This is a genomic window from Arsenicibacter rosenii, from assembly GCF_001870735.1.
Taxonomy (GTDB): domain Bacteria; phylum Bacteroidota; class Bacteroidia; order Cytophagales; family Spirosomataceae; genus Arsenicibacter; species Arsenicibacter rosenii.
Genome location: NZ_MORL01000004.1, coordinates 403698 through 461368, shown reverse-complemented (window position 1 = coordinate 461368; position 57671 = coordinate 403698). Strand labels below are relative to the sequence as shown.

Annotated in this window: 51 protein-coding genes (1 of these 51 only partly in view); 28 read left to right on the top strand and 23 right to left on the bottom strand. The window is 52.9% G+C overall.

The genetic code is table 11. The features are described 5' to 3' along the window. Positions 1-87 precede the first annotated feature (87 nt). Positions 88-888: a DUF2490 domain-containing protein gene (locus BLX24_RS10890; protein ID WP_229201761.1), complete on the bottom strand. Its 801-nt coding sequence runs from the start codon at positions 886-888 to the stop codon at positions 88-90. 201 nt (positions 889-1089) lie between these two features. Continuing rightward, positions 1090-1938: a universal stress protein gene (locus tag BLX24_RS10885; RefSeq protein WP_071503143.1), complete on the bottom strand. Its 849-nt coding sequence runs from the start codon at positions 1936-1938 to the stop codon at positions 1090-1092. A 182-nt stretch (positions 1939-2120) separates the two neighbouring features. On the opposite strand from BLX24_RS10885, the gene ligA reads away from it, so the two are divergent. Next, on the top strand, positions 2121-4196 hold the full coding sequence (gene ligA, locus BLX24_RS10880) for an NAD-dependent DNA ligase LigA (RefSeq protein ID WP_071503142.1): 2076 nt from the start codon (positions 2121-2123) through the stop codon (positions 4194-4196). A gap of 166 nt (positions 4197-4362) precedes the next feature. After that, positions 4363-5259, top strand: coding sequence for a 4-hydroxy-tetrahydrodipicolinate synthase (gene dapA / locus BLX24_RS10875; RefSeq protein ID WP_071503141.1), 897 nt, complete (start codon positions 4363-4365; stop codon positions 5257-5259). Positions 5260-5331: 72 nt separating this feature from the next. On the opposite strand, the gene BLX24_RS10870 is transcribed toward dapA, so the two are convergent. Together BLX24_RS10870 and BLX24_RS10865 are read right to left on the bottom strand one after the other, a co-directional pair. Next, positions 5332-5523: a hypothetical protein gene (locus tag BLX24_RS10870; protein WP_071503140.1), complete on the bottom strand. Its 192-nt coding sequence runs from the start codon at positions 5521-5523 to the stop codon at positions 5332-5334. Between the two features lie 156 nt (positions 5524-5679). Continuing rightward, positions 5680-7848, bottom strand: a complete 2169-nt coding sequence (locus BLX24_RS10865; RefSeq protein WP_071503139.1) for a carbohydrate binding family 9 domain-containing protein — start codon at positions 7846-7848, stop codon at positions 5680-5682. A gap of 287 nt (positions 7849-8135) precedes the next feature. Between BLX24_RS10865 and BLX24_RS10860 the strand changes: the two genes are divergently transcribed. The 4 genes from BLX24_RS10860 (at position 8136) to BLX24_RS10845 (ending at position 13906) form a co-directional block, all read left to right on the top strand. Then, positions 8136-10811, top strand: coding sequence for a DNA gyrase/topoisomerase IV subunit A (locus tag BLX24_RS10860; protein WP_071503138.1), 2676 nt, complete (start codon positions 8136-8138; stop codon positions 10809-10811). A 40-nt stretch (positions 10812-10851) separates the two neighbouring features. After that, on the top strand, positions 10852-11577 hold the full coding sequence (locus BLX24_RS10855) for a SanA/YdcF family protein (protein ID WP_177225820.1): 726 nt from the start codon (positions 10852-10854) through the stop codon (positions 11575-11577). 202 nt (positions 11578-11779) lie between these two features. Next, positions 11780-12454 (top strand): ribulose-phosphate 3-epimerase, encoded by a 675-nt coding sequence (gene rpe / locus BLX24_RS10850; protein ID WP_071503137.1) that lies wholly within the window; start codon positions 11780-11782, stop codon positions 12452-12454. 33 nt (positions 12455-12487) lie between these two features. Further along, a complete protein-coding gene (locus tag BLX24_RS10845) occupies positions 12488-13906 on the top strand; it encodes an alpha-amylase family glycosyl hydrolase (protein ID WP_071503136.1) in 1419 nt (472 codons plus the stop codon). Between the two features lie 127 nt (positions 13907-14033). On the opposite strand, the gene mutS is transcribed toward BLX24_RS10845, so the two are convergent. Beyond that, positions 14034-16748 (bottom strand): DNA mismatch repair protein MutS, encoded by a 2715-nt coding sequence (gene mutS / locus BLX24_RS10840; RefSeq protein WP_071503135.1) that lies wholly within the window; start codon positions 16746-16748, stop codon positions 14034-14036. A gap of 66 nt (positions 16749-16814) precedes the next feature. Here mutS and BLX24_RS10835 point away from each other — a divergent pair, with 66 nt between their 5' ends. The 3 genes from BLX24_RS10835 (at position 16815) to BLX24_RS10825 (ending at position 18797) form a co-directional block, all read left to right on the top strand. Continuing rightward, positions 16815-17354 carry an RNA methyltransferase gene (locus BLX24_RS10835; protein ID WP_071503134.1) on the top strand — a complete coding sequence of 180 codons (540 nt, stop codon included), beginning with the start codon at positions 16815-16817 and terminating at the stop codon, positions 17352-17354. 67 nt (positions 17355-17421) lie between these two features. Further along, positions 17422-17868 (top strand): hypothetical protein, encoded by a 447-nt coding sequence (locus tag BLX24_RS10830; protein WP_071503133.1) that lies wholly within the window; start codon positions 17422-17424, stop codon positions 17866-17868. 185 nt (positions 17869-18053) lie between these two features. Further along, on the top strand, positions 18054-18797 hold the full coding sequence (locus tag BLX24_RS10825; RefSeq protein ID WP_083421907.1) for a sensor histidine kinase: 744 nt from the start codon (positions 18054-18056) through the stop codon (positions 18795-18797). Positions 18798-18806: 9 nt separating this feature from the next. On the opposite strand, the gene BLX24_RS10820 is transcribed toward BLX24_RS10825, so the two are convergent. From BLX24_RS10820 to BLX24_RS10810, 3 genes are all read right to left on the bottom strand, one after another. After that, complete coding sequence (locus BLX24_RS10820) at positions 18807-22538, bottom strand: PVC-type heme-binding CxxCH protein (protein ID WP_445422155.1); 3732 nt, start codon at positions 22536-22538, stop codon at positions 18807-18809. Positions 22539-22653: 115 nt separating this feature from the next. Further along, entirely contained in the window at positions 22654-23775 is a 1122-nt protein-coding gene (locus BLX24_RS10815) for a Gfo/Idh/MocA family protein (RefSeq protein ID WP_071503131.1), read from the bottom strand. Between the two features lie 69 nt (positions 23776-23844). Next, complete coding sequence (locus BLX24_RS10810; protein ID WP_229201760.1) at positions 23845-24690, bottom strand: sugar phosphate isomerase/epimerase family protein; 846 nt, start codon at positions 24688-24690, stop codon at positions 23845-23847. 149 nt (positions 24691-24839) lie between these two features. Here BLX24_RS10810 and BLX24_RS10805 point away from each other — a divergent pair, with 149 nt between their 5' ends. Beyond that, positions 24840-25727: an AraC family transcriptional regulator gene (locus BLX24_RS10805; protein WP_071503129.1), complete on the top strand. Its 888-nt coding sequence runs from the start codon at positions 24840-24842 to the stop codon at positions 25725-25727. A 54-nt stretch (positions 25728-25781) separates the two neighbouring features. Here BLX24_RS10805 and BLX24_RS10800 read toward each other — a convergent pair whose 3' ends face one another. The 10 genes from BLX24_RS10800 to BLX24_RS10755 all read right to left on the bottom strand — a co-directional run bounded on the left by BLX24_RS10800 (position 25782) and on the right by BLX24_RS10755 (position 36664). Beyond that, a complete protein-coding gene (locus tag BLX24_RS10800; RefSeq protein ID WP_071503128.1) occupies positions 25782-26657 on the bottom strand; it encodes an alpha/beta fold hydrolase in 876 nt (291 codons plus the stop codon). A 103-nt stretch (positions 26658-26760) separates the two neighbouring features. Continuing rightward, positions 26761-27948: a DUF3179 domain-containing (seleno)protein gene (locus BLX24_RS10795; protein ID WP_071503127.1), complete on the bottom strand. Its 1188-nt coding sequence runs from the start codon at positions 27946-27948 to the stop codon at positions 26761-26763. Positions 27949-28219: 271 nt separating this feature from the next. Then, positions 28220-28768, bottom strand: coding sequence for a hypothetical protein (locus BLX24_RS10790; RefSeq protein ID WP_071503126.1), 549 nt, complete (start codon positions 28766-28768; stop codon positions 28220-28222). Positions 28769-28782: 14 nt separating this feature from the next. Further along, on the bottom strand, positions 28783-30984 hold the full coding sequence (locus tag BLX24_RS10785) for a TonB-dependent receptor family protein (protein WP_071503125.1): 2202 nt from the start codon (positions 30982-30984) through the stop codon (positions 28783-28785). A 153-nt stretch (positions 30985-31137) separates the two neighbouring features. Continuing rightward, positions 31138-32682: a phosphatase PAP2 family protein gene (locus tag BLX24_RS10780; RefSeq protein ID WP_071503124.1), complete on the bottom strand. Its 1545-nt coding sequence runs from the start codon at positions 32680-32682 to the stop codon at positions 31138-31140. 21 nt (positions 32683-32703) lie between these two features. After that, positions 32704-33591, bottom strand: coding sequence for a hypothetical protein (locus tag BLX24_RS10775; RefSeq protein ID WP_071503123.1), 888 nt, complete (start codon positions 33589-33591; stop codon positions 32704-32706). Positions 33592-33747: 156 nt separating this feature from the next. Continuing rightward, positions 33748-34866, bottom strand: a complete 1119-nt coding sequence (locus tag BLX24_RS10770; protein ID WP_071503122.1) for a hypothetical protein — start codon at positions 34864-34866, stop codon at positions 33748-33750. A 134-nt stretch (positions 34867-35000) separates the two neighbouring features. Beyond that, entirely contained in the window at positions 35001-35174 is a 174-nt protein-coding gene (locus BLX24_RS32680; RefSeq protein WP_177225819.1) for a hypothetical protein, read from the bottom strand. A 69-nt stretch (positions 35175-35243) separates the two neighbouring features. Beyond that, positions 35244-35789, bottom strand: a complete 546-nt coding sequence (locus BLX24_RS10760) for a hypothetical protein (protein ID WP_071503120.1) — start codon at positions 35787-35789, stop codon at positions 35244-35246. Positions 35790-35890: 101 nt separating this feature from the next. Then, on the bottom strand, positions 35891-36664 hold the full coding sequence (locus BLX24_RS10755) for a DUF2490 domain-containing protein (protein WP_071503119.1): 774 nt from the start codon (positions 36662-36664) through the stop codon (positions 35891-35893). 191 nt (positions 36665-36855) lie between these two features. On the opposite strand from BLX24_RS10755, the gene BLX24_RS10750 reads away from it, so the two are divergent. From BLX24_RS10750 to BLX24_RS10665, 18 genes are all read left to right on the top strand, one after another. Next, positions 36856-37197 (top strand): hydrogenase maturation nickel metallochaperone HypA/HybF, encoded by a 342-nt coding sequence (locus tag BLX24_RS10750; protein WP_071503118.1) that lies wholly within the window; start codon positions 36856-36858, stop codon positions 37195-37197. A gap of 21 nt (positions 37198-37218) precedes the next feature. Further along, a complete protein-coding gene (gene hypB / locus BLX24_RS10745) occupies positions 37219-37926 on the top strand; it encodes a hydrogenase nickel incorporation protein HypB (RefSeq protein ID WP_083421906.1) in 708 nt (235 codons plus the stop codon). Position 37927: 1 nt separating this feature from the next. Next, on the top strand, positions 37928-40273 hold the full coding sequence (gene hypF, locus BLX24_RS10740) for a carbamoyltransferase HypF (RefSeq protein ID WP_071503117.1): 2346 nt from the start codon (positions 37928-37930) through the stop codon (positions 40271-40273). A 91-nt stretch (positions 40274-40364) separates the two neighbouring features. Next, a complete protein-coding gene (locus BLX24_RS10735; RefSeq protein ID WP_071503116.1) occupies positions 40365-40652 on the top strand; it encodes a HypC/HybG/HupF family hydrogenase formation chaperone in 288 nt (95 codons plus the stop codon). Beyond that, the gene (hypD, locus tag BLX24_RS10730; RefSeq protein WP_071503115.1) at positions 40649-41734 is read left to right on the top strand and encodes a hydrogenase formation protein HypD; all 1086 of its coding nucleotides are present in this window, start codon (positions 40649-40651) and stop codon (positions 41732-41734) included. Before BLX24_RS10735 ends, hypD begins: the two co-directional genes overlap by 4 nt. Before the next feature lie 57 nt (positions 41735-41791). Further along, positions 41792-42841 (top strand): hydrogenase expression/formation protein HypE, encoded by a 1050-nt coding sequence (gene hypE, locus BLX24_RS10725; RefSeq protein ID WP_229201759.1) that lies wholly within the window; start codon positions 41792-41794, stop codon positions 42839-42841. 1 nt (position 42842) lies between these two features. Then, complete coding sequence (locus BLX24_RS10720) at positions 42843-43970, top strand: NHL repeat-containing protein (RefSeq protein ID WP_071503113.1); 1128 nt, start codon at positions 42843-42845, stop codon at positions 43968-43970. Further along, a complete protein-coding gene (locus BLX24_RS10715) occupies positions 43961-44581 on the top strand; it encodes an urease accessory protein (RefSeq protein ID WP_071503112.1) in 621 nt (206 codons plus the stop codon). The genes BLX24_RS10720 and BLX24_RS10715 overlap by 10 nt, the downstream gene beginning before the upstream one ends. A gap of 2 nt (positions 44582-44583) precedes the next feature. Next, entirely contained in the window at positions 44584-44799 is a 216-nt protein-coding gene (locus BLX24_RS10710) for a hypothetical protein (RefSeq protein ID WP_071503111.1), read from the top strand. 135 nt (positions 44800-44934) lie between these two features. Further along, on the top strand, positions 44935-45492 hold the full coding sequence (locus BLX24_RS10705) for a bifunctional nuclease family protein (RefSeq protein ID WP_071503110.1): 558 nt from the start codon (positions 44935-44937) through the stop codon (positions 45490-45492). A gap of 15 nt (positions 45493-45507) precedes the next feature. Beyond that, entirely contained in the window at positions 45508-46140 is a 633-nt protein-coding gene (locus tag BLX24_RS10700; RefSeq protein ID WP_071503109.1) for a TetR/AcrR family transcriptional regulator, read from the top strand. Positions 46141-46213: 73 nt separating this feature from the next. Then, a complete protein-coding gene (locus tag BLX24_RS10695) occupies positions 46214-46573 on the top strand; it encodes a hypothetical protein (RefSeq protein WP_071503108.1) in 360 nt (119 codons plus the stop codon). A gap of 6 nt (positions 46574-46579) precedes the next feature. Continuing rightward, the gene (locus BLX24_RS10690) at positions 46580-47200 is read left to right on the top strand and encodes a TetR/AcrR family transcriptional regulator (protein WP_071503107.1); all 621 of its coding nucleotides are present in this window, start codon (positions 46580-46582) and stop codon (positions 47198-47200) included. A gap of 169 nt (positions 47201-47369) precedes the next feature. Beyond that, positions 47370-48353 (top strand): NADH-quinone oxidoreductase subunit B family protein, encoded by a 984-nt coding sequence (locus BLX24_RS10685; RefSeq protein WP_071503106.1) that lies wholly within the window; start codon positions 47370-47372, stop codon positions 48351-48353. 25 nt (positions 48354-48378) lie between these two features. Then, a complete protein-coding gene (locus BLX24_RS10680; RefSeq protein ID WP_071503105.1) occupies positions 48379-49974 on the top strand; it encodes a nickel-dependent hydrogenase large subunit in 1596 nt (531 codons plus the stop codon). Positions 49975-50035: 61 nt separating this feature from the next. Next, positions 50036-50506: a hydrogenase maturation protease gene (locus BLX24_RS10675; protein WP_071503104.1), complete on the top strand. Its 471-nt coding sequence runs from the start codon at positions 50036-50038 to the stop codon at positions 50504-50506. Next, on the top strand, positions 50497-50799 hold the full coding sequence (locus BLX24_RS10670) for a hypothetical protein (protein WP_071503103.1): 303 nt from the start codon (positions 50497-50499) through the stop codon (positions 50797-50799). Before BLX24_RS10675 ends, BLX24_RS10670 begins: the two co-directional genes overlap by 10 nt. 14 nt (positions 50800-50813) lie before the next feature. Further along, positions 50814-52340 (top strand): tetratricopeptide repeat protein, encoded by a 1527-nt coding sequence (locus BLX24_RS10665; RefSeq protein WP_071503102.1) that lies wholly within the window; start codon positions 50814-50816, stop codon positions 52338-52340. Here BLX24_RS10665 and BLX24_RS10660 read toward each other — a convergent pair. The 5 genes from BLX24_RS10660 to BLX24_RS10640 form a co-directional block, all read right to left on the bottom strand. Then, positions 52327-53034, bottom strand: a complete 708-nt coding sequence (locus tag BLX24_RS10660) for an HAD family hydrolase (RefSeq protein ID WP_071503101.1) — start codon at positions 53032-53034, stop codon at positions 52327-52329. The two genes, BLX24_RS10665 and BLX24_RS10660, sit on opposite strands and share 14 nt — an antisense overlap. 106 nt (positions 53035-53140) lie before the next feature. Beyond that, a complete protein-coding gene (locus BLX24_RS10655) occupies positions 53141-53812 on the bottom strand; it encodes a hypothetical protein (protein WP_071503100.1) in 672 nt (223 codons plus the stop codon). Between the two features lie 37 nt (positions 53813-53849). Further along, complete coding sequence (locus BLX24_RS10650; protein WP_071503099.1) at positions 53850-54818, bottom strand: zinc-binding alcohol dehydrogenase family protein; 969 nt, start codon at positions 54816-54818, stop codon at positions 53850-53852. Positions 54819-54941: 123 nt separating this feature from the next. Beyond that, a complete protein-coding gene (locus BLX24_RS10645) occupies positions 54942-55541 on the bottom strand; it encodes a Crp/Fnr family transcriptional regulator (protein WP_071503098.1) in 600 nt (199 codons plus the stop codon). Between the two features lie 127 nt (positions 55542-55668). Beyond that, positions 55669-57671, bottom strand: partial view of a glycosyl hydrolase gene (locus tag BLX24_RS10640; RefSeq protein WP_229201758.1) — the 3' portion only. Its footprint extends 907 nt past the window's final position; only the last 2003 of its 2910 coding nucleotides appear in the window; its start codon lies beyond the right edge, outside the window; it ends in the stop codon at positions 55669-55671.

Genomic DNA, 57671 nt, shown 5'->3' with positions numbered 1-57671 from the left:
AAAAGAGCAGCCCTGCTGCTCCCTGTCGGTTTCCTTGTAGGGTGGGGCCTGCATAGGCTGCATACTTCGCTCAATCACTCAACAGAATTAGTCCGGCTGTGACGGCAGGCGTTCGGCCGGGGAGGTGGCTTTGCCTTTGTGACGGTTAATCCGGTAAGTGAGGTTAAGAACCAGGTTATTTTTTCCGGAGCCGGAAATGGGTGTAAATACGCCCTGATTAAAGGTGGCAGGGTTATAGTTTGTCTGATTTACCCAGCCTGCCTGCACGATCAGACTTTTGCTGAACTGGTAGCCCAGACCGGCATACAGCCGGTTACGTTCGAAAGTAGGGCCTTTGGGGTTCAGAAAAATCTCGTCATAGACAGACAAAAAGAAGGCGCCCGGACTTACGGTTTTCTGATTAATGGGCAAAAAGCCGTTCAGGCGATAGCGGATCCGGTTGCGGTAGGAGATGGTACCGTCGCGGCTTTCCAGCCAGCGTTGTTCAACGCGGTAGCGATGTTCAAATTTTACTCGGGCAAGGTACTGATTAATAATTAACTGCTCCCAAAAACGCTTTTCCAGGGTAAGGGTGCCTTCTGAAACCGCTTTGTAGTCATAGGTGGCATATCGGCCACCGGCCAGCATGACAGTAAAGTTCTTGTCAAGGTCGTAGCTGACCCCACCTTTTAATTCATTATAGAAATATTGGGAAAACAGACCATTGGTACGGGCCTGTACTTCGGCAAAGCCGCCCCATTTTTTAGGCCCGCCCGGTAGCTGAACCGTACCGATGAACCAGGTTCCCCAGGGTGTTGACGGGGTAATGCTCGTCTGGGCAAAAGCAATGCTGATACTTGATAACAGAAAAAAGGCAGAAAGACTGGTCTTGAATAATTTCAGCAACACAACAGGAACGATTAATTACGGCAATATGGTGCACAAAATTAACGAAGTGTTAGGGATCGAGTATGATTGATAATGCAATGTTAATAATTTGGTAATATTGATCGGCTTTGTCTATGAATCAGGAGGATGGCGTTACAAACAGGTCCGTGCCTCCCGACAGGCACGGACCGTAACAGGGGTAAAACCGGCAGGAAAATGACATCAGTGGAGCGGAATGCCCAGGACCGGGATGGTCGTATGGTTGATGGTATCTTCGGTAATACTGCCGAAAATCAGGTGCGACAGGCCGGTGCGCTGGTGGGTGCCCATGGCAATCAGGTCGGCTTTCTGCTCACTGGCAAAACGCAGAATGGCATCTTCCTCATTGAAGACATTCTCCGCCGAAGCAAAGACCTCTACGTGTTGTAGCCCGACCGCCTCGGCCATGGCCAGCGCGCGCTGTTCGACCACATCATCCGCCTTCAGACTGGCCGGATCGTTCAGGTACAACAGCGAGACATTAAAATTGAACTGTTTCTGGAAGGCCGCCAGTTGCCGGAACGCAACCGCCTGATCAGGCAGTAAAGTGGTCGGGAAAACTACGTTTGCGAAACCGGATTTGCTGAACGACAGCGGGATACTCAGTACCGGACAGGTGGCATAGCGGGTCACTTTCTGGGTATTGGAGCCAATGAGTATTTCCTGCATCCCGCTGGCGCCGTGTGTACCCATGATCACCAGATCAACCTGTTTGTCGTCGATGGTGTTTTCGATCAGTGATACCAGCGAACCCGGCTCAACGGCGGTTTCGATAGCCAGGTCGGCAAAGCGGGCATCCCCCTTCAGAGTGTCGGCTGCGGCCTGCAGGCTATTCCGTACCTCTTGCTGGTACTGTTCATCAAACGCACGGTCATACGGATTATACTCGCCCAGCGGATTGCTGTAAACGGGTAACTCGTTACTGTTCAGCAGCAGAATGCGGCTGTTGTTTCGGAGCGCAACCTCTGCGGCGACGCGCAGCGCGTTTTTGGCGTATTCAGAAAGGTCTGTGGGAACAAGTATCGTTTTCATGGCCTGTAGCGTTTAGTTGTCTTACGTTTGACGAGTCAAAGCTACCTGATCATCAGGGTAATAACCGTGACCGTCGTCAACGCAGGCAATGATACCGCTCAGTCGGGAGGGTGTCTGTCATTTTTTGTCAACCCATTTTTTTGCCAACTTTGCCGGCCAACAACAAATTGATGCCTCACGCAATGACACCTCAGGAGCGGATACAGGAACTGACCGATACACTGAATTATTACAACTTCCAGTATTACCAGAATAGCCAGTCGGAGATCGACGATTTTACCTTCGACCGCATGCTGGAAGAACTGGTGGACCTCGAACGGCAATATCCGGAGTTCCGCCGGCCTGATTCGCCGACCTTGCGGGTGGGTGGTACCATTTCGAAGGAGTTTGCGACGGTTTATCACCGGTTCCCGATGCTGTCGCTCGGGAATACCTATTCTGAAACCGACCTGGTCGAATTTGATAACCGGGTCCGTAAAGGCCTCGACGGTGCTGACTTTGAGTATATATGCGAACAGAAATTTGACGGTGTGGCCCTCAGCCTGACCTATCAGAACGGCGTGCTGGTACAGGGAGCTACCCGTGGCGACGGGGTTCGCGGAGATGATATTACGGCCAATGTCCGGACCATCCGGACCCTACCGCTCAAGCTGCACGGGACAGATGTGCCGGCCTTGTTTGAGGTACGGGGTGAAGGGTTTCTGCCCCTGTCTGAGTTTGAACGGATCAACAAGGAGCGCGAAGACATCGGTGAGCCCCTGCTGGCCAATCCGCGGAATGCGGCCTCGGGGACGTTTAAAATGCAGGATTCGGGAATGGTGGCCCAGCGCCGGCTCGACTGTTATATGTACTCGTTCCTGATTGATCCGGAAGCGGCGCAGGCCGCCGGCGATCAGGCAGAGCCGGTGAAAACCCACGAAGAGAGTCTGCTGGCCCTGACCCGCTGGGGATTCAATGTGTCGCCGACGTGGAAAAAGTGTGCCGACATTAAAGAGGTGATGCTGTACATCAACGAATGGGAAACCAAACGCTTTACCCTGCCGCTCGCAACCGACGGTATTGTGATTAAAGTGAACCGCTACGATCAGCAGCGCGAACTCGGCTTTACGGCCAAGAGCCCGCGCTGGGCGATTGCGTTTAAGTTTAAAGCCGAAGCCGCCGCTACAACGCTCAACAGCATTACCTATCAGGTGGGCCGGACCGGTGCGGTTACGCCGGTTGCTAACCTGACCCCGGTGCTGCTGGCCGGAACGGTGGTAAAGCGGGCATCGCTGCACAACGCCAACGAAATTGAGCGGCTCGGTATCCGCCTGCACGATACCGTATTTGTCGAAAAAGGCGGGGAGATTATCCCGAAAGTGACCGGTGTCGACCTGACGAAGCGCCCGGCCGACAGCGAGCCGGTCGTCTATCCGACGCATTGTCCGGCCTGCCAGACGCCGCTGATCCGGAAAGAAGGCGAGGCCCATTTTTACTGCCCGAACGAAAAAGGCTGCCCGCCGCAGCGGCAGGCCCGTTTTGAACATTTTATCCAGCGCAAGGCAATGAATATCGAAAGCCTTGGTGAAGGGAAAATCGAAATGCTCATCGATAAGGGTCTGGTGCAGTCGCCGGCTGACTTTTACGACCTGACCCACGGCCAGTTGCTGGGCCTTGAAAAAGTGTTTGCCGACGAAGAAACCGGCAAACGCCGCGTGGTAAGCTTCCGCGAAAAAACGGTCGATAATATCCTGAAAGCCATTGAGAAGTCGAAAGGACAGCCGTTTGCCAATGTTCTGTTTGCACTGGGTATCCGCTATGTGGGCAACACCACCGCCGAAAAGCTGGTCGATTACTTTGGCAACATGGATGCGCTGATGACTGCCCCCTACGAAACCCTGGTTACGGTGCCGGAAGTCGGGCCACGGATTGCCGAAAGCCTGGCCGCCTGGTTTGCCGAACCCGAAAACGTTGCATATGTGGAGCGGCTGCGCCGTGCCGGTCTGCAATTTGCAGGCGAACGGAAAGTTGTTGAGGTTGAAGGCGATAGCCTTGCCGGTAAAACGTTCCTGTATACGGGAACGTTTGCGGCCTACAGCCGGGAAGAACTGGAGGCAAAAATTGCGGCCAACGGGGGTAAACTGCTGAGCGGTGTATCCAAAAAGCTCAACTACCTGATTGTCGGTGAGGGCGCCGGTCCGTCGAAAATCAGCAAAGCCACACAGCTTGGTGTAACGATGATTGACGAAGCACAGTTTAAAGCCATGCTGGGCGAATGAAATTCATTTGCCAGGGCTGATAAACAGCTTTTTCCCGTCTAAATCTATTAACTTTGCCGTAATAACTCACTTGCGTGTGGTTAATATACCGGAATGCAGACGCGTCGGATGATGTTCTCCGCAGAGCCGGCCTGTTAACCGCCATATCACCCTAATTATCCTTTACATGGATACTCGTTTTCACGGCGTTGGCGTAGCTATTGTGACACCTTTCAACGCTGACCATTCAATTGATTTCGACGGTTTCGGTCGTCTGATCCAGCACGTCTCAGACGGGGGCGTGAATTACATTGTCCTGCAGGGCACCACCGGCGAATCGCCTACCGTTACGAAAGCTGAAAAGAAACAGTTACTGTCGTTTTTGAAGGAGCACAACACGCGGAAACTGCCTGTTGTATTCGGGGTTGGTGGCAATGTTACGTCGGAGGTAGTGGCTGGGATGAAAGACATCGATTTTGACGGGGTTGATGCCATCCTGTCGGTTTGTCCGTACTATAATAAGCCGGGTCAACGGGGTGTGATTGAGCATTTTACGCAGGTAGCCGACGCTTCGCCGGTACCGGTTATTTTATACAACATTCCGCCACGGACCGGGATCAACATGTCGGCTGAAACGGTCTGTAAACTGGCTGAGCACGAAAACATTATCGGTGTAAAGGAAGCATCCTGCATCATCGAGCAGTGTATGGAAATCGCGCGGGACAAGCCGGAAGACTTCCTGCTGATTTCGGGTGACGACGTACAGGCTGTCCCGATTATCAGCATTGGCGGTGTAGGAGTTATGTCGGTTATTGCCAACGCTTTGCCGGCTAAATTCTCGGCCCTGGTGAATGCGGCTCTGGAAGGTGACTTCGCATTTGCCCGGAAAGAACTGGGGCATTTCCTCCGGATCGACCCGCTGCTTTACGAAGAAGGCAATCCGGTAGGGGTGAAGAAGATTCTGGAAATTATGGGGCTGATTAATTCGGATGTCCGGTTGCCATTGATGAAAGCCTCGGACAGCCTCGGCGAACGCATTAAAGTGGTATTGAAGCAGGATAACCTGGTCGAACTGGTGGCCTGAGTCTTGTTTAGTCTATAAACAGAAACGCCCTGATCAGCAACTGGTCAGGGCGTTTCTGTTTTGTATATGATGCTATGGATTCCGGCTTCCGCCCCCAAAAAGTTTTGAAATAAGCCAGATAACTAATACAATGAAACCGACAACCGCAATGATACCTGTCCAGGCACCCGCTTTAAAGATATCACCAGCCAGCTCGCAGCCGCTTACTGTGATCGCTACCCAGAATGTGAGCAGCAACATCGTAAATTGTTCAAATTTGTTCATGATCGTCAACCGTTGAGTAAATGGGAAACTAATTTATTACTGAAACCGTTGACTGGCAGCATTGTTTGAAAGCGTTAGGGAACGTGTAAAAAAAGAGGAAGAACCATCGGGAAGCTGCTCTGCCCTCAGGAACTGCCGGAACGGATAGCCGCCCGTTTACACGTTCCACCAGTAGGTAAACTTCAGCACCAGCGCCCGGTTTTTGACCTTGAAGCTTTCCGGAAGGTAGTTGTCCGTATACACCAGAAACAGGTCAGAAGCCGGTTTGTAGCGCCACTGCACCCGGGCGTTGACGTTGACGTTTTTCGCCTGGTCGTTATACTGCACAAAGGTAGTCAGGTACAGTTTGTCGGTCATGGTTACGTCGAAACGGGGACCGACGAGCCAGAACACGCGTTTCCCCCACGGCTGCGGCAGGCGGATGTCGTTATAGCTGGCGGTCATGGCCAGACTTACATAGGGCTGGAAGCGGTAGCCGGCATTGGCCGTGATGTTTAACCGCTTGCCACCGGCGTAGTAGCCGCCATAGCGGGTAGAGAACCCATACGTAAACAGACTTTGCGGCTTTGAGACATATTCGGTACCCCAGGCTTTCCAGTTGTGTTTTGTGCCGGTAGCCAGGGTATCGATACCGAGATTTGTCGGATCGAACGGGCGAAGCAGTTTCACGTAATCGGTCGCCACCCAGGCATTGAATGTACTGCGGCTACGGAAGGTCCAGAGGTAGCTGAGATAGGTCTCGTTGTCGGTCTGCCGGAACGACTGGTCATAGTAATAACTGGAAACCAGGGTGGGGCCGTGGCTCAAGACCGTACCACCTTTGGGGAAAAAGAAATAGCCGAGTGTCGTTGTCCATCGGTTATAGCCTCTGCGGGGAACGTAGCCGGTTTCGGCCGAAAACCGGTTGCCAATGCTTTCAAACTGGCCGTTAATCAGCCAGCGGCGGCTTGAATATTGCAGGTTACCGGCAATAATGTTATTGTCTTTGCGGGTTTCCGGCTGAAACGACTTGACATACATCAGTTTGCCCGTCCAGAGGTTATTCGGCGAAGCAAGGTTGTATTCAAGCCCGAGATTCCGGTTGTAGCGCGAATAGGTTGGTTTGTCGGGCTGTGGTTCGTAGTGCAGCGACTCTTTGTTGACGAATAAAACGCCGATATTCGACCGGGAGAAAATACGCCGTTGCAGCGCGGCAACCGTAAAGTTTTGTTTGGGCAGCCGGGTTTCCGGCACCGCACTGGTCTGCATATTCATCAGCCCGATCCGCCAGTCCTTGTTCAGTTTACCGCTGAGCCGTGCCCCGAACCGGATCGGTACCCCAAGGCCGATCCGGCGACTGAAAAACGGACGTATGGTCTGGTAGCCGAAGTTGGAAAACTGATCTCCGTTTTCGATGAAAAACTGGCGGCGCTCCGGAAAAAACAGTTCGAACCGGTCGAGATTGGTGACCTGCTGATCCACGTCGACCTGCGAAAAGTCCGGATTAACGGTCAGGTCGAGGTTGAGCGATGACGTAACGGCAACTTTGGCATCTCCGCCGATGTCACGTCGGTAGGCAGTTGCTTTGCCGTTCAGGTAGTCATTGGTCAGTCCGCCCAACACATACGGAATCAGCGAGACGTTGGGCCCCGGCGTTGGGGGTGTTTCGTCCCAGACCAGTACACCGGTATAAGCCAGCGAGGCCGTCGGAAACTGGCGGGGTACCGGTGTCCACGACGACTTTTCGGTTGTTTTCAGATCGAGCCGGCTGAAGTTGATGCCCCAGCGGGTAATGCCCTTTTTGTAGCGGAGGGTTTTAAACGGAATAGCAGCTTCGAACACATAGCGGTCGCCGTACTGTTTTACCGCCGAAACCCATTTGTTGTCCCAGCTCAGGTTGGCTTTCCCGCCGTCGTAGAGCAGCCCGTCCCATTGCGCCCCGACCGCATTGGCACCGAAGGTAAACCCGTTGGTCTGGTCATCGAAGGTATCCATGAAAAGCAGGAAGTTGTCGTTTTTAGTAAACGACCAGTCACGCCGGAGCGATTCGACCATGTAGGGGCCCGGCATGCCGTCGAAGCAAACCGCGGTAATGTACAGATTATGCTGGTCGTAGGTCATCCGCACCTCGGTCCGGAGGTTGGCGCGGCTGGTATCCATGGGCAGCACCATATGGAAATCAGAGGCTACTTCGGCCTCCTGCCAGGCAGGTTCATCGATGGCCCCGTCGACCTTAACCGGCGAGCCGGCCCGTTTGATATGCAACTGATAGGCTTCGTTCTTTTTTTGTGCCGCGAGCGGCTGGATTAACAGATAAAAAAGTAAGCAGCAAAGTAGATTTTTCACAGATAAGCAGTTCTATACAGGCAAAAGGCAAAGGTAGGAAGGGATTTACTGAACCACCCGGAAACAGTAGAAAAGAGCCGGATGCTGATTAACAGAGCCACACCGGAGAGATACATATGACAGAAAAGCCGAAACCCGCTGAAATAGTGTTTTTCCAATCGGTAACCTTAAGAAAATAGCATTCAGGGCTTATTTTCCGGGTATTTTTTTGTATCTTTATAAGGTCTAAAGCGACGCAAACTGTGGTTTCTCCCGCCTTTTGCAATACGTAACAACTGTAATTTTTCATGATGAACGAACACGAACATCAGGAACCTCTCGATCACGAACAAACAGCAAATACTGAACAACAGCCCGAAGAAGTCCTGCACGAACAAACGGTTGTGTCAGGTCTGTATGAAAACTGGTTTCTGGAATATGCCTCGTACGTAATTCTCGAACGGGCGGTTCCGGCTGTGGAGGATGGACTCAAACCTGTACAGCGACGCATTTTGCACGCCCTGAACGAAATGGACGACGGCCGCTTCAATAAAGTAGCAAACGTCATCGGGCAAACCATGCAGTATCACCCCCACGGCGATGCATCGATCAACGAAGCGATCGTGACGATGGGGCAGAAAAGCCTTGTTTTTGATACGCAGGGCAACTGGGGAGATATCCGGACCGGCGACGGTGCGGCGGCTCCCCGCTATATCGAAGTCCGGCTGTCGAAGTTCGGTGCCGATGTTGTCTTTAATCCGCAGACAACCGAGTGGCAGCTATCGTACGACGGCCGTAAAAAGGAGCCGGTAACCCTTCCGGTTAAGTTCCCGTTGCTGCTGGCCATGGGGGTGGAAGGGATTGCCGTCGGGCTATCTACCAAAATTCTGCCGCACAACTTCAATGAACTGATCGATGCCTCTATTCAGCTCCTGAAGGATAAACCGGTTGTTCTGTATCCGGATTTTCTGACCGGTGGTTTGGTTGATGTCAGCAACTACAACGATGGCCATCGCGGGGGGAAGGTGCGTATCCGCGCCCGCATCGAAGAGTTTGATAAAAAAACGCTGATCATCCGCGAGATTCCGTTCGGAACCACAACGACCTCGGTTAAGGATTCGATTATCAAGGCCAATGACGACGGCAAGATCAAAATCAAAAAGGTAGAAGATCTTACCTCGAAAGATGTTGAGATTCATGTGCATCTGGCGCCCGGCGTTTCACCGGATATTACCATCGATGCGCTCTATGCCTTTACGGAGTGCGAAGTGTCGGTGTCACCGAATGCCTGCGTGATCATCGGCGAAAAACCACACTTTGTCAGTGTCCTGGATATTCTGCGGATCAACACAAAGCAGACCGTCAGCCTCCTGCAACGTGAACTCGAGATCCGGCGTAATGAACTGAAAGAGCGTTTGCTCTACAGCTCGCTGGAGAAAATCTTTATCGAGAAACGCATTTACCGGAAAATTGAAGAGTGCGAAACCTTTGAAGCTGTTATCGAGACCATCGATAAGGCGCTCAAACCATATAAGAAAGAGTTTTACCGCGAAATCACAGAAGATGACATTATCCGCCTGACGGAGATCAAAATCAAGCGGATTTCGAAATACGACGGCTTTAAAGCCGACGAGCTCATGCGGCGGTTACAGGAGGAGCTGGCCGAAACAGAAGATCATCTGGCCAATATCATCCGGTATACCATTGCCTACTTCAGGGAGTTGCAGAAGAAGTATGGCAAAGGCCGTGAACGCCGGACGGAAATCCGGGCATTTAATACCATTGCCGCCAGCATTGTGGCGGCGGCCAACCAGAAACTGTATGTCGACCGCGAAGGCGGCTTCATCGGGTATGGCCTCAAAAAAGATGAGTTTGTCAGCGACTGCTCAGATATTGATGATGTCATTATTTTCCGGCGCGACGGAAAGTGCCTTGTCACAAAAGTCCAGGAAAAAGTCTTCGTCGGAAAAGATATTATCTACTGTGCCGTTTTCAAGAAAAACGACGAGCGGAAGATTTACAACCTGGCCTACCTTGATGCCAAGTCGGGGATTTCGATGGTGAAACGGTTTCCGATAACGGCCGTTACCCGCGACAGGGAGTATGACCTGACGATGGGTAACCCGAAATCGAAAGTGCTTTATTTTACGGCCAACGATAACGGCGAGGCAGAAGTCATTCAGGTGAATCTGACAGCGCAGAGTTCGGCGAAGGTAAAACAGTTTGATTTTGACTTTGCGACCCTGAGTGTGAAAAACCGGGCGGCGCAGGGCAACATTCTGACCAAGTATCCGGTCCGGAAGATTGTCCAGAAAAGTGCAGGAACCTCTACCCTGGGTGGGGTTGATATCTGGTTTGACGAGCACCTTGGCCGCTTAAACCGGGATGAGCGAGGCCGGTTCCTGGGCAATTTTGATGCGAAAGACGGTATTCTGGTCGTTTATAAAGACGGGCAATATGAGCTGACCTCCTTTGATCTGCTGAACCGCTACGAACCGGCCGAAATTCTGGTGTTGCAGAAATTTGATCCGGAAAGTGTGTTGTCGGTGATCTACTATGAGGCAAATCAGAAGCTTTATTATGTGAAACGGTTCAAAGTGGAAACTACATCGCTCGACAAGAAGTTTAGCTTTATAGGTGATACCAAAGGATCGAAGCTGCTGGCTGCAACAGCCGATCGCTATCCGCGTATTGAAGTTGTTTATCAGATTAAAGACCGGGGCCCGATTGAGAAAATGGTGCTGGAGCCGGAAGGGTTTATCGACATCAGAGGCTGGAAGGCGTTAGGCAACAAACTGCCGTTCACGAAAGTCAAAGAAGTCAGACTGCTGGCCCCCCGTGAGGTAGATGCATCACCTGCTCCACCGATGGGCGGTCTTGATCCGGAGGCCGATGAACCGGAAACCAAACTGCCGGAAGCGGCTCCTGAGCCGCAGCCGGAACCGCTGAGCATTGAGCTGAATGGCCAGTTAGGCCTTTTCTGAAAAAACGGGAATGCTGGCAACAGATAACCCGATAGATGTTATGAACCCGACACTGTTCACTACTGACTATAGCGGAGACGAAACCAGGCGTCGTTTTCCGGTTCGGTTTGTCAAGCGGCTGATCAAGGGCAGCATCGCCTTTGGTTTCGGGCTTGTGCTGATCGTGCTGCTCTGCAATTGGTGGGTAGTGAACAGTACAGAGGGACAGATCTATTTTAATCTGCAGCGACTTCCCGCCAATGATGTCGGGCTGGTGTTAGGTACCAGTAAGTTTGTCCGGAGCGGCAAGGAAAATCTGTTTTTCCGTTACCGGATGGAAGCCACAGCCCTGCTCTGGAAAGAAGGAAAAATCAAGTATATTATTCTCAGCGGTAACAACGATTCGGAGTACTACAATGAACCGGCAGACATGATGCGGGCACTGCGGCGGTTGGGTATACCCGAAGATGTACTGATCCTTGATTACGCCGGCTACCGGACGTTTGACTCGGTTGTCCGCTGCAAGGAGGTTTTCCATAAAGATAAAATCACCGTCATCTCGCAGAACTTCCATAATGCCCGTGCCCTGTATATCGGCAACCATGAGGGAGTCGAAGCGATTGCGTTTGCCGCACAGGATGTTCCTGACGGGTATTCCCTGCGCACACTGATCCGTGAGTACCTGGCCCGCCCGCTGGCCATGCTGGATGTACACTTACTGCGCCCGCAGACAAAAGCAGGAAATGAAGCCTTCAAAATGAAATGGAAGCCCGCTGAGCCTCAATGATTAACAGGCCCGCCCCAAGCGTAAGTGCGCTCAAGTTCCGTTGACTGAAACGATCCAAATCACAAATTCCTGTAACAATCCCGGTAAAAAGCAGTAGTTTTACAGCAAACTTTTATTCAGTTCACAAGGATTGGTTATTTGTTGTTTCTCAAGAGAATAACAGACAAATGGCTACCAGTACCTGTAAACTGACAACTATTGTATGACGTTCCCTTTGATTGCGCCATCTCTGCTGGCCGCCGACTTTGCAAATCTGCAACGTGATGTAGAGATGATAAACCGGAGTGATGCCGATTGGTTGCATATTGACATTATGGACGGGGTTTTTGTCCCCAATATCTCTTACGGTTTTCCGGTGCTGGAAGCGGTTAAGAAATATACAGAAAAGCCGCTCGATGTACATTTAATGATTGTGCAGCCTGAACGCTATATTGAGCAGTTTGCCAGGGCAGGTGCTGCCTCCATTACGGTTCATTATGAAGCCTGTACACACCTCCACCGGACATTAGCGCAGATTAAAGAAGCCGGCTGCCAGGCCGGTGTTGCGCTGAATATGCAGACTCCCGTGACCGTGCTGGAAGATGTGCTCGATATGATTGATCTTGTCCTGATAATGACGATCAATCCGGGGTTCGGGGGGCAGAAACTGATTCCGATGTCGGTTCCGAAAGTGCGCAAAATGCGCCGGTTACTCGAAGAAACCGGACAGACAACTATTCTGATTGAAGTTGATGGGGGAGTTACTCTGGATAATGCCGGCATGCTGGCTGAAGCCGGAGCCAACGTCATGGTAGCCGGTACATCTGTATTTGCGGCAAAGGACCCACATGAAGCCATCCGTCAGTTAAAAGTGCACCCACAGCCTTTAATTGTCTGAACAAACTGAACGGGGCCGGCCTCAACTATCAAGATGAAAAAGCTATTATTGCTGGCAAGTGTATTCGGGCTGCTGATGCTGACGAATGCCTGCCGGAAATCGGGAAGTGATTCGCAGGAAGCAGAAACCATAACAACACCTGACTCCAGTTTGGCGGGGAATATGGCTAAGCCGCCTATGCCTGAATGGGCGCGGAACGCAACGATTTATGAAGTTAATATCCGTCAGTTTTCACAGGAAGGCACGTTTAAGGCTGTAGAAGAACAGTTACCAAGGCTTAAAGAACTGGGCGTTGACATCTTATGGTTTATGCCGGTTCACCCATCAGGCAAGGCAAAACCGGAAGATAGCCTGGGCAGCCCGTATGCCGTCACCAACTATATGGCAGTTGATTCTGCCTATGGTGAGACCGCCGATTTTAAAGCGCTGGTTAAGCGGGCCCATGACCTCGGTCTCCGGGTAATTATGGATTGGGTGCCAAACCACACGAGCTGGGAGCATCCATGGGTAAAGGCTCATCCTGAATTTTACACCAAAATCAACGGTAAAATCGCCTCCCCGCTCGATGACAAAGGCAAACCCTCGGATCTGACCTACGTGGCCGATCTGAATTACGACAATGCGGCCATGCGTCTTGAGATGATCAAAGCCATGAAGTATTGGGTAAAGGAGTGCGATATTGATGGTTTCCGCTGCGGCGTTGCAGGGATGATTCCCGGCGATTTCTGGGCCCAGGCCCGTCCGGCGCTCGATTCCGTAAAAACCATGTTTATGCTGGCTGAATGGGAGGATGACCCTAACCAATTCAGCACGTTTAATATGAACTATGGTTGGGGGATGTATACCGTTCTCAAGGCTATTGCGCAGGGAGCCCGTCCGGCCACGTCGATTGATACCTTGATTGCCCATAACCGGAAAAAATTTCCGCCCTGGTACTTCCAGATGCTCTTTACGCAGAATCAGGACATCAACCGGAAGTTTGGTACGTTGAAGGAAATCTTTGGCCAGGGCGCAGAAACGTTTGTGGTCCTGACGAGTACGCTGGAAGGCATGCCGCTGGTCTATAACGGCATGGAGGCCAGTCTGGAGAAGCGGCTTTCGCTCAGCGAACGCGACCCGATTTCGTGGGGCGATTACAGTAAGGCCGGCTTTTATAAGTCGCTGCTGACGCTGAAACACCGTAACCGCGCACTCTGGAACGGCACTGCCGGTGGCAGAGCCAACAAAATCCCGACAGACCACGATGAGGCCGTGTATGCGTTCTCGCGGGTGAAAGAAAACGACCGGATTGTGGTGATCACGAACCTGACCGACCAGCCACAACTGATCCGGCTGACCGGTGAGGGGTTTGACGGGATTTATACCGAAATTTTCACCCGCCAGCCTACCGAATTGAAATCCGGGATGTCCTTCTCGCTGAAGCCCTGGGAGTACCGCGTATATACCAACTAGACACGTAAAAGATAAGCTTATAAGCGCGGCGGCTAATGATTTCAGGTCATTAGCCGCCGCGCCTGGTTTTGTGGGATCAGACCAGAAAAAAACAGCGCGGTGTCATTGACTCCGGGCGTTGATACATTTACTCCGCCAGATTCAGCAGTTCGTTTAGTTTCAGCAGTGCTTCGATCGGTGTCAGCCGGTTTACGTCGATTGCCCGGAGTTTTTCCTTGATCAGTTCGGCTTTCGGATCGCCGGCCTCAAATATTTTCAGGGCCAGTTCCCGTTCTGCCGGCACTGCCTGTTTAATCCGTTCCTTATTTTCTTCGCGGCCGTGTGACGATTCCAGCTGAGTCAGAATCTGGTTGGCACGCTGCACGATACCCGGCGGCATACCAGCCATCTGCGCGACGTGAATCCCGAAGCTGTGTTCAGAGCCGCCTTCTTTCAGCTTCCGCAGAAACAACACCTTATTCCCCATCTCCTTGACGGCCACGTTGTAGTTTTTAATCCGCGGATTATCATTAGCCAGATCGTTCAGCTCGTGATAATGGGTGGCAAATAAGGTTTTGGCGCGGCATTGCGGATGGTTATGCAGGTATTCGGCGATAGACCAGGCAATTGATACCCCATCGTACGTACTGGTGCCACGGCCAATCTCATCCATCAGTACCAGGCTTCGGTTACTCAGGTTGTTAAGAATACTGGCCGTTTCGGTCATTTCGACCATGAACGTCGATTCGCCCCGCGACAGATTGTCGGAGGCACCGACGCGGGTAAATATTTTGTCGACCAGGCCGATTTCGGCTGCCGAAGCAGGAACAAATGACCCTGCCTGCGCCATCAGAACGATCAGCGCCGTTTGCCGGAGCAGCGCCGATTTACCGGCCATGTTGGGCCCCGTGATGATAATAATCTGCTGGGTTTCATCATCCAGGTAAATGTCATTCGGGACGTAGGCTTCGCCGGGGGGCAATTGCTGCTCAATGACTGCATGCCGGCCATCCTTAATGTTGAGCACGTTACCGTCGGTCATGACCGGGCGTACATACCGGTTTTTCTGGGCTACGTTGGCAAAGGAAGACAAAACATCCAGTACCGACAGCACACGGGCATTTTGCTGAATAGCCGCAACGTATTCGCCGGCGGCCAGCACCAGCTCGTTAAACATCCGCAGCTCAATGCCGAAAATCTGCTCTTCGGCATTCAGAATCTTTTCTTCGTAGACTTTCAGCTCGGGCGTGATGTATCGCTCGGCATTGACCAGGGTTTGCTTCCGGATCCAGTCGTCCGGCACGCGGTTTTTGTGCGCGTTCGTTACTTCCAGATAATAACCGAAAACCTTGTTGTAAGCGATTTTCAGGGAGGTAATACCCGTGCGCTGAATTTCGCGGTCCTGTAACTGAAGCAGGTAGTCTTTGCCCGAATAGGCCAGGGCATGCAGTTCGTCGAGCTGCGGATCGATTCCTGATTTGATCATACCGCCCTGATTAGCCAGGGTCGGCGGATCGTCGCGCAGTTCGGCTTCGATGCGGTCAAGTAAAAACGACACCGTATTCAGCTGATCTGCGTATTTTTTGAGCGACTTGGCTTTAGAGGCGTCCTCCGCCGATTCGGTGAAGGCGGGCAGGGTGAGGGCGGTAATCAGCAGTTCCTTGATCGGCAGTACATGCTGCAGCGACCGTTTCAGCTGCACCATTTCCCGCGGATTGATCCGGCGCACAGCTACCTTCGAAATAAGCCGTTCCAGGTCACCGATTTGCTTTAAATGACCAATCAGGGTGTCGGCCAGTTCCGGTTCTTCGTGTAGCAACTCAACTAGGGTTAGCCGTTCCTCAATCAGGGCCCGGTCTTTCAGCGGCAGCATCAGCCATTTCCGCAGCAGGCGGGCACCCATCGGCGTAACGGTCTGGTCGAGCACCTGAATCAGCGGCACACCGCCGTCCTGCTGGGCCGCAACGAGTTCGAGGTTACGGATCGTAAACCGGTCGAGCCAGACATAGCGGTCTTCTTCCAGCCGGGTGATGCGCTGGATATGCTGCAGATCGCGGTGTTCGGTTTCGTTGAGGTAATGCAGAATGACACCGGCCGCAATGATGCCGTCGGGCAATCCCTCAATGCCAAACCCTTTCAGCGATGTGGTCTGAAAGTGCTGTTTCAGAAAATTATAGCCGAAGTCATAGGTAAAGGCCCAGTCTTCGAGCGTAAACGTATGGAATTTGTCGGCCGCCGGTGTACCGCCGAACAGGGTGGCAAATTCATTCCGGTTGCGTTTGCAATACAAGACCTCAGAGGGGTTGAAACTTTGCAGGAGCTTGTCGACATAAGCCGCGTTGCCTTGCGAAGCCAGAAACTCGCCGGTCGAAATGTCCAGAAACGCAATCCCGAACTGGTCTTCCTGACCGACGCTTTTTCCAAAGTGAATGGAAGCCAGGTAGTTGTTGCGGCGGGTGTCCAGTACATTGTCGTTGAATGATACGCCGGGGGTAACGAGTTCGGTAACACCACGGCGGACGATACCTTTCGCCGCCGCCGGATCTTCCAGCTGATCACAGATGGCCACGCGTTCACCCGCCCGGACAAGCTTAGGCAGGTAGGTGTCGAGGGAGTGATGCGGGAAGCCCGCCAGTTCTTCCTGCGCCCCGCCGTTATTGCGCTTTGTGAGGGTAATTCCCAGAATCCGGCTGGCCTTAATCGCATCATCGCCAAATGTTTCGTAGAAGTCGCCCACACGGAAAAGCAGGAGCGCTCCGGGATACTTGGCTTTGATCTGGTTGTATTGACGATTGAGCGGTGTTTCTTTAACTTGTTTATTCGGCTTGCCGGCTGTTTCGGTTTTAGAAGAAGGACGTGCCATTTATCGTGTACATGCTGCCATAAAGCAGCTACTTTTGCAGAAAATATTCTTCAAATTTAACGAAAAATGCCCAAAAAATTAAGTCTGGACGAGCTAAACCGCCTTTCGGTCGATGCTTATAAAGAAGCTGATAAATTCGCTTATTGCCTGATTCTGGATGATATACGGAGTCTGAACAATGTCGGGTCAGTATTCAGAACAGCTGACGCTTTCCGGGCCGAACGCCTGTATTTATGCGGAATCACGGGAACCCCGCCGCACCGCGACATTACCAAAACCGCGTTAGGCGCTACCGAATCCGTTGATTGGGAGCACGCACCGGATATTGTGGCGCTGACCGGCAGGCTTCGGCAGGAAGGTTGGGTGATTTGTGCCGTCGAACAGGCCGAAGGAAGTACCTTTCTGTCAGATTTCAGGCCGGAACGTAACAAAAAGTATGCATTTGTGTTCGGCAATGAGGTTGACGGCGTATGTGAAGAAATTGTTGAGGCTGCTGATATTGTGCTCGAAATTCCCCAATTTGGCACCAAACATTCACTCAACATCGCTGTAACGGCCGGTGTGGTCTGCTGGGATTTTATTTCTAAAAATATAACAAAAGCTTAACACAACTATTTTGAATTCGTAAATAAATCCCTATTTATTAGCAGATTTTTTTATATAACAGGGTATCATGAAAACCACTAAAAAACAATTGTCTGCGGACCTTTCGGCGGCAATTTCGGAAAAAGTTAGCACTGGATCGGCATTAGCTAAAAAAGCAACCAGGGCAATTGAGAAGGCAGCTGAGAAACTGGCCGGGAAGCTGACGAAGATTGCCCGTAAAGCTGAAAAAAAAGTAGACGAAGATGCGAAAAAGGCTAAAAAGAAAGCCAAAAAGGAAGCGCATAAGCTGGAGAAAAATGCGGCCAAGGCCTTGAAAAATGCTAAGCGCACAGCCAAAAAAAAGAAAAAAGATCTGGCCGCGCTGCCCATTAACTCCATTACGCCAACAGAAATTAACCCGGTAGATAGTGTTTTGCCCCCCGCAGAAGATACGGTGACAGCCGTTTCTACGAAGGGACCGCGTAAGGGACCACGCTCTGAATCAGCAGATAAGGAAGAAGAAGCAACGGTATAAACCAATACTTTCTTGTTCATTAAGTAACCCGTTTGACCATCAAACGGGTTATTTTGTGTACTTTTATATTAGTTGTTGTTATAATTTTATAGTGACTTTTGGCCTGTTATATCGTCTGTTACTGATACAAGGATATTATTAATTATCCATGAACGGTTTCTTTAGGGAAACGGCTGTAACCGCTCATGCGCAATCTCTCTGCATCGAAGAATGATCAACAAGCAGTGGCAGGTGCGGTGTCTATTCCGTTAGATACCCTGCAAACGCTTGTCCACGAATTTCAGACACCGATTGCCGCAATACGGATGGCGGCAGATGTGTTGGCATCGCCGATTGCCCGCGACGATGCTGAACGCCAGGAAAAGTATGTCCGGATAATTCGTGAAGAAACAGAACGGCTTCAGCATCAGGTGGAGACCATTCTGGGGCTCGCCCGTGCACATCGCAATGAGCTTTTCGTTTGTGTGGCACCGGTAGATGTTCATGACCTCATCCGGAAAGTACTCGAACGGCATGAGGGGTACGTCACCTGTACGCTCGAAGGGGCCTCGCCCGGGATTCTGGCCGATGAACTGCATCTGACCAATGTGCTCCATAATCTGCTCGACAACGCCATTAAATACAGCGCCGGTAAGCCGGATATCTGTATTGCCACAACACTTACCGAAAACGAGCTGACGATCTCGGTCCGGGATCATGGCATCGGAATTCCGGAATCGCTGCAGCACCGTATTTTTGAACCGTTTTTCCGGGTTGGGGAGAAACATGTCAGCGCCAAAGGATTTGGCCTCGGCCTGAGCTATGTGCAGGAAATCATGGAAGCACACCAGTGGTATATGACCCTCAACAGCAAAGAAGGGCAGGGAAGCGAATTCAGCATCCATGTCCCGAATGCGTCCTTCACTTCACTGCCCTTCCAGCCGGCGTAAACCGGCTGCTTATTTTGCGTTTGTCGCCTGTGCCGGTGCTACGACTTTCATCACACCGTTCATGATGCGCCAGTGGCCCGGGAATGTACAGACAAACGGATACTCGCCTGCCTGTGCCGGTGCCGTGAAAATCAGCCGGTAGGTCTGATCAGGATTCACCAATGGCGTGCTGGCTACAATCTGCGGAATCGACGGTACGTAGTTCTTCTCGGCGCCATCCTTGGCGGTAATCATCTTGTCGGCGGCGGCACCGATCACCTCAAGCGTTTTGGGCTTGCCGATGACCAGGTTGTGCTGCATCGCATCCGGGTTCTCCAGAATAATCACAACTTGCTTGCCGGCCGTTACGGTAAACTCCTTCTTGTCGAATTTCATTTCTTCCCGGATCGTTTTCATCCGGACTACCTGCGCATTCGGATCCAGATCGTCGTTGGCCGAGCGTACACCCCATGCTTCGAGCAGGCGACCCATGCGGTTACGGCTTTCTTCCGGCAGTGAACTGCTCAGGCTGGCCATAAACGTTTTGTCTTCGGCCGACAAGGTCGCTTTCTTGCGCGGATTCCAGCCTTCCGACAGCCCTTTTACCATTGCCTGACTGTCGTCTGTACCCAGTTGCTGTGCCTGCCGGAACAGGCTGACAACTGATTCGGCCGGTGCGGTTGACGCATAGCTGCGCGCGGCACGCTCCAGGGCGAAGGTCGCCAGTTTCTGCGGCTGACGGAAGGTCAGCTTACGGGAAATCTGGTTGTTATTTTCCTTCGTCTCGGCAATGACGTTTTCACGGTCAACGACGATCGAAACCGTATAGTCGCCGGCAATGTCAGAACCGAAGCCCATGCCACCGGTCCACGGACCGTTGTTGGTCTGGCGGATTCCCACGCTCTGGCCCGGTTCGATCCCGTCTTTGTAGGCGACGCTGACCATTTCTACCTTGCGTCCCTGGCCTTCAATGCGGATCGCCAGCGGAATCACGGTGCCTTTCGGAATGGCAACCCCGCCCTGATTCGTTACGATGGCCGTCATGGATGTGCTTTCGCGGACAAACGGCGAGACAGGGTCCATTTTAATGTCGGTAATCACCAGATCCGGCTTGTCGCCCGTTGGGGTAACCGTCGTGGCCGCAGCAGCGGTCTGCCCGTGTCCGGCATGGTTCATGGCTGAGTGATCATGACCGGCCGGCATGGCTTTAGGCTGAGCCGCCAGTTGTTTCAGATACGCCTGCATCAGTTTACCATCCTGCGCGGTCAGGGCACAGGCAAAGGCATCCGGTAACCAACGGTCGTTGGCTTCAGTGGCTTGTGTCAGGCGGGTCAGTACGGCCGTTTCAGCAGCAGGCGTCAGCGGCATTTCGGTCATTGCCAGAATGCTGTTCAGGACAACCAGTGGTTCCTTATCGTTCAGCGTATTGGCCTGAAGCAGATTGTTCAGGGATGATTCGTTACGCGGAATGATCTGGATAGCGGTTTTCCGGACACCGGAACACGGGTGCTTCAGTGCGTTTACCACCGCCTGCTGTACCTGCGGATCGGTCAGTGCACCAAGGCCTTCGAGGGTCCGCAGGGCATGGATAGCCGATGGGTTAATACCGGCTTCGTCCAGCGACGTATCGTTGACCAGCGCAATCAGTTGCGGCACTACATCTTTCTGACCCCGTTCGACCAGCAGGCGCTGGGCCTGCATCCGCCAGAACATGTTGTTGTTTTTCAGGGCAGCGACCAGCTCCTGCGGCCGGTCTTTGCTCAGCGATAACGGCGTATAGGCTGGTGCTTTTTTGTAGGCAACGCGGTAGATACGGCCGTGCGTGAAGTCGCGCAGTTCGGTTTCGTAGGCGTTACCCGCTCCGTTTTTAAACCCTTCCGGAACGGGGTTGTGCTGGATAATGTAGCTGTACCAGTCGGCTACCCACACGGCTCCGTCGGGGCCCACTTCGGCAAACACCGGCGATACCCATTCGTCGGCACCTGCCAGGAGGTTAAAGCCTTCGGCATCTTCGTAGTCGGTACCTTTTTTCACCATGACGTTCTGGTGCAGGATGTGGCCGGTTGGTTCGGCCACGAAGGCAATCCGGTTCCAGTAGTTTTTCGGATAGGCACGGGCCGTATAGAAGTTATGCCCGGCGGCGGCCGTAAAACCACCGAATACGTCAACCTGACGGACACGCGGCGTAATCGGCTTCATGTCTTTATGCGAATCGGTGCCGCGGCTGCCGTTGTTGACGCCCGGGGCTGAGTTGAAATACCGGTGCGGAATGGCCATATACCAGCCGTGTGAGTTGTTGGCCGTTGAGCCGAATACATCACCGGTTTCGTTAAAGCCGAAGCCCCACGTATTGTTTGAGGTGCTGGTAATCCACTCGAGTTCTGAGCCGTCCGGCTTGAAGCGGAAAAATGCCTGACCAAACCGGAGGCTGTCGGCCTGCCCCACTTTGCCCCGGAAGCCTGAGTAGCCTACGCAACCCCAGACCCAGTTGTCGAATCCATAATGGAGATTACTCGGACCCGCGTGTGTATCAAACGTACCGAAACCGGTAAACAGAATCTTTTTGGTATCCGCCTTGTCGTCGCCGTCGGTATCTTTCAGGAAGAGCATGTGCGGCGCCTGGGAAACAATCAGACCGCCGTTGGCAAACACCATGCCGGTCGGAATGCTTAGTCCGTCGGCCCAGCGCGTAAATTTATCTGCTTTGCCATCCTTGTTGGTGTCTTCACACATCAGGATGTAGTCGCTGCCGCCGGTTTCCTTACGTTCGTTCGGATAATCTTTGGTAATCAGAACGAACAGGCGTCCGCGCTCATCCCATGTCATCGCAATCGGGTGCATCACATCCGGTTCATGGGCGAATACTTCCAGCGTAAAATCGGCCGGTACCTGAATTTGTTTTACCGATTCTTCCGGCGAAAGCGGGTTCTGGCGGAGTTGCGGTCCGGGGCGCTTTTCGTAATTCGGAAGCCGTGCTTCTCCATACGTAAACGGTTGCGGGTTCAGGGCGTCGTGCTGTTTCTTTACCGCATCGCCAACAGCCCACAGAATGCCTTTTTCCATCAGGTCCTGGAAACCCGGCTGACCCCACGTACGCTCGTCGTGACCATAAGCCGTGTAAAAAATCCGGCCTTTGCCGTGCGTCCGTGTCCACGTATAGGGTTCTGTTTTCTGATCCGGTTTATCTTTTGCCTGATCGGCTTTGATTTCGCGGACAGCCAGCACATTGTTATCTGGCTGCAGCTTTTCGTGGAGGTATGTCTCGTCGTAGGCCTTAAACGGTTTCAGGCCCATAATGGCCGGATGGTCGGGCTGTACGTGGAGGGTCTGAATGGTATCCATCCGGTGGCGCCAGAACTGACCACCCACCATTTTTACGTATTCCGGTGAGTTGCGGAAACAGAATGACGCACAATGAACCGGAATCAGCCCCTTACCCGATGCCACAAAGTCAAGAATGGCTTTTTCCTGCGGTTTGGCAATGGTATCCCAGTTCGCGTAAATCAGTAAACCATCGTATTTCGACAAATTTTCAGGATTGATGTCCTCCATTTTGTCGGTATACGTAATGTTGATTCCCCGATTCCCCAGTGCGGCCATCAGTTGCGGAACCCGTTCGATTGGCCGGTGATGGCCGTTATCGCCTAAGAAAAGGATTTCAGTACGCCGTGCAGCCGGCTGAGCGGCGGCTGTTTTCACTGTATTTGACGGACGACCGCCAAAGTCACGCGGATTACTCGAAGGTTTCCGGGTGCAATACATCAGGGTCAGCGACAGTAACCCGAGCAATACACCGTAAGAGTGTCTGTTCATGTTGGTTGATAGGTTGACTTCGGGTTTATGTTGTCAGGCCCGGTCCGGGCCTGACAAAAACGGGCTAAATGGCAAAGAAATCAGGCAGGTGCTTGATAGCCCCGCCCTCAAGGGCAGATTCGTGAGCCAGGATACCAACCGATGTCCAGTTGGCCGATTGAGCGGCATTAGGGAACGGATCACGGTCTTCGACCAGCGCCGTCAGGAACTCATGCACCAGGTGCGGGTGTGACCCGCCGTGGCCGCTGCCCTGTGTGAAAGACAAGTGTTGCTGTTCGTCCATGTCATAGACCCCTTTGGTGGTAAACGGCTGAATTTCTTCCGGCAGCAGGTGGGCATAATCAGGGACGGTAACATGCTCCGGAATTTCGTGCTCCGGCTTTTTCGCCGTATGAATCACCGGATCTTCGCCTTCGATCAGCGGCCATTCAAACGACTTTTTCGAACCGTAGACTTCAAAACTTTCACGGTACTGCCGGGCCGTATCGAACAACGAACGGTAGACGTAGGCCGATAAGTCGCTGTTTTTGAATTTGATATGTGCCGACTCAATAGCAAACGGCGAGTTGTGAATTTTTGCCAGCTCCTCGCGGATTGTTCCGGAACCAAAGCAGGATACGTATTCAGCGTCGAGTTTCAGCAGCCCGGCAACCGGCCCGACACAGTGCGTTGCGTAGTGCATCGGTGGCAGGCCCGGCCAGTAGTCGGGCCATCCGTCCATGTCCTGCTGGTGGCTTGCTTTCAGGAACTGGACTTTGCCCAGTTCGCCTTTTTCATACAATTCCTTCACGAACAGAAACTCGCGGGCATAAACCACGGTCTCCATCATCATGTATTTTTTGCCGGTTTCTTTACACACCTTCACAATCTCCAGGCACTCCTCAACGCTGGTCGCCATCGGAACGGTACAGGCAACGTGTTTGCCCGCGCGCAGGGCTTTCAGGCTCTGCTCGGCATGGTTCGGAATCGGCGAGTTGATGTGTACGGCATCTACATTCGGGTCGGCCAGCAGTTCGTCGTAGTTGCTGTACCGTTTTTCAATACCAAAGGCATCGCCGATTTTGTTCAGGTTTTCAACGTTCCGCTGGCAGATAGCATACATATTGGCGTTTGGGTGACGCTGATAGATGGGGATAAATTCGGCACCGAAACCAAGACCGACAATGGCAATATTAATCTTCGACATAGTGAAAAAAAGGGGAAAAAGCTTTTAAGTACGTGATCTGGTCTATGAATAAACGGGAAAACAGCCCCCTTATTTGTTAAGGATGCGTTCGGCCGTGGCTGCTTTCAGAAACGCCATGCTGTCGACCGCCAGTTGTTCCGGCGAGGCAAACATTTTGCGCCAGATATGAGCTGCCGAAGCCATTTCCGGCGGGGTCTGACCAAATGCTTCGATGGCAATCGGGCCGGTGTAGTTGATTTCCTGCAAGGTGTCGAAAATAGCATCAAAATCGACATGTCCCTGTCCCGGCGTTGAGCGGTCATTTTCAGACAGCTGGATATGCACCAGGTAGGGAGCCAGCGTACGCAGGGCTGCCGGTATGCTTTTTTCTTCGATGTTGCCATGGAAGGTATCAAACGCGGCCTGGCAATTCGGGTGATTTACGGCTTCCAGGTACCGGACAAGTTCGTCGGCGCTGGTAATGAGGTAAATCTCGAACCGGTTCAGGTATTCCACCGCCAGCGTTACGTCGCGGGTTTGGGCATGGTTGGCGATTTCGCGCATGGCCGTTACCGACCAGGTCCATTCTTCTTCCGTCGGCGCCTGTCCGGTGAAGGTGTTGAAACCGGCAAAGAAGGGACCCATCAGGATATTGGCCCCCAGAGCGGCCGTACAGTCAACGACGCCCTTCAGATAATCGATCCCGGCACGCCGCACGGCAGGGTCTGTGTCGATCAGCGACAGGTGAGCCGGCAGGATACTGCATGCCTGAATATCCAGCCCGTAAGAGCGGATTGTCTGGCCCAGCTGCTCCCACTTGGCAACGTTGGTATCGTTGATCGGGGTTTCAATAAAATCGTATCCGGCTTGTTTCAGAAAGGAAAAGGTTCCGGTCAGGTCTTCATCCATGGTGACTGTCCATGGAAATAAATTCATCCCCAGCTTATTCATATTTTACATAAGAAGATTACTACAAAACTACTTTGTATATTTGGAGGAATCTCGGCTTTATTTGGCTAATGATAGTTATATTTTAACCTGTTTTATATTAATCGTTTCTCTTTTAGGGTAAAAAGCAGTTTTTTATGCGTAGTGCGCTTCGTAAAGATTTAGAACCAGTAGCCGCCTCTTTTATTGTAAAACAGCTATCGGATCCCTTCTTTGATCCATATTGGCATTTTCATCCCCATTACCAGCTGTTTTTGGTCGAAGAAGGAACCGGAACCCGGTTTATCGGCGATTCGATTCAGCCGTTCGGGCCTGGTGATCTTGTCTTTCTGGGGCCGAATTTGCCTCACTTATGGCGAAGTGATCAGGCTTATTTCGTGAAAGATTCCGGGCTTCGGGTACGCGGCATTGTGGTCTATTTTCAGGAGGATTTTCTGGGTACAGACTTCTTCGATAAGCCCGAAATGCTGCTGTTACGTCAGCTGCTGAATAATGCCCGTCAGGGCCTGGAGTGGGGGGAAGGCCGCCAGCCGGATGCCACGCGGGAACACATTGCCAATGCGTTGCGCCGGTTATCCGGAATGCCGGTTGGCTTTGGCCGCGTTCTGGCGCTCCTGACACTGCTCGACGAACTGGCCCATACGGCGAGCCACCGCTTTATTACGAGTGCCGGTTATACCAACACCGTGAAGCCGCACGAAACCGACCGGATGCAGACCGTACATGACTACGTACTCGAACATTTCCACGAACACATTAACCTGGATACGGTGGCCGAACTGGCCGGAATGACACCACCGGCTTTCTGCCGTTATTTTAAGGCGCGGGCCAACAAAACATTTTCGGAGTTTGTCTCAGAAGTCCGGATCGGACACGCCTGCAAACTGATGATGGAGGGACGGCTGAACGTAACCCAGGTAAGCTATGAAAGCGGGTATCGAACCCTGTCGAACTTCAACCGGCAGTTTAAGGAAATCACCGGAAAAACGCCTATGGAATACGTACGTACGTATCGTACTATATAAAAACGCCGGTTAACTGCTCTGACAGTTAACCGGCGCCGGATAAACGAGGGCTGATTAATACATCTGGCTGGTTGTTGCCGAACGGGCTGCGACCGGTTCCAGAATAAAATCAATGAGGTCGCTGTTGAGCTGCTCTTTTTCCGTATAGAACAAACCGTGCGGTGCCCCATCGTATACCTTATACGTTGAGTTCAGTACCATCTGGGAGGATTGCTCGCCTGAGGCTTCAATCGGTACTGTCTTATCGGCATCTCCGTGAATAATCAGCGTCGGTACGTTGATCGTACCCATGTCCTGACGGAAGTCTGTTGACGAAAACGCTTTGGCACATTCCTGCGTCGCTACCGGTGAGGCAAAAGACGCAAGCATGCGGTAATAGTCCAGCAACGGTGTGCTGACCGGCCGGTTGATCAGGTTTACCCCGAAAAACTGCTTACCGAAATCATCTAGGAATTTAATCCGGTCTTCTTTCATATTGGTCAGCATCTCGTCGAATGTCTCCTGCGGCACTCCGTCCGGATTGTCGTCGGTCTGAAGCATAAACGGTGTCACGGCACTGACCAGAACGGCTTTGCTTACCCGTGCACCGCCATGACGGCTGAAATAGCGGGCCACTTCACCGCCTCCCATCGAAAAACCGACCAGGGTCACATCCTGTAAGTCCAGTTCGTCCAATACCGCTTTAAGATCATCGGCCAGGGTGTCGTAGTCATATCCGCCCCATGGTTTCGATGATTTACCGAAACCGCGGCGATCATAGGCAATGCAACGAATACCTTGTTTAGGAAGCTCGGTCATCTGGTATTCCCACATCTCGTGGCTCAACGGCCAGCCATGAATCAATACAACAGGTTTACCTTGTCCCCAATCCTGATAAAAAAGGCTAACGGGTTCGCCAAAACGCGAATCGTTGGTTTGTATGTAGCTCATAACGCTGATAAAAAGTGTTGATATCGCTACATTAACTCTACTCTATCGGAGTTGTTGATTAATTGATTGTTAATTGAGCGAAAGGGAAAGTTAGGTTCCGGTGCTATAACTTTTGGTCTGTTGAGGGGTGGAACGTTTTCCATGAGTGCCAGAACTCCTGATAAGCCTGTACGGGCTGGAGCTGCCTGCCCATCAGCGGCCCATCTTTGCAGACGCCGTTTTTGCCCCAGACCGAGCCGGTTTGCGTGTCTTTCAGCGAACCATCAGGCAGCCGTAAAAAGGTAAGCACCTGATCATCAAGTTGCCGCTTCCAGGCGAAAAGAGAGGCTTTATCGTTCCCAACCGTCAGCACGACCGGTACCTGCCCGACGGTGTCATTCACGATCCGGACCCGCAGGAGGCCATTCCAGTCGTAGGCGCGGGAAGCGCGGTTCTGGGTAATCCCGACAACCCATGACTTATCATGCCACGACAGGCTGTCGCGGCGGGTGAGGTCACTTTTACTCTTGCCGGTTTCGTAGGGTTTCATCTTGTCGTACGACTCCTGAAAATCGGCGTCCGGCTGCATCACGAGTGTATTCGGATACAGCGCAGCCCATTCCCTGAGCGTCATGTGCTGCGTAGGCAGCTCGGTCAGCGACTGACCGGTCAGCGGGCCGGCAATGGCTTTTCCGGTTGCCTGCTGCCACCAGCTGCCCGTGCGGCTGTCTTCAAACATGGCGTTAAAATGATCCATCCCAACCAGACGGAAATCATCAGGGTGTGTACCGACGAGCGGGCTGAAGGCACGGCCGGTGCGGCAGACAGTGCAGTAGGTAATCATCACCGGTTCGCCGCCAACGGTATCCCGCACCTGGTGGTGATAACCGATAAACTGAACCGGATAGGCCCGCGCTTCGTCGTGGCGGACAATGCCCATTACCAGCCTGTCCATCGGGACTTTGTTTTTGTCGAGATGCGTCAGTTGTTTATGCCGGGGCTGGTAAAACATTTTTTCGGCCAGCAACCGGAAATTGAACAGGTAGCCGACAACGAGATAAGCCACAAGGAGGGCGATGCTGAGCCAGCGGTGCCACGGGCGTTGCGGCCGGCGGAGAACCGGCACGGCAGTCAGCAGGATAATGATCCAGCCCGCTACCCGCAGAAACCAGACGTGTTGATGAATCCAGAAGGCCGCTTCGATGGTATTGGCCTGCTGGCTGCCCGGCATGGGCATGATGAAATACACCTTGGCTATTTCGAGGATGATCAGAAAAAAAATGCCGGAAACAAAGAGGGAAAGACGAGACATAATGTTGTGTGTTGCGATATATATCCCCCGGCCGAAAATCAGCCGGGGGAGTATTCCCTTAACCTATGATGAAAGTTGTGGTGTGTATAGAAATGCGGTCTATAAAAAACTGTCGCAAAAGCGAACGGTCGCCCTGAGTGTGTGTCCCGTATTTTTACTAATACGCCGCAGGAGCACATTCATACTATCCCTGGCTGCGTACATTACTAAAAGAAACAGATATCCGGAATCTATCTATACTCATGGAGTATCCTTCTTTTATACGGCATCGTCAGTGTGTCAGCGGTTGGGTCAGGGGCAGCGTTGCTTTTTCGTTTGGTTTGAGAGCCAGCCGGTTATACTGTATCGACAGGCTGAATCCTGAATAATTGCCCATGATCCCGTTACTCTGGTCAACATCACGGATGTTGATGATATACGGCGGTTTATGGAAAATACGCCGCCCGCTAGCCTGGATACTGGTATCTTCCTCGCTGGTAAAGCCCAGTTCGGTCAGTCGCTTCTGAATGGCGGCCGACTGGTCTTTGCCCTGAAACTGATACACCAGTACCGTCGACTTAGCGTTTGAAATGTATTCCATCAGCGTTGAGGCAGTCGAGGCACTTTGCATATATCCTCCCGGTTGTTTGGCATAAATGCAGAGCCAGCCCGTTACATTACCTACCCGTTTCTGGCAGGTAAAGCCTTGCTTAAACATGAGCTCATCAAACTGATGGGGCGGGAGCCTGACCCAGTTAAGCAAATCGTCCGCTGACTTGTTCTGCGCTGCCAGTTGTAAAAAAAGGCCGGTTGTGAAAAGAATGGTAAGCAGGTACTTCATAAAACCTAATTGATTTACAGAGAAAAACTAACGCTGACAACTCCGCTGCGGCCATCTGACGACCAGACGCCCGGACCCGGATAAAACGTCGGCCGCTTGGTAAAATACTGACGGTTCAGCAGGTTATTCAGGCTACCGCGAATGCTCAGATTCCGGCGGATACGCCAGGTGGCATTCATATCCAGGAGGCTGTACGCCGGCACCAGCCCTTTGGCCCCGTTGGCGGTTGGCTGAACGGTATTCAGGGCATCTGAGTAGGTTTCGCTCACATAACTGAACTGGGTTGTCAGACTGACAGTACGATAACGAATGGTGATACCGTTGCGTGAGGTCCAGCGCGGAACCGATTCTACGGCGTTGCCGTTGACGGATTTATTTTCGGTACCGGCCGACACCTTAGCGTTCTGATAGCGGGCGTCGATGAATGCCGTTGAGATAAAGCCACTGATCAACAAATGGTTGTTGCGGTAGATCTGCGCTTCTAGTAAGGCCTCGACACCACGGTTATGGCTGTCGCCGATATTGGTCCGTAATAAATACGATTGCCCCTGCGCGTCGTTCAGCACGAGTGTGCCTAACCGGTTCCGGTACAGGAGATCGAACGCACTGATGTTGAGGTGCAGACCTGACCATTGACCACTGATCCCTAACTCGGCATTGTAGCCGTAGGCATCCTTGAGGTTTTTGTCGACCTGCTCGTATACCGAGGCCGGAATAATGTCCTTAAAAATCACCGGCCGGTAGGCCTGCGACCAGCCACCATACAACCGTACGGCCGGGCTGAACTGATACTGCCCGTTGATTCCCAGCAACGCAAAGCGGTGACTGATGTTGGTTGGCAGGTTCTCCGGCATGTAATATGAGATTGTGCCCCGCATGCGCGTTTCCCCGTTTTCGACCCGGATACCCGGCGAAACCGTCAGGCGGTCGGTGAGGCGGATCTGCGATTCGGCAAAAAAAGCAATATTGTTTGTGTAATAATGCAGGTCGCGTTTGAAGGGGGCCGTCAGGCTCAGGGTAAAATCAGTTCCGGTGGTGCCCGTTCCCAGCTGACGGCGATGCAGGTCATTGTTCATGTACTGCAAACCGGCAACGGCAGTGGCTTCAACGCTTCCGATGCGGTACTGATGCAGCAACCGCAGTTCCGAGGTATAACTGTGGAAATTGTCGATATCTACCTGACGGGCCTTGTACTGGCCTGTTTTAGGGTCCATGACGTCGGCAACGGTTGCAAATGCATCCAACTGCACACTGTTACGGGCACCCAGGACCGCAGAGCTGGTCCAGAGCAACTGCGTACGGTCGCCGATCTGCCAGTTTAGTTTGACAGACGGCACATAGATGTCCGGATTAAAGTAGTTCCGGGCCCGTGTCGACTGGCGGGGATTGGCCGCAAACATGGAATCGGTCAAGGGGCCGGGAATCTGGTACAGGTACTGTGAGCGTCCGAACTCGGCGGTAATCCCCAGCCGGCTGGTTGCCTGGTAATGAATGCGGCCATACTGCGCGTTGGCGTCTGAGCGGCTGTTGTCGCGGTAACCATTCGAATGGCGTTTGTAGAAATAGCCGTAGTAGGTCACTTTGCCGACGCGTCCGCCGATGGCGTTGTAGCTGCTCAGCAGGCCAAACGAACCGGCCGATGTCGTACTTTCGAAGCCAAACCGGCGCGTGGTGTCGGCCTGCCTGGTCACGTAATTGATCATACCGCCAAACTGGGCTCCGTATTGCAGCGACGCTGTGCCGCGAATGAGTTCAACGCGGTCAATGCTTTCCATGGGTGCCGAGTAATGGCTGGCGGGGTAGCCGTAAATATCCGAATTGGTCATGATGCCGTTCTGGCGGATATTCAGCTCCCACGACCGGTGGGGGTCCAGGCCCCGGGTCGCGATATTGACCTGATTGCCCGTGCCGTCCATGTCATACACGAAAACGCCCGGAATACGGGCAAAAACCTGGCGTGCGTTTTTTTCGGCCACGTTTACATCCACGTCGGCCAGTTTAATGACTTCATTTCGTTTACCGGCTGTCAGGTAGGTACCTTTCACGGCCGGCATTTCTTCAACAACACTGGCCCGGACACCTTTAACGGTAACCTGATTCAGCATGCGGGCCTTGAGGGTGTCAGTAGATTGTGAGTAGGCATAGTTACCGGTTATTAAAAGGGCAATAACCGGTAAGCCGAGTAATTTCCGGGTTAATATATATTGATTCCCCATCGGATGTATTCATTTAAGTTGTTGTATTACAGGGTATTCTTTTGGGTATTCCGGCGTGTCTTTACTGGCTGCCGGGGCCGTGCGACAGTGTCGGCACGGTCCGGCAGCAGGAAAAGAAAAGAGCAGTTTATTCACAACGAATAACGTTAAGACTTACAGTCCGGAGCCATCGGCCTTGCCACGGTCAATGGCATACTGGCCCACATTTTTGCCGACTTTAAGCCCTACTTCACAGTCGAACCGGTAATGGATGAGGCCGTAGATCCGTGATACCGATGCTTCTGCTGCCTGCGCGCTGAATTCAGCCGCGCGCTCCGGGAAGATATACCCCAGTACGGCAGAAGCCGCACCCGAGAAGGTCGAGTGCCCGGAGGTATAAGACGGGAAATTTGGTAAACCTACAGATGTTTTCAGACCAAACTGCTGAGGACGAGGGTAGTAGTAGTAGTATTTAACGTCCCAGCACGAGATGCCGGCATCCTGAAGCGTAGTGCCTACCAGCGCTAACGTACGGGCCATGCGCACCTCGCTGTACCGGGCTTCGTGTGAGGCGTTGGCGGCCGTCCGGTGCCAGTGACCCGGCGGGGTGTAGCTCCCGGCACCATCCGCCCAGAAGTTGGCGATACGGGCCTGTTCGCGGGTTTGATTTTTCTGAATTGACCGCAGTTCATCAATGTTTTGTTGGAATTCTGTACTGTTCAAGGCAGGTGGCGGACCCGGGCGCAGCTTTACCAGTGCGGCTTTATCAAAGTTCCAGGTCTGTACGGCACCGTAATTTGGCAACATCGGCGGGCGGGCAGGAGTCTCCTGGCTCAGCCAGACTTCACTGAGGCCCATGGCTTTGGCCGTTTCAATCATACCGCTCGTGACGGTCTGGTTGTTGGCTGCACTCATACCGTCTGTTCTGGCACGGCCCATTACTTTGGCGGCAACCGCCAGCCCGAGGTCGTTACCGGCCGTAATATCGCTCGAAACGTTCATGCCCGCCCATTGACGGCTTTGTTTGTGTTCATTGTATTTGGCTTCCAGAAACGGTACTTCGCCCGGAAACATGGCTTTCAGAATGGTAAAGGAGGCTGCCGCCACAACGGCATCTTCAGATGGATACGTCGGAATGCTGGAAACAGGGAGGGCTACCCGAATGGTTGCATCCGTTTTTGAGGGGGCCTGCCGCTTAAATTTGTACTTATAATTCCAGGCGGCCACCAGCGCATCGTATTGGGCAACACTCAGGTAAGCCAGTGCCCGCGCGGTATAAGGCGGGTTGGCAAACGGGAATTTCGGGTCAGCCAGCGGGTTGTTGGCATCCGGGACCGGATATTTTCCTTCGGCGTTTGAGGCCGGTGGAATGTTATACCGGGCGGCCAGCTCACGGGCGATTTCGTTCCACCGGTAAACGGCACCGGCACCCCAGTAGACAACGGCTTCCTGCTGTTCCTGCGTCAGGCTGGCAGATGCCTGTTTGAGGGCAGCCAGTTCGGCCTGGTATTCGGTTGAGCTAACCGAAGAAGGGGTAGCAACAGAGAATTCCGTTGGCGACGCCAGCACATAGGTTTTCCATGAACCGGCCTTATCATCGACATTGGCCGGTGTGTAGCCGACACGCTGTGGCTCTTCGACCGTTTTGTCGCAGGAGTATAAGCCAGCGGCACCGGCAATCAGGGTAATTGTGACAATATGTTTGATATACTTTTTCATGATGCTGTTACGTTCGGGGGCTTACCAGTTGAATTGATACAGAAAACCAAGCATGTAGCTGGTGCTTTGACCGGCATTGACGCCGTCGATTACATACCCTACGCGGGCGTTCAGACCAATATTTTTAGGCTGGAATTTGCCATACCAGCCGATGGTCGTCGCCTGCATGTTGTTGGTCGGAAACGGCATGTCATTCCGTGCGATGTAGTCACCGCTCAGGCAGGCACCGTGTTCGCCCCATACTTCTGTCTGCCATTTTTTACGCAGTATACCGAGGCGAGCCGCGATATCATACGTATTCGGTACGTTGACTTCACGGGTGTTATACACTTTATCCCCTGATTTATACGCATCCCGGTCCACCGAAATATTGCTGCGCCAGGTAAGAGTACCGTGCGTGGTTACGTATAAGCCGGTTTTCGGATGGGTGTAATTCAGGAGCAGCCGGCCGCTGGCTGTCCGGCACTGCATTCCGATCGACATCGGCATAAAGTCCGGTACGTATTTGCTGACAGGAAGTGATCCGCCGGCCAGTGCATTCACCGAGAAGCCTTTAAGGTCAACAACTTTATACTTCAGCCATGCCGATACATCCTGAAAGCCCTTCTGGCCCATCAGGTTGCCGGCGCTTGCATCGGTTTTGACATACGGCAGGTTGGCAATGATATTGAAGCGGTTCGTAATGCCTGCGGCTGCCATCAGGGAAACACTTTGGGTCGTCAGCGTACCGATGTTGTAGTTTTCCCGTTTGAGGGTATGCTCCCAATATTCTTTCCAGCTGCTATGGCCATACATCAAGGCCGCGCAAACCGTTTTTTTAGGCATATAAATAGCGTCTTGCGGCATTTGCGCTTTCGCAGTCCCGGCTAGCCCGCAGGCTACCACCAGGGTAATAATTAACTTTTTCATGATTACGGAATTAGAATGCTCAGGCTTATTTTTTACGGTTACGGATGGTTGCTGATGGTTCTGATGTCTGATCGTTACAGGTCATTGGCAATACAGAACCCGGAACTAACAGCATGCAGAACCATCAGCAACTCAGAACCATCAGTAAGAAAAGGCTTAGAACCAGCGGCTCAGCGAGAGAGAAACCAGATAGTCAGCAAAAGCGGCATCCCCCTGACGGACACCCAGTGGGTCCAGACGGTCAGAGAAGCTTTTGATCCGGTTGCGGTAGAGGGCGATTGGGACAGTGGCCGTAGCCGAGAACTTACCTTTCATGTAAGCCAGACCCGGTTCAACCGAAATGATGTAACCAGGGCGGCGGAATCCGCTGCTGCCTCCGAATACGTCATACGCCGGAACGCCTTCCAGCCGGCCGCCGGCCATGATGGCCAGACCCGGAATAAACGGCAGTGACTGACTCAGACCAATACGGGCCGCAAACTGATCGGCAACGGAGAACGAACCCGTTACGAGGTCAATCGTTGTGGCTTCCGGGTTACGAACCACGCCGTTTGTTTCGCGTGGGTTAAAAAGGTAGAAACCATTAACGTAGGCTGTCAGTGTTTTGGTAATCTGCGCATAGCCCTGGCCTTCGATGTTGAAGCCGACACCGCCGTCACCCAGCTGAATAGACTGGTCAACGGGCTTATTAACTGTATAATCAACCCCTTCTTTAGTGAGTTTGTGGAAATCGTCGGTTACCTTGTAATTGCCTGTCGGCAGTTTGATGCCTGCGCCGATGGCGAAGTTAGCTTTGGTGATCTTCGCCGGATTGACTACCCAGTAGCTTGCTGAAAGGCGCAGATCGCCAATGCCCTGCGACCCTGTGTGGAAACGCTTCTGCTGCGGGTTGGCCGACACCGCATTGCCATAGTGCTCATACAGCGACGAGCGGTCGTTGTACTGAACCGGCAGGTTGACCGAGAGTGTCCAGCGGGGCGTAGGCATGTAGCTGATACCCAGATCCAGCGCATGCGAGAGGTTAACTACTTCGGTATGTTGTTCAAGGCGTTCTGTTTGTTCAACATCGCCTTTGTAGTGACGGAACGAACGGAAATACCGGTAACCGGCATTGATTTGCCACTGACCGGCTTTTTGCTGAAACAACTGGGATGAGTTGCCCGGCGCTGCACAGCTCATGTGACGAACGGCTACACAGCCCTGTGCTGATGCCGATTGAGTATAAAGAGAGAGGCCTAAGGCCGATATAGCTAAAGTAAAGAGTTTCGCTTTCATAGACATGGTTCATCTGCCGGTATACAGCAGGGTACAATACGCCTGTGTACACGGGATCAGCGTGAAAAAATAAATTGAAGAAAAGTAAACGGGAGGACTCTCCGGACAGAACCGGCAGTGATCGCCTGTATTGATCATACGGACCTGAACAGGGCTGTGATAGCCAACGCCTGATGCGTATACGTTGCACCGCTTCCCGGCCAGACGCCATAAGCGCATAGCCGGAGTGTACAGCCGGATAACAGCCTGTAAAGGTCGATTACAAGGTCAATCTGCCAGAATGGTTCGGTCTGAAGTAGTACCTGCACAACGCGGTTGTTGACTGGTTATGATAAACCAGCAGCATCAGCATTGACGCAAACCCAATAAACCGTCTGTTAAGCGAATCGCGGAGGGGGCGACAGGATAGAAAGCGAGCGCGTGGTAAAACGCAGGGTAGCGACCGGAATGCGCACAGAGTCGCACCAGTCATACAGGAAAAAATGGAGGATGGTTCGCGTATTGGGCGAATACTCTTTCAGTAACAGCTTCGCCCACTGACCGGCTTTCCGGCTGGTTTCCGAAGGTGTATTGAGCGTGTCTTTCATGAACGAAAGCAAATCACGCTGCCAGAAAGACGTATTTCTGTTTTCCAGACCGGCAATAAACAGGGTATTGCCTTTGATCTCCATGCTGACGACATCGTAATAATGGCCGCGATAGGTGAAGCCTTCTTCGGTGGCTTCAAGGATACCTTCATGGGCGGACTGGCCGGAAAGCGGAATCTGAAATTCAACTAAACTATCCACTGAACGATAAACAGTTAAGCGCTCAGACAGGTCGTGCTCTTCCTGCCACCATGTCCCGAACGAGATAAGCACCGTTCCGAGCGCGTGGTAGAGCAGCAAGGTCAGCAAACCAAGACTGAGTAACCGTTTAGCCATTGAATTGTTTAGTTTTTCCATACAAATATAGCAAAAGCCAGAAATAATAGCATGCCAGTTCAGTTGTACGTACTATTTTTAATTACTTTTTAGTGACAAGGTTAGTTCGGCGGCGTTAACATCCAGATTTTCAGCGCGTCAAAATTGAATGCGGTTGACCAGTTAATTTGCGCCAGATGCAGGTGCCGGTGATCCTTTTCCGGATTGCGGACCAGGTCCTGAAACATGTAACTTAATTCAATTTTACCCCATTTGCCGGTATTATAGCCAATGCCGCCGGAAACCCAGTTTTCGCCATAAAATGCGTTTTTGGCGCTGACGGGACCGTTTTTGGCGCCGGTCAGGCATAGAAACGCTTCGTTGGCTACGGTCAGATAGGGGCCCTGCTTTTGTGTCGACTGATCATAGAGCGGTAACGTAAAGCCAACGTGATAGCGAAACAACGTGGCGTAGGACCACTGTTGGGTCGATACCCGGAGCGGATACCGCTCTTCGTACCGGAGGCGATGGGTTAAGCGGCCCGTGCCGAGCGCATGTCCGGCCACGGCCTGCGCCCAGATCCGGTTTTCATGCTCATAAATGCCAAACAGGTTATGCTTGACATACGCGTAACCCAACCCAACCTGCACATTCGGTGATACCTTATAGTGTAAACTGGGTTGCAGGTACATCTGCAGGTTAGTGGCCGGAAATTGTTTTTGTTCAATAGTCCGGTCAACAGCACTGATGGTCGATGATGCAAATACGTTATAACTAAGCCGTTTGGTAATGCCGCCCGTCTGGGAGTACTGCGGAAAGAACCCGTAGAACACCCACCGTTGGGCCTGTGCAGACGTGCATGCCAGTAAGCAAAGGATGAGTAACCGTATCTTCATAAGCGTTTGAATGGGCGCGTAACCTTACGCTGGCTACTTTGCAACAAGTATGCCAAAACACAAAAACAAGCTACTTTTTTTTGAAAAACGCAGGCTGCCCGTTCGTTTAGAAAAACTTTTCTAAGTTGATTGTATAGGGTGTTCAGGTATGCTGTATCGGGCTACCTTAGCGGTTGTAATCAACCGGAACCATGCACGAGATTTCGTTAGTCAGAAACATTTTCCGAACGCTTGAGGATGAGTTCCCCGGTGACATGGATCGTGTCAGGGGGATTTATCTGAAAGTAGGGCTGTTGTCGAATGTACAGCCGGTTCTGATGCAGAATGCATTCGACGCCGTCTTAACGGATGAACCCCGTTATCAGAAAACATCGCTGCACGTTGAGGTCCTGCCGATCCTGATTCATTGCGGGCATTGCGGGCAAACAACCGAAGTGGCCCAATACCGGTTTATCTGCCCGTGTGGAAAGCCTTCCCGTACGGTGGTGCAGGGCGAAGAATTGCTGATTGCCAAAGTTGATTTCGACGATTAACCGACTTACCTGACCTTAATCATGTATAAACCTAAATCAAACCGGGCCGCGGTAGGCTCAATCCAGTGTGATAATACGACACTGCACCTGCTGAAGGCAAACGATTTTGTGGCCAAAGCCATCCGGGAGCGTCTGCCCGATACGCTTATTGTTAACGTTTGCTCGTCGCCGGGGAGCGGGAAAACCACCCTGATGCAGGAAACCGGCAAACGGCTGGCCGGTAAACTTAACATGGCCGTGCTGGTCGGTGATCCTGAAACAGAACGCGATGCTGTCCGGATGCGCAATGTCGGCATCAATGCGCTCCAAATCGTAACGGGTGGCATGTGCCACATCGAAGCCCAGATGATTTATCAGGCCCTCGACCATATTGAACTCGGTGAGACCGACCTGCTTTTTATCGAAAACGTAGGAAATCTGGTATGCCCCGCAGCCTTCGATCTGGGCGAAGATTTCCGGGTAACCGTACTGGCCAGTACCGAAGGCGACGATAAACCTAAAAAATACCCCCGCATGTTTCTGACCAGTGAGCTGTTGCTGGTCTCCAAATCGGATCTGCTGCCGTATGTCCCGTTCTCAGTAGATGCTGTAACGCAGGACGCCCGTGACATTAATCCGGATATTGAGGTAATGACCATTTCCAGCCTCAAAGGCGACGGTCTGGATGCCTGGTGCGACTGGCTCCTCAGCCGGGTAGCGGAGAAGAAAGCCCGGCTCGAAACCGCGTAAGATGCAGCAGGTGCCTGGTTTTTGCATTCACCTGAACGGGTTGGTGCAGGGGGTTGGTTTCCGGCCTTATGTGTACGCGCTGGCAAGGCGGCAGGGACTGCCTGGCACGGTCAGTAACGGGATGAATGGCGTGCAGATACGCTTACAGGCTACAGAGCAGCAGGCCCGCGCGTTTTTAGACACGGTGCTGGTATCGCCGCCTGCACAGGCCACTATCACCCGCACAGAAATCCGTCCGGTGATGATGGCGGCTGAGACTTCCTTCCGGATCGTTGACAGTGAGGCAGCCGAAACGGCCTCGTTATGGCTGCCCGCCGATTTTTCCCTTTGCGCCGATTGTGAGGCTGAGCTCTATGATCCGGCCAGCCGCCGGTTCCGGTACCCGTTTATTACCTGTACACAGTGCGGGCCCCGCTATTCGGTCATTCAGGCGTTGCCCTACGACCGGCCGAATACAACCATGCTGCCCTTTCCGCTCTGTCCGGACTGCCAACGGGAATACACCGACCCCGCTGACCGGCGCTTTTATGCACAAACCAATGCCTGTCCGGTTTGCGGGCCAACGCTGAGCTGGTATAAAACGGAGACGACCGGGGCGCGGCTCCTCTCTGCCCTACACGACGACCGGTGGATACTGACCCGCGTCCGTTGGGCGCTGGAGGCCGGTAATAGTATCGCGGTGAAAGCCGTTGGCGGATTTCTGCTGCTGTGCGATGCCCGGAATGAAACGGCCGTAGCCCGGATACGGCAGCGGAAACACCGCCCGACTAAGCCATTTGCGTTGCTGTATCCGTCATTATCCGCCGTCGGGCAGGATGTCTGGCTGCATGAACCGGAGCGGGCAGCCCTGCAAAGCACCGCGGCCCCGGTGGTATTGCTCAGGCAACGGAGCGATGCGGTGACAAGGCTGGCGGCAGGGGTTGCGCCCGGCCTTGCGCACTATGGGATTATGTTACCCAACGCGCCCCTGCTTCACCTGATCGCAACCGGTTTCGGCGGGCCTCTGGTAGCCACGAGCGCAAACATCAGCAGCAACCCGGTTATTTATACGAACGAAAAGGCCTTGTCGGAGCTAAACGCCGTTGCCGATTATATCCTGACGCATGATCGGGCTATTGCCATGCCCCAGGATGATTCAGTAGTCCGGTTTTCGGCCCGCCACCGGCAGCGCATTGTTATCCGGCGGGGGCGGGGATGGAGTCCGAACTATACGCCTGGTCTGCCCACCGCCGCCCGGGCGCACAAGCTGGCATTCGGTGCGTCACTGAAAGGAAGTTTTGCCTTGCAGCTGGGTCCGTGTGCGTATGTAAGTCAATACCTCGGCGATGTGGAAAGCTACGAGACGCAGCTGAATTACAGGACCGTCTTAGATACCCTGCTAAACGCCTGTCTGCCCGGCATTCCGGAGCCGGTTACGACCATGAGCTGTTTGCTGGTCGATGCACATGAGGGGTACGCTTCTACGCAGATGGGCATCGGAACAGGGGCACAACGGGGGATTGCGGTCCGGAAAGTGCAGCACCATGAAGCCCATTTTGCCGCTGTGCTGGCCGAAAACAACCTTCTTCCCGGATCGGATGCTATCCTGGGTGTCATCTGGGACGGTACCGGCTATGGTACCGACGGGCATATCTGGGGTGGCGAATTTTTTGTCCGGACACCTGATAACACGACCGGTACGTTTTGCCGGAGAACCGCCCATTTTCCGTATTTCGATTCCCTGTTGGGCGACAAAATGCCGCGTGAGCCGAGACTATCGGCTTTGTCGCTGGTGCATGCGTTTTCGGTTTCAGATCCGTTTCCGGACATACTGACGCAGCTGTTTTCGGTATCCGAACTGACTTTATACCAGAAAATACTGACGCAGAACAAGCAAAAGACCAGCAGCATAGGCCGTTTATTCGATGGGGTCGCCGCTTTGTTGGGGTTAGCAGGAAACAATACCTATGAGGGAGAAGCGGCGCTGCAGCTGGAAGAAGCAGCCGGAGCGTATATCGGCAAACATGGCCACGAAACGCTGACCTCATTCGCACCGGATCCGGCAAGCTGGATTGGTGTACTGCTCGGCGAACGGGTATCCGCTCAACCGGTTCCGTATCTGGCAGCCCGTTTTCATGTCTCCCTGGTCGAATGGATTCGGCTGGTGGCCGCCGCCACCGACTGCCGTCGGCTGGCATTCAGTGGCGGGGTGTTTCAGAATGCCGTGCTGGTTGATTTGCTCATTGACCGTCTCGGAGCAGACCATGTGCTCTACTTTCATCAGCAATTATCGCCAAACGACGAATGCATCTCCCTGGGGCAGCTTGCACTGGATGCCGTTGTCACTACGATGTCTGAGCGGGATTAGAAAAACTTTTCTAATAAAAGGCTCGTTTCTTTACTCCGCCTGGACAAATAACTAGCTTTGACTTTCTTCAATCCTCAAACCCACGGTAACAATGTGTCTGGCAATTCCGGGAAAAATAAAGTCGATTGACTACCAGTATGGCGGTGCCGTACGCATGGCGAAAGTGCTGTTCGGTGGTATCACCAAAGACGCTAGTCTGGATATGGTACCTCATGCGCAGGTCGGTGATTATGTACTGGTGCACGTGGGTGTCGCGATCAGTGTGGTGGATGAAGAGGAAGCCGAAAAAAGCTTCCGGTACCTTCAGGAGATCGGCGAACTCGATGAACTGATTGACGCCAGCCAGATTGACGCCCCTAATCCGGATACTGACCGATGAAATTCCTGACCGAATACCGCGATCCTGCACTGGTTGCCCAATACCTTGATGAAATCCGGAAGACCGTCACCCGCCCGTGGACAATCATGGAAGTATGTGGCGGACAGACGCACAGTCTGGTAAAAAACGGAATACTCAACCTGTTGCCGGAAGCGGTACAGATGGTGCACGGTCCCGGCTGTCCGGTCTGTGTTACACCGCTGAACCTGATCGACAAAGCCGTTTATCTGGCCGAAGAAAAAGGGGTAATGCTGTGCTCATTCGGTGATATGATCCGGGTGCCGGGCTCAACTAAAAGTTTACTGGAAGCCAAGGCGAACGGTGCTGATGTCCGGATTCTGTACTCACCGCTCGAAGCGGTCCGGCTGGCGCAGGAAAACCCGGACCGTGAAGTGGTGTTTTTTGCCGTTGGTTTTGAAACAACTGCTCCGGCCAATGCGCTGTCGGTTTTACAGGCACAGCGTCTGGGCCTGACCAATTACTCGATTCTGGCCTCGCACGTGCTGGTACCACCCGCGATTGCGGCGGTAATGAACGACGATGAGGTGCGCATTCAGGCTTTTCTGGCAGCCGGCCACGTCTGCACGATCATGGGAGTCGGGGAGTACTATGCGCTGGTTGAGCAGTATAACATTCCGATTGTTGTGACCGGTTTTGAGCCGGTAGACCTGCTGCATGGCATTCTGATGACGGTTCGCCAGCTGGAGGCGGGCAAGGCTAATCTGGAAAACCAATACAGCCGCGTAGTGAAGGCGGAAGGCAATCCGGACGCCCGGAAGGTGATCGGACAGGTGTTTACTGTCGCTGACCGTGAATGGCGGGGCATCGGTACCATTCCGATGAGTGGCTGGGAGGTTCGCCCCGAACTGGCTGCGTTTGATGCCGGTAAGAAGTTTGATGTCCGCATTGCTAAAGCACCGGAATGCGCCGACTGCATTGCCGGACTGGTGCTGAAAGGCATCCGAAAGCCGGTGGAATGCAGCCAGTTCGGTAAAGCCTGTACGCCGGAAAATCCGTTGGGGGCTCCCATGGTCTCCTCCGAAGGGGCTTGCGCAGCCTATTATCACTACGCGGAGGTGTAGAAGCGAAGGGCTTAGCGCCTGGTCCATTATTCATTGTTCATTATTCATTACCCACTTATGACATCGATAACCAATCTCGCCTGTCCGATGCCGCAGTTTGACTTTGAGGTCATTACGCTGGGGCATGGGTCGGGGGGACTCTTAACCAATAAATTACTGGAATCGGGGGTGTTTTCGGTGCTGAAAAACCCGCTGCTCGATACGCATCATGACGGCGCCGTTTTTACACTGACCGGCCCGCTTGCGTTTTCTACGGATAGCTACGTGATTTCGCCGGTCTTTTTTCCGGGCGGCAACATCGGGGAGCTGGCGGTCAACGGCACGGTCAACGATCTGGCGATGTGCGGGGCTATTCCGGCATATCTGTCACTGAGTTTTATTATCGAAGAGGGCCTGACCATGCACGAGTTCCGGGATATTCTGGTGGCTATCCGGACGGCCGCTGACCGGGCAGGAGTACAGATCGTGACGGGCGACACGAAGGTGGTCGAAAAAGGAAAAGGCGATAAAATCTTTATCAACACATCCGGTATCGGGCAGGTACATCCGAAAGCGGCGATTTCGGCCCGACGCGTAACCGCCGGCGATAAAATCATCGTCTCAGGGCCGGTTGCTACCCACGGCATTGCTATCATGTCAGTGCGGGAAGGGCTTGATTTTGAGACGGATATTGTGAGCGATACGACTAGCCTGAACCATACCGTAAAGACGTTGCTTGATGAGTTTGGCGAAGCCATTCACCTGCTGCGCGATCCGACACGGGGTGGCGTGGCAACGGTTCTGAACGAGATTGCCCGAGATACAAACCTGGGCGCAGACATCCGCCAGGCACAGATTCCGGTGCACGATGAGGTGGCGGGTGCCTGTGAGCTGCTGGGCCTCGACCCGCTGTATGTGGCCAACGAAGGCGTATTTATGGCCGTTGTCGCGGCTGATATGGCCGATGCGCTGGTAGCCCGGTTGCAGACACTACCCCACGGAGACGGCGCGGCCATCATCGGTGAGATGGTGGCGGATCATCCCCGGCAGGTGGTCCTGACGAGCCGGATCGGTGGCCGCCGGGTGGTGAATATGCTGGTTGGCGAACAATTACCCCGCATCTGCTGATATGGACATCAACGTAACCGCCTCTGTTGCCGGCCGTGAATCTCTGGTCAGTTCGGCCGCAATTTTCCGGGGCGAAGCAGGGAATCCGCTGCTTGCCCCGAGGGGCGTCTGGATTGCCGGACAGAAGCTGATTGTGGCTGATACGGGACAGAACCGTGTTTTTATCTGGAACAACCTGCCGGATGCGGACTATGCCTCTGCTGATGTGGTGCTGGGGCAGGAGTCGGCCACGCATACCGGCCGTAACGGCGGGGCGGGTGTCAGCGCGCAAACCCTGCAATACCCGTCGGGCATCTGGTCGGACGGGCAGCGGCTGATCGTTGCTGATGCCTGGAACCACCGGGTATTGATCTGGCACCACTTCCCGACGCAGCATGGTCAGGCAGCTGATGTCGTGCTGGGCCAACCGGACTTCGCCCATAATCAGCCGAATGTCAACGGTATTGGCGCAAGTCCGGCGGCACAGACGCTGAACTGGCCATACGGTGTGTTTTCGGACGGGCAGCGGCTTTGGGTGTGTGATACCGGCAACCGGCGGATTTTGTTTTACCACGCCATTCCAACCGAAAACTTTGCTCCGGCCGATGAAGTAATCGGCAAAGCCTCATTTACCGAACGCGATTATGAGCCGCTGAGCCCCATCTGGCCGTATGCCGTGCGGGTTTCGCCTGCCGGACAAATGCTTGTAGCAGACACGCAGTATTACCGGACCATGGTATGGAACAACTGGCAGACGGCCTTTACACAACCAGCCGATGTGATTATTGGCCAACCGTCGTTCGAGGCCAATGGTATGAACCAGTACGGACTTTTTCCGGCCCAAAATACACTTAGCTGGACCTACGACGCCTTTTTTTACGGCGACGGCCTTTTCGTGGCTGATACCGGCAACAGCCGGTTGCTCTGGTTCGGCACCGTACCGGATCAACACGCTGCGCCGGCTGACAACCTGATCGGTCATGCCGATTTCCGGACCGGCAGCGAAAATGCCAATACCCGGTACGGTACTGACAAACAACTCTACTGGCCCTTTTCAATCTGCATCGACGGAGACCGGCTGGCCGTTGCCGATACCGGCAACCACCGGATTATTCTTTATCAGTTAACCGAAACGCCGCTATGGAGTTAGTATCGTTACTTTTCGCGGGTGTGGTTGGGTTTACTCACGCCTTTGAAGCCGACCATCTGGTAGCGGTGAGCAGCATTGTCACCCGACGGAATAACCTGCAGACCGCTGTGAAGGACGGTATTTACTGGGGTCTCGGGCATACCTCAACCATTTTACTTGTGGGCGGAGTGTTTCTGTTGGGCCGGTTTGCCGTCAGGGAGGAAGCATTCCGGTACCTTGAGGCCGGTGTCGGCGGAATGCTGATCATGTTAGGAGGGTTCCGGTTAAACAGTCTCGTGCAGGGTGCTAAACCACAAGTACACGCCCACAACGGCCATACGCATGCCCATAAGCTGGCGTATGGGGTTGGGCTTGTCCATGGGCTGGCGGGGAGCGGAGCGCTGATTTTGTCGGTGCTGACAACCATTAACGGAACCCTGGGCGGGCTTATTTATCTGACAATTTTTGGTGTCGGATCAATTGCCGGTATGATGCTGGCGGCCGGTTTGTTCAGCGTTCCGCTGTCCGGACGAATCATCCGGCACCCATCCGTGCGTATGGGTATCACACTGGTGTCGGCCCTGTTGTGTATCGGATTAGGGCTTTTTGTCATTGTTGAACATCTGAGTTGAATATGCAGTACAACGAAGCAGATTTTGTTGCTTACGCCCTGAGGGAAATGAATATCACGGTCGTCAACCGTGACGGGAAGTATTTTGATCTGGAAAAAAATTTCCGGATCGAAGTGGAAAGCCGTGACCTGTACCGGTTGTCCTGCGAAGGATGGGTTATTTCGCCCTTCGACGACATCGGCCACCTCTGCTCATTCCTCAAAGCGAACCTGAGCTAGCAATCAGTTATCAGTAAAGCCGGCACCCTCTTTATGCAGCGAATGACTTAAGTGCCTTGCCACAGCCTGTAGCTCGTTCACCGCAACGGCGGGCCGGCCGCTCTTTCAGTCTTTCGCTCTTTCACTCTTTACCAAATGTCCTCTCTCCACGAACTCTGGATTATTGCCTTATCAGAAAGTCAGTCACAAGCCGGTCAATATGCGTTGATTCTGGAAGAAACCGTAACCAAACGCCGGATTCCGCTGATTATCGGCCTGACCGAAGCCCAGGCCATTGCGATTGCTATGGAAAAAATGCAGCCGTTTCGTCCGCAGACCCATGACCTGATGGCTTCCATCATCCGGCAATTGCAGGCTACCGTTATCCGGGTTGTGCTGAACCGGATTGAGCAATCTGTCTTTTATGCATCCGTCTGGCTGAAAACGGCGACGGGCGAGCTGGAAGTAGATGCCCGCCCGTCGGACGCCATTGCGCTGGCTGTCCGGATGGGTTGCCCACTGTTTGCCACCGGCGAAGTCATCGAACAATCCGCTTACTACCCCGATGATAAAACCCGCGAAAAAAAAGGCTCCTATGCCGAGTATACGCTGGAAGAGCTCGAAGAGTTACTGTCAAAAGTCATTGCTAAGGAAGATTACGAAAGCGCTGTCCGGATTCGGGAGGCCATTGCACGCCGGAAAAACGGCCGCTAACCGTACCTTTGCGGTATGACAACGAAGGAGAAGATAGTTGAGTCGGCCCTGTTTTTATTTAACCGTTTCGGCATCGTTAGTGTGCGCCTGCAACATATTGCTGATGAGGCACAGCTCAGTGTTGGCAATCTGGCGTATCACTTCCGCACCAAAGATGATCTGGTTGAGTTTATCTATGAACAGATTGTTTTACAACAGCAGCAACTTCTGACCGATCTGCGGGTGATGCCTCTGTTTGTCAATCTGGAACGCCATCTGCAGAACACATGGCTGATTCAGCAGCGGTATAGCTTTTTCTTTACCGATACGCTGGAAATCATGCGTGCCTATCCGGCCATCAAACGCAAACACCGTGAGCACATCGGCTGGCAAAAGCTCCAGATTCAGCTGTTTCTGGACTTCAACATCAGCCGTGGGGCTCTTCAGCCGCCGGTCACCCCTGATACCGTCGGGCAACTGGCTGACCGCTACCTGCTGATTACCGAAACCTGGATGAGTTACCAGGTAATGCAGGGGACACCGGTAAAAGAACTGGAAGAAGGCGTGTTCAAACAGGCAATCTGGGCCATTCTGTCGCCCTGTTTCTCTGCTGAGGGGAGAGAAGAGTACGAGTATATGCGGCAGCTCCCCTTTGATTCCTTAGGCTAGGTATTAGAAAATATTTTCCATTCATACCGGCTTTTTTGTAGCTTTGTTCAGGAACCCTGTTCAGAGACGTGTGATGAAGCCGAAATTTCAGATAGATGCAGCCGCTTATACAGCCCTAATGCAGGGGCTAAACAGCCAGTATTTTGTCGAAAGAAAAGGCAATATGACCGATTTCCGGCTGTATTATGATGATCTCTGGCTGGCTGACACCGCCGTTATTGAAAACATTCACCGGTATAAGGGCGAGTGGGCCGTTGATCTGGTATTTGCCCACATTCATAATCCGCTGAAATTTATCCGCCGCAACATTACATCCCATCCATGTCCTAAACGCGCTGCCCAGAAAGCAGAATTTATGCGCCGTTTAGCCGCTAAAGATCAGCGGGGTACGCTGTCGATTACCATTCAGTCACTCAATTTATCGCACAATTAAGCGGCCATGTATAACACGAAGCAACGGATTCTGGAAGCCTCGGTACGGTTGTTTAACGAAAACGGCATTGATAGTGTCCGGCTTCAGCAAATTGCTGAAGAGGTGGGCATCAGTGTAGGCAATCTGGCTTATCACTTCAAGAATAAAGAAGCCATTGTGGAATCGGTGTATGAACAGCTGTTTGAGGACTTCAATACGATTTTCCGGCAGTACCTCGCCCAGCCTGCCTTAACGGATTTCGATGCACAGATTGCTCAGTATTACCGCTTCTTTGCCAAAAATCACTTCTACCTGTCTGAGTTTTTCAAAACAGCCGGTCTGACAACCCCATATCACCAGCAGTGGCAGGAAAACATGACCAAAATGATGATTCAGCTCAAAAGCCGCCTGCAGTTTCTGGTTGCTAAAGGAGATTTACTCCCTGAATCACAGAATGGTCAGTACGAAACCCTGGCCGAGCAAATCTGGATGGCGCTGATTTTCTTTATTCCCAAAGCGCAGATGATGGCCAGATCAGTCGATGAAATCAGCTATAAGTCAGGGGTCTGGAACCTGATCAAACCCTTCTTCTCTCCTCAGGGAAAACAAGAGTTTTCCGTAACGATTCTTCCGCAACTCTACTGGTAAAATTACCCCTACTGATTACCATCATAGTCCTTTTTCGGGGAGTGTCGTAAACTTGAAAAAAATTAGAAAAAATTTTCCAAATTAGAAAATAGTTTCTAATTTTCCGGAGTTATAAAAATGCTCCTTTAAGTGCAATTTCAAACCAACTCTTAACTAGACTCCTCTCATCATGGCAAACGTACTCTGGCTTCAGGGTGGGGCATGCAGCGGCAATACCATGTCGTTCCTGAATGCTGAAGAACCCACTGTGGTCGATTTAGTAACCGATTTCGGGGTGAACATTCTGTGGCACCCTTCGCTAGGTCTGGAAATAGGCGAACAGGTTACCCACCTGTTGCAGGACATTCTGGCCGGTAAAGTACAATGCGATATTCTGGTGTATGAGGGGAGTATTATTAAAGGCCCGAAAAACACCGGTACCATGAACTATTTCTGCGACCGGCCCATGAAAGACTGGGTGCAGGAGCTGTCGAACGTAGTTGGTTTCGTGGTGGCCATCGGCGATTGTGCCACATGGGGTGGTATACCGGCCGTGGAGCCAAACCCGTCGGAGTCAACGGGTGTACAGTTTCACAAAGAGAAAAAAGGCGGCTTTCTGGGCGCTGACTATGTGTCGAAAGGCGGGTTGCCGGTTATCAATATCCCCGGCTGTCCGGCCCACCCTGACTGGATTTCGCAGATTCTGGTGGCTATCGCTACCGGCCGTATCGGCGACGTGCTGCTGGATGATTTCCACCGCCCGAAAACGTTCTTCACTGACTTTGTACAGACCGGCTGCACCAACGTGGTCAACTTTGCCAATAAGGTCGACGGAGGCTTCGGAAAGCGGGGTAATGGCTGTCTTTTCTTCGAGGTTGGCTGTCGCGGACCAATGACGCGGGCAAGCTGCAACCGGATTCTCTGGAACCGGCAATCCTCGAAAACGCGGGCCAACCACCCGTGTCTGGGGTGTACGGAACCGGGCTTCCCGCATCACGATCTCGAAAAAGGGAGTGTCTTCAAAACGCTGAAATACCTCGGCTTCCTGCCGAAAGACGTACCGGCCGGTAATTCGAAGATCGGCTATTACATGCGCGCCGGTTTTGAGAAAACGATGCACTACGCCGAAGTGGCCGTGGGTATCGAAAAAGCACACGCACAAGGCTCTAAGTAATTCCGAACTCTCACTTTACACAAACATGGCAATCCGGAAAGAACTCAATATTTCACCGGTCGGACGGGTCGAAGGTGACCTTGACGTAAAAGTGTACATGGAGAACGGCGTCGTAACGCGGGCTCACACCCAGGCAGCGATGTTCCGTGGCTTCGAAAAAATTATGGAAGGCAAAGACCCGCAGTCGGGACTGATCGTAACGCCGCGTATCTGCGGGATTTGCGGCGGTTCGCACCTGTACTGTGCTTCGTCGGCCCTGGATACCGCCTGGAAAACGACATTGCCGCCAAACGCCCTGCTGCTGCGCGCCATCGGTCAGGCAACGGAAACCATCCAGTCTATTCCGCGCTGGTTTTATGCCATCTTCGCGACCGATTTAGCCAATAAGAAATTTGCCAATAAACCGCTGTATGATGAGGTTGTACGCCGGTTTGCGGCCTACGTCGGTACATCGTTTCAGAAGGCGATTGTGACCTCCGGCCGGCCGGTTGAGGTGTACGCCATCTTTGGCGGGCAGTGGCCGCATTCGTCCTACATGGTGCCGGGTGGCGTTATGTGTGCTCCCACGCTCAAGGACATTACGCGCGCACACGCTATCATGAACGAGTTTCGTAAGGAATGGCTGGAGTCGATGTGGCTTGGCTGTTCAATTGAGCGCTACATGCAGATTCAGACGTGGGACGACCTGATGGCCTGGGTAGACGAAAATGAATCGCAGCGCAATTCCGATTTAGGCCTGTTTATCCGTGCCGGTATGGAATTCGGGCTGCACAAATTCGGACAGGGGGTAGGCAAATTTGTGGCCTACGGGACTTATCTGCACAAAGATCATTACCAGCATCCGACAGTAGAAGGCCGCAACAAGGCGCTCATCAGCCGGTCGGGTTTCTACGACGGTAAAAACTACCATGTCTTTGATCATCTGCAAATCAAAGAGCATGTGGCCCATACGTGGTTTGAAAACGTACCGGCCGCCCACCCGTGGGATGAGCCGCTGCCGACGCCGGTTGCCTCGCAAAATCTGGAGCATACCGATTTCTCCGGCAAGTATTCGTGGTCGAAAGCACCCCGCTACATGAACTATGCCGCCGAAGCCGGTCCGCTGGCACGGGTATTGATGAATGCAAACCCCGACAACCTCGAACCGCATCAGGTATACGATCCGCTTTTTGGTGATGTGTACGCCAAGATGGGTCCGAACGTGTTTACGCGGGCACTGGCACGGGTACACGAAGCGGCACGCCTATACCTGCAAATCGACCAGTGGCTGCGCGAAATTGACCTGAACGGCGATTTCTACATCAAGCCGGAAGAACGCGACGGCAAAGGGTTCGGAGCGACCGAAGCCGCCCGTGGTTCACTGGCACACTGGATTGAGATCGAAAACGGGGTAATCAAAAACTATCAGGTGATGGCACCCACAACCTGGAACGTTGGTCCGAATGATGAACAAGGCAACCCCGGGCCGATCGAAGCAGCGCTGGAAGGTACCGAAATCGAGGATCCGCACGATCCGGTCGAGGTCGGCATGGTTGCCCGCTCCTTCGATTCGTGCCTCGTCTGCACCGTTCATGCACACGACCAGAAATCCGGCAAAGAACTGGCGAAATTTAAATTGTAAACGAGCGAATGAGTGAAAGAGCGACTTTATATCACTCTTTCACTCGTTCATTCATTAAAAAATGAAACGTACCGCCATCATGGGGTTTGGGAATCCGGTCCGGTCGGATGATGCCGTCGGGTGCTATGTGATTGATCAGCTGCAAAACGAGAATGTCGCTTCCGGGTCGGTTAGTTTATTCGATATGGGGACGGCCGCTTTTGAGGTGCTGTTTAAGTTGCAGGGCCACGAACGGATCATCATTGTCGATGCGGTGCTCAATACCGGCGAACCCGTCGGAACCCTGTATAAAGTGCCTGCTGCTGAGGTAGAAGCTGCCATTATTGATGACCCGATGGTGTTTCTGCACAGCCTGAAATGGGATCAGGCCCTGAGTTATGCCCGCAAAATCCTGCGTGAGACGTATCCCGAAGATATTACTGTTTACCTGATTGCGGTCGAAAACACACGGCTGGACATTGAGCTTTCCGGGCCGGTAAAGGAGGCCGGTGACCGTGTCGTCGGGTATATCCGGGAAGCGTTATGGAATTAAAGAACGGACACCTGATTATTCCGGCGGCCTTGTTTCAGGACGTCTTGCAGGGCGAACCCCAGATCAACATGGTTTATTATCCGGAGCGTAGCCAGTTGCTGGTGGCCGCCAAATCGAAGGCTTTTTTTGAGAAGCTGCACCAGCCGGTATGGATGATGCTGAAAGATAAAAACCTGGCGGGTGACAAGGCCCTGTATGTCCGGGAGCTGCTGATTGATCACGATCTGGATGCCGCCGACCGGGCATTGCCCTATTCGGTTAAAGAAACCGGTATTATTGCCATCAGCTTATAACCCTTAACCAAACGATGCTTACCATTTTTGTGCCGCAGGCAGAAAAACTGCCCGTTCAACAGCTTATCGATGCCGAATACCGGCTGAATGAGGTCGTTTTTATCAACGATTTGTTGCAGGTGGGTGAGCAGCAGGCGGCCCGGCATCTGATTGTTAAGGAACATGAAATCCGGCTTCCCATTGACTGGCGAAACGAAGCCCCTCCGTATTTACTTGCTTATCCCCTGGTACTGACCCCCGACAATCTGCTGGCGGTCGTCTACACCAAACTGAATAATTACGAAAGCGCGTATGAGAAGGCAGCGGGCAACCCTGCCTTACTGCGCGATATTGACCTGCTGAACTGTATACAGCACGGGGTTGCCGTCGGGTTTCCGCAGGAGCCGGAGGCGTTTGATTCGCCGTTTGAAGAATATCGCTTCTGGCACAATGCAGCCGTGCTGGGCCATTACGGCGAGCTGACCCGTTTTGTGCATTACAGCGTTATCCGCCGGTATTACGAGCGGGCGTTTGATCTGGCACCCAATGACGAATGGCGGGCATTTACGGGGAAGCACTGGGCAACGCTGCTGCTGGATGCCGACGAACTGGCCGAAGCCGGAGTGCTGCTGGCCGACTGTATCCGGTTTGCGGTTTCTGAGGATGCCCTGTATGAACTGAAAAATGTACAGTACGGCGTCTGGATGAAACAGCTCACGGCCCCCTATGATCCGGCCCTGCTCAGCCAGATTAAAGAAACGTTGTGGGACGTGCTGCAATACTACGAACGCAATCAGCAGTCCGTACAGGCGGCCTTGTTACTGATCGATGCGGCTCAGATTGCCAACTACGCTGATAGCTTTTCTGAAGCACTCGGCTATGTGAACCGCGCTATTCAACTGCTCGAAGAGGAGGCCATTCCGGAGCTGGTGGCCAATGCACAGTACCGGAAAGGAACACTGTTGTATACATGGGCACAGAACGGGAATCCGCAGTTTTACCGCGCGGCCATGGAGGCTTACCAACAGGCCTTAAGGGTGTTTTCAAAAGAAAATGCGCCGGACGTATTTGCGGAAATCCACCATCACCTCGGCGTAATTTTCAGTGAAATACCCGATGAGGTAAAAAAGAAAAGTGTTTGGGCGGCCGTGTCTATGAGCTCGTTCCGGGAGGCGCTGACGTTTTTCACCCGGGAGACGCATCCGTATGAATACGCCCGTATCTGCAACAGTTTTGCCAACGCGCTGACCAACTTCCCGGAAGCAAAACTGTCGGATAATTACACCCGTGCGTTGTCGTACTACGAAGAAGCGCTCGACATCCGGACAGCAGACGAGTACCCGTATGAACGGGTATTGACAATTCTGAATTTCCTTGAAGCCGCCTGGTTTGTGTCGGTGCCCGAAGCAGATCAGCAGCAGGCATTATTTGCGAAAATGACCCGGCTGGCGCAGGAAGTGCCTGATCTGGTTGATGATCCCAAACTCATTGCCGAAGCCGATAAACAGCTGGCGATGCTCGCGCAGCTCAAAAACGACTGGCAGACAATCAACGCCCTTTAACCAGACCGGTCGACAGCAGGTCGTGCAGCGATTCCAGCGACAGCATGTTTTCGTGCTCGACAAGGTGGTCCACCGTTTCGTGAACCCAGGTCGTATGGTAGGGAATATGAATGGCTCTGCCGCCGATTTCCAGCACCGGCAGCACGTCAGATTTCAGCGTATTGCCAATCATCAGAAAGTGCTCCGGCCGGCAATCGAGGTGGCGCAGGAGCTTCTGATAATCTGGTGCTTTTTTCTCACTCATGATCTCGATGTGGTGGAAGTAATGCGCCAGTCCTGACTTTTTTAGTTTCCGTTCCTGATCGATCAGGTCACCTTTGGTAGCGACCACAAGCCGGTAGTCATCTTTAAATGCCTCCAGAACGCGCTGCACATGATCAAGCAGAACGACGGGTTTGGCCATCATCTCCTTGCCGATTTCCAGTGCCTTGCTGTATAGAACAGGATTGGCTTTGCCGTCGGTCACCTGCCAGATCGTTTCGATAGCACACAGGACAAAGGTTTTGATCCCGTAGCCATACAGCGAAAGATTCTGAAGCTGCACCTTATACAGTTCCTGCGAAATGGCGTGATGGGGGAGGAAGTCTTCGAGCAGGCCGCAAAACTGATCTTCGGCTTCGCGGAAATAGGGTTCATTGACCCAAAGCGTGTCATCGGCATCAAACGCGATAACCCGGATGTCTGAAAAATGCATAGTGTATGGCAGGCTGCAAAAATAAAGGATTAACTAGTGTTTGTACGATGTGAGGTAACACTAGTTTAATCGGATTGCCGTGGCACAAAGTTATTGCTGAGCGGCATTACTCTTTAATCGTCAGGTCTGAAAAATAGCCCTCTGTACCGACATCGACCCAAAGGGCAATCCCGCCTGATACATCACTGCCCAGCTTGAGGTCATTAACAAGTAACGAGGGTTGTTGGCTATCATTTACAAAGAGCCGTGCCTGCTGCCCTTTAACAACAATTTTTATGGTAATCCACGCATTAAGGGTCATGTCAGTATAGGATTCGTAGCGCTCGGGAGCCTCTTTTCGCAAACGATCGAACTTATAATCAGGGTATGAATAATACTGAATGCTATGGTTTCGCCTAACCTGATCATCAGCGCGGGCATTGGTCGGGCGGAGGTAGATACTTTCGTAACGGGTATTGTCGTCATTGATCCGGAAGGCAACCCCGATAAATCCACGTGCCAGCGACGGAGCTGTTTTCAGTAACCGGCTTAAGACTTTTACCTCAATGGTGCCGTTGGTGAAGGTAATACCCTTGATACGGATAAACGTTGGTTCGTCAACTTTCTCTACTGTTGAATCTTTCACCACTCTCAGTGCTTTTTTGCCGGATAACGCTACGAATGAAAACGTTGCCTGATTAGGTATCAGGTTGGTTGTTTCCAGACGGATTTTCTGCGCAAACAGGGTTGGTGAAAAGAATAACAGGCCGGCAATCCGGAATAAAGAGTTATACTTCATGCGTTTATTGTATATCAAGCGTCAGAAAGATAAGGTATTACGTCAGAACAACCAGTTTTCCGGCGGCGAGGTTGTTTTCCATAAAAAGGTGTGCGTCAACAAGCTGATCTAGTGTAAATACCTTGCTGATTGGCAACTTTACCGTCCCGGCTTCTACCTGATTGATAAACTGCTGAAAGGCTTCTGTCGTACTACGGAGCTGACCGCTGTCGTATACGGAGAGGTAGGTCATTGGCGGAATAAACTCCATGGGTGCAAAATCAGGCACTGACCAGGTTTCGGACAGCATACCGCTCATGCAGCAAACGCCCCCTGGTCTCAGGCATGTCAGCGAATCTCTGAGTGTTTTGGTGCCAATCAGTTCCAGTACCTTGTCCACGCCATCCGGCACCAATTGGGTTACCGGTGCCTTTAGCGCCCCGTCATCAATCAGCACATGCGTTGCCCCGTTTTCCCGTAACGCCGTTTCTTTGGCAGGATTGCGTGTTGTCGCAATAACGGTAAGACCGGCCTGCGCTGCAAGCTGCGTCGCCAGCATCCCGACCGACGAAGTGCCGCCGCGAATCAGCAGGGTTTGCCCCGACTGAATAGCCAGCGTCATAGTCAACGAGCCATGAGCGGTTTGAAACATCTCCGGTAAAGCACCCAACACCTCCCATGGCAGATTGCTGGAGACAGGGTGCAGCAGGTGTTTGGCTAACAGGGTATATTCGGCATAACTTCCGTCAAAATCTCTGCCCATTCCGCCCATCAGTGCCAGTACCTGTTGTCCTTTCGGGAACGTACCGGACGGATCATAAACAACTTCACCGGCGCACTCAATACCCAACACCCGGGGGAAGCGGACCATCGGCGATAAGCCTTTCCGGGTCATTAACTCGGAGCGGTTTAATCCGAAGGCTTTTATGTTGACTAATACCTGATCGGCTCCGGGGACAGGAATCGGCCGGTCTTCCAGGACAAATGCTTCCGGTGAACCGGGCTGATAAACAACAGCAGCTTTCATGTGTGATCGTTGATTAAGGTTTCAAAAAAAACGTATTGTCGGATCGTTTTGCAAACGCTGCAAAATTGGCAGGACGGCAGCGATCGGCCAATAAACTATCTTAAGAAATAACCTTAACCTGGTTTAAGATGCTGCGGCCAGTTCTTTCCGGATTTTACTCAGGAATTCGGGGGTAATGCCCAGATAGGAAGCAATCTGAACGTTGGGTAAGCGCCGGGCTAAAGCAGGATACTGTTTCAGAAAGGAGAGGTAACGCTCCTGAGCGGTTGAACTAATGGTTTGCAGTATCCGGTTTTGCAGTTCAACAAATTTGTTTTCGACAATAACCTTGAAAATCCGGTCGAGTTTGGGAATGTTCAGATAGAGAAAATATAAATCCTGCTGTTCAATCTGTAAAATAACGGATGGCTCAATGGCTTCGATGAAAAAACCGCTGGGCGTTCCGGCGTGAAAGCTGCCGATATCGGCAATCCACCGTCCCTCCGGCCGTTCATTCTCTGCCGCAAACAGGATATTGTGTTCCACCCCTTTGGTATCAACGGCAAACATCCGGAAACAACCCTTAACCACAAACGTGTATTGTTTACACGGAAACCCTTCCTGTAAAATGCTTTGCCGGCGCCGGATGTGCCGCTCGCTGACGCGTCCGTTCAGCAGTTGTTTCTCACTGTCTGTCAGCGGAAGGTAACTTTCAAAATGGTCGGTCAGCGGTTGCAGGTTCACGTTGATAAGCCGGTATGAGCATTCGTATTAACCGGAAAACAGGCAAATGTACAGAAAACTGTGGTGGCACGAGCGGCGGATCGCCCCACTGACAGGGCTGCCTTTTCGTGCCACCACTACAAAAGCCTTATTTCCCTGCCATCACCTGCACCGGCCCGATCAGACCGGAAGGCAGCAGCTCCCATTCCTTGCGGATGGTGACGTTGGTTTGGGTCAGGCGTTCGGATTGCGGCTTGCCCCGGTCGCCCACGAGCCGGTTGCGCCATGTATTAATGACCTCTACCTCAAGCTGATTACCCGTTGGCCTGACCAAACCACTGATTGGAACCCGAAACGGTGGTGCCCAGACAATGCCTAAGTCCTTGCCGTTCAGGCGGACGCGGGCAACTCCGACATCCAGCACCTCGCCCAGATCCAGAAACAGGTTACCGGCCGGCAGGTTCGGGGCGTCAAAGGTTTTGCGGTAAACGGCTTTACCCGAGTAAAACTTAATGCCTTCTTCCGGCCGGGCGGTCCAGCTGTCCAGTTTGTCGAACGTCACCGCCGAAGGACCGGTGCTGATCCATTTCGGATCAAACTGCACCTGCCAGCTGCCCGAAAGCGTCGCCACAGGGCTGTAGCGGAGGTAGTTGGTCGGGGCAGTACCTTGCTGTGTGGCCGGAACCGGCTTGCGGAACACCACAAAAACGGACCCATACGGATCAAATTCCAGCTTTACCGAGGTCTGCCCGTTGGCTTGTGTATACGCTTTAGCCGGTTTGATTTCGCCCGTGACCGGATTCCAGAGCTCCGGCAGTTTACCGGCCATCCGGAAGGTGGCAGTCACCGTGGCGGCTTCTTTATTCTGGCTGCTCACAAAGTAGTAGTCTTCGGTCGCCAGTGTTTTGTGCATGAAATCAAACACCTGATTCGTTCCCGCTTCCGTGAATAAAACATCAGGTTTAACGCCGTCGGCCAGCAGCACTTCGCGGGCGGTTTTGCCCCATACAATCCGGCCCGTCCCGACCTTGCGTTGCCCGGCAGCCGCGGGCGATTCGCCCCAAAGCGCGTCGGCAATGGCTTTGCGTTTCGCTTCCGAAGCCGGATAATGGCTCTGACTCACAATCCGTTCAGTTTTCGGGCCGATAACGGTCGCACCGGCGTTGACCAGCGCCTGTACTTTTTCGAGGGCGGCCAGCGACAGCACATGATGATCGGGCAATACCAGGACACGGTATGAGAGTCCGTGCGGCAGCACAATCCGGCCGTTTTTCACCGTAAGTGCCAGTAAGCGGTCTTCATTGGTAACGTCGTAATCAAACTCAGGCAGCGCCTTGGCGGGATCATCCGCTTTCTGGCGGGCAATGTTCGGTACGTGGTCGCCATAATAGTAGAGCACGTCCGACACCGACTGCCCCTGCTGCAGCATGTACTGACAACGGGCGAGGTAGTCGATGAAGCCGTTCGATAACTCCCACCACGTAACGTTCGGGTTAAAGTGAGTACCGGCGAAATATTCCTGCCCCGGCAGTCCCATCTCTTTCGGCGAGCAGGTGAAGGTATGGAGGTAGACCAGGTTCAGACCGGCGCAGAATTCATGATCCGCGCTCGACTTCATGGCCGACCAGATCACATCGTTCCAATGCGGACCGATGGTCGTAAACGACTCCGCACCGACCAGCGGCTTATTGTAAATATGGGCCGCGCTGGCGGCCTGTTTCACGAAAAAGCGGTTGACCGGTGTCGGGCGGTGTGGCGACGGTGACCAGAATTCACTCATCATGATTTCGCTGAAACCGTAATTTTTGATCCCGTCGATCGGACCGGCGTGTGGCCCTGCTGATTCGGGTTGCAGGCCAATGCCGTATTGACGGGCGCGTTCGCCGAACAGGCGGTAATGGTTGTCGGCGATGCAGTCGCTGATGGTTTTGCGAAGGTCGGCCAGGAAGCGGTTGCTGGCGTCGCGGTTTTCAATGATCTTACCGGCAATGACGGGCAGGTAGGGGATGATATCGTATCCCCGCCGTTTCTGAAACTCCTGCGCAAACTCGTCGGTCCAGTTGCAGCCGCCTGCTTCCCAGCTATCGGTCTGGAGGTAACGAAGCGTTTTGCCGGCCATTGGCCCGATCAGTTTCAGCAGCGGATCAACGT

What these genes read in the sequence shown, in the direction of transcription:
- BLX24_RS10860 (WP_071503138.1), top strand. Translation starts at nt 8,136, where the DNA reads ATGATGAACGAACACGAACATCAGGAACCTCTCGATCACGAACAAACA.
- dapA (WP_071503141.1), top strand. Translation starts at nt 4,363, where the DNA reads ATGGATACTCGTTTTCACGGCGTTGGCGTAGCTATTGTGACACCTTTC.
- BLX24_RS10825 (WP_083421907.1), top strand. Translation starts at nt 18,054, where the DNA reads ATGCGCAATCTCTCTGCATCGAAGAATGATCAACAAGCAGTGGCAGGT.
- BLX24_RS10705 (WP_071503110.1), top strand. Translation starts at nt 44,935, where the DNA reads ATGTCCTCTCTCCACGAACTCTGGATTATTGCCTTATCAGAAAGTCAG.
- BLX24_RS10720 (WP_071503113.1), top strand. Translation starts at nt 42,843, where the DNA reads ATGGACATCAACGTAACCGCCTCTGTTGCCGGCCGTGAATCTCTGGTC.
- BLX24_RS10750 (WP_071503118.1), top strand. Translation starts at nt 36,856, where the DNA reads ATGCACGAGATTTCGTTAGTCAGAAACATTTTCCGAACGCTTGAGGAT.
- BLX24_RS10655 (WP_071503100.1), bottom strand. Translation starts at nt 53,812, where the DNA reads ATGAAGTATAACTCTTTATTCCGGATTGCCGGCCTGTTATTCTTTTCA.
- BLX24_RS10810 (WP_229201760.1), bottom strand. Translation starts at nt 24,690, where the DNA reads ATGAATTTATTTCCATGGACAGTCACCATGGATGAAGACCTGACCGGA.
- BLX24_RS10805 (WP_071503129.1), top strand. Translation starts at nt 24,840, where the DNA reads ATGCGTAGTGCGCTTCGTAAAGATTTAGAACCAGTAGCCGCCTCTTTT.
- BLX24_RS10755 (WP_071503119.1), bottom strand. Translation starts at nt 36,664, where the DNA reads ATGAAGATACGGTTACTCATCCTTTGCTTACTGGCATGCACGTCTGCA.
- mutS (WP_071503135.1), bottom strand. Translation starts at nt 16,748, where the DNA reads ATGGCACGTCCTTCTTCTAAAACCGAAACAGCCGGCAAGCCGAATAAA.
- BLX24_RS10855 (WP_177225820.1), top strand. Translation starts at nt 10,852, where the DNA reads ATGAACCCGACACTGTTCACTACTGACTATAGCGGAGACGAAACCAGG.
- BLX24_RS10650 (WP_071503099.1), bottom strand. Translation starts at nt 54,818, where the DNA reads ATGAAAGCTGCTGTTGTTTATCAGCCCGGTTCACCGGAAGCATTTGTC.
- BLX24_RS10690 (WP_071503107.1), top strand. Translation starts at nt 46,580, where the DNA reads ATGTATAACACGAAGCAACGGATTCTGGAAGCCTCGGTACGGTTGTTT.
- BLX24_RS10885 (WP_071503143.1), bottom strand. Translation starts at nt 1,938, where the DNA reads ATGAAAACGATACTTGTTCCCACAGACCTTTCTGAATACGCCAAAAAC.
- BLX24_RS10830 (WP_071503133.1), top strand. Translation starts at nt 17,422, where the DNA reads ATGAAAACCACTAAAAAACAATTGTCTGCGGACCTTTCGGCGGCAATT.
- BLX24_RS10835 (WP_071503134.1), top strand. Translation starts at nt 16,815, where the DNA reads ATGCCCAAAAAATTAAGTCTGGACGAGCTAAACCGCCTTTCGGTCGAT.
- BLX24_RS10670 (WP_071503103.1), top strand. Translation starts at nt 50,497, where the DNA reads ATGGAATTAAAGAACGGACACCTGATTATTCCGGCGGCCTTGTTTCAG.
- BLX24_RS10710 (WP_071503111.1), top strand. Translation starts at nt 44,584, where the DNA reads ATGCAGTACAACGAAGCAGATTTTGTTGCTTACGCCCTGAGGGAAATG.
- BLX24_RS10770 (WP_071503122.1), bottom strand. Translation starts at nt 34,866, where the DNA reads ATGAAAGCGAAACTCTTTACTTTAGCTATATCGGCCTTAGGCCTCTCT.
- BLX24_RS10815 (WP_071503131.1), bottom strand. Translation starts at nt 23,775, where the DNA reads ATGTCGAAGATTAATATTGCCATTGTCGGTCTTGGTTTCGGTGCCGAA.
- rpe (WP_071503137.1), top strand. Translation starts at nt 11,780, where the DNA reads ATGACGTTCCCTTTGATTGCGCCATCTCTGCTGGCCGCCGACTTTGCA.
- BLX24_RS10660 (WP_071503101.1), bottom strand. Translation starts at nt 53,034, where the DNA reads ATGCATTTTTCAGACATCCGGGTTATCGCGTTTGATGCCGATGACACG.
- hypE (WP_229201759.1), top strand. Translation starts at nt 41,792, where the DNA reads ATGACATCGATAACCAATCTCGCCTGTCCGATGCCGCAGTTTGACTTT.
- BLX24_RS10845 (WP_071503136.1), top strand. Translation starts at nt 12,488, where the DNA reads ATGAAAAAGCTATTATTGCTGGCAAGTGTATTCGGGCTGCTGATGCTG.
- BLX24_RS10685 (WP_071503106.1), top strand. Translation starts at nt 47,370, where the DNA reads ATGGCAAACGTACTCTGGCTTCAGGGTGGGGCATGCAGCGGCAATACC.
- BLX24_RS10715 (WP_071503112.1), top strand. Translation starts at nt 43,961, where the DNA reads ATGGAGTTAGTATCGTTACTTTTCGCGGGTGTGGTTGGGTTTACTCAC.
- BLX24_RS10760 (WP_071503120.1), bottom strand. Translation starts at nt 35,789, where the DNA reads ATGGCTAAACGGTTACTCAGTCTTGGTTTGCTGACCTTGCTGCTCTAC.
- BLX24_RS10785 (WP_071503125.1), bottom strand. Translation starts at nt 30,984, where the DNA reads ATGGGGAATCAATATATATTAACCCGGAAATTACTCGGCTTACCGGTT.
- BLX24_RS10790 (WP_071503126.1), bottom strand. Translation starts at nt 28,768, where the DNA reads ATGAAGTACCTGCTTACCATTCTTTTCACAACCGGCCTTTTTTTACAA.
- hypB (WP_083421906.1), top strand. Translation starts at nt 37,219, where the DNA reads ATGTATAAACCTAAATCAAACCGGGCCGCGGTAGGCTCAATCCAGTGT.
- BLX24_RS10680 (WP_071503105.1), top strand. Translation starts at nt 48,379, where the DNA reads ATGGCAATCCGGAAAGAACTCAATATTTCACCGGTCGGACGGGTCGAA.
- BLX24_RS10700 (WP_071503109.1), top strand. Translation starts at nt 45,508, where the DNA reads ATGACAACGAAGGAGAAGATAGTTGAGTCGGCCCTGTTTTTATTTAAC.
- BLX24_RS10675 (WP_071503104.1), top strand. Translation starts at nt 50,036, where the DNA reads ATGAAACGTACCGCCATCATGGGGTTTGGGAATCCGGTCCGGTCGGAT.
- BLX24_RS10780 (WP_071503124.1), bottom strand. Translation starts at nt 32,682, where the DNA reads ATGAAAAAGTATATCAAACATATTGTCACAATTACCCTGATTGCCGGT.
- hypF (WP_071503117.1), top strand. Translation starts at nt 37,928, where the DNA reads ATGCAGCAGGTGCCTGGTTTTTGCATTCACCTGAACGGGTTGGTGCAG.
- BLX24_RS10665 (WP_071503102.1), top strand. Translation starts at nt 50,814, where the DNA reads ATGCTTACCATTTTTGTGCCGCAGGCAGAAAAACTGCCCGTTCAACAG.
- hypD (WP_071503115.1), top strand. Translation starts at nt 40,649, where the DNA reads ATGAAATTCCTGACCGAATACCGCGATCCTGCACTGGTTGCCCAATAC.
- BLX24_RS10775 (WP_071503123.1), bottom strand. Translation starts at nt 33,591, where the DNA reads ATGAAAAAGTTAATTATTACCCTGGTGGTAGCCTGCGGGCTAGCCGGG.
- BLX24_RS10820 (WP_445422155.1), bottom strand. Translation starts at nt 22,538, where the DNA reads ATGTATTGCACCCGGAAACCTTCGAGTAATCCGCGTGACTTTGGCGGT.
- BLX24_RS10800 (WP_071503128.1), bottom strand. Translation starts at nt 26,657, where the DNA reads ATGAGCTACATACAAACCAACGATTCGCGTTTTGGCGAACCCGTTAGC.
- BLX24_RS10695 (WP_071503108.1), top strand. Translation starts at nt 46,214, where the DNA reads ATGAAGCCGAAATTTCAGATAGATGCAGCCGCTTATACAGCCCTAATG.
- BLX24_RS10735 (WP_071503116.1), top strand. Translation starts at nt 40,365, where the DNA reads ATGTGTCTGGCAATTCCGGGAAAAATAAAGTCGATTGACTACCAGTAT.
- ligA (WP_071503142.1), top strand. Translation starts at nt 2,121, where the DNA reads ATGACACCTCAGGAGCGGATACAGGAACTGACCGATACACTGAATTAT.
- BLX24_RS10870 (WP_071503140.1), bottom strand. Translation starts at nt 5,523, where the DNA reads ATGAACAAATTTGAACAATTTACGATGTTGCTGCTCACATTCTGGGTA.
- BLX24_RS10795 (WP_071503127.1), bottom strand. Translation starts at nt 27,948, where the DNA reads ATGTCTCGTCTTTCCCTCTTTGTTTCCGGCATTTTTTTTCTGATCATC.